At 69.3% G+C, this 45,416-nt stretch carries 42 protein-coding genes and 1 pseudogene; 22 read left to right on the top strand and 21 right to left on the bottom strand.

The features are described from left to right. Positions 1-176 precede the first annotated feature (176 nt). Genes ETD83_RS10710 through ETD83_RS10700 form a run of 3 tightly spaced genes read left to right on the top strand, consistent with a single transcriptional unit; the run spans position 177 to position 1,335 of the window. A complete protein-coding gene (locus ETD83_RS10710; protein ID WP_138644922.1) occupies positions 177-983 on the top strand; it encodes a helix-turn-helix domain-containing protein in 807 nt (268 codons plus the stop codon). After that, positions 980-1,168, top strand: a complete 189-nt coding sequence (locus ETD83_RS10705; RefSeq protein ID WP_138644921.1) for a DUF397 domain-containing protein — start codon at positions 980-982, stop codon at positions 1,166-1,168. Before ETD83_RS10710 ends, ETD83_RS10705 begins: the two co-directional genes overlap by 4 nt. Next, a complete protein-coding gene (locus tag ETD83_RS10700) occupies positions 1,159-1,335 on the top strand; it encodes a DUF397 domain-containing protein (RefSeq protein ID WP_138644920.1) in 177 nt (58 codons plus the stop codon). Before ETD83_RS10705 ends, ETD83_RS10700 begins: the two co-directional genes overlap by 10 nt. Positions 1,336-1,394: 59 nt before the next feature. Here ETD83_RS10700 and ETD83_RS10695 read toward each other — a convergent pair whose 3' ends face one another. The 3 genes from ETD83_RS10695 to ETD83_RS10685 form a co-directional block, all read right to left on the bottom strand. Continuing rightward, positions 1,395-1,907, bottom strand: a complete 513-nt coding sequence (locus ETD83_RS10695) for a hypothetical protein (protein WP_138644919.1) — start codon at positions 1,905-1,907, stop codon at positions 1,395-1,397. Between the two features lie 631 nt (positions 1,908-2,538). Then, positions 2,539-3,573: a helix-turn-helix domain-containing protein gene (locus ETD83_RS10690; protein WP_138644918.1), complete on the bottom strand. Its 1,035-nt coding sequence runs from the start codon at positions 3,571-3,573 to the stop codon at positions 2,539-2,541. A gap of 422 nt (positions 3,574-3,995) precedes the next feature. Continuing rightward, positions 3,996-4,454, bottom strand: coding sequence for an SRPBCC family protein (locus ETD83_RS10685; RefSeq protein ID WP_138644917.1), 459 nt, complete (start codon positions 4,452-4,454; stop codon positions 3,996-3,998). A gap of 158 nt (positions 4,455-4,612) precedes the next feature. On the opposite strand from ETD83_RS10685, the gene ETD83_RS10680 reads away from it, so the two are divergent. Further along, positions 4,613-5,332, top strand: a complete 720-nt coding sequence (locus ETD83_RS10680) for an NIPSNAP family protein (RefSeq protein WP_138644916.1) — start codon at positions 4,613-4,615, stop codon at positions 5,330-5,332. Between the two features lie 243 nt (positions 5,333-5,575). Here ETD83_RS10680 and ETD83_RS10675 read toward each other — a convergent pair whose 3' ends face one another. The 4 genes from ETD83_RS10675 to ETD83_RS10660 all read right to left on the bottom strand — a co-directional run bounded on the left by ETD83_RS10675 (position 5,576) and on the right by ETD83_RS10660 (position 13,494). Next, complete coding sequence (locus ETD83_RS10675) at positions 5,576-5,836, bottom strand: hypothetical protein (protein ID WP_138644915.1); 261 nt, start codon at positions 5,834-5,836, stop codon at positions 5,576-5,578. Between the two features lie 13 nt (positions 5,837-5,849). Further along, a complete protein-coding gene (locus ETD83_RS10670; protein WP_138644914.1) occupies positions 5,850-6,266 on the bottom strand; it encodes a DUF4259 domain-containing protein in 417 nt (138 codons plus the stop codon). 179 nt (positions 6,267-6,445) lie between these two features. After that, positions 6,446-6,688: a DUF2283 domain-containing protein gene (locus tag ETD83_RS10665; RefSeq protein WP_138644913.1), complete on the bottom strand. Its 243-nt coding sequence runs from the start codon at positions 6,686-6,688 to the stop codon at positions 6,446-6,448. Between the two features lie 2 nt (positions 6,689-6,690). Further along, positions 6,691-13,494 (bottom strand): RHS repeat-associated core domain-containing protein, encoded by a 6,804-nt coding sequence (locus ETD83_RS10660; RefSeq protein ID WP_138644912.1) that lies wholly within the window; start codon positions 13,492-13,494, stop codon positions 6,691-6,693. Between the two features lie 543 nt (positions 13,495-14,037). Between ETD83_RS10660 and ETD83_RS10655 the strand changes: the two genes are divergently transcribed. From ETD83_RS10655 to ETD83_RS10645, 3 genes are all read left to right on the top strand, one after another. After that, the gene (locus ETD83_RS10655) at positions 14,038-15,555 is read left to right on the top strand and encodes a WD40 repeat domain-containing protein (RefSeq protein WP_138644911.1); all 1,518 of its coding nucleotides are present in this window, start codon (positions 14,038-14,040) and stop codon (positions 15,553-15,555) included. Positions 15,556-15,704: 149 nt separating this feature from the next. Next, complete coding sequence (locus ETD83_RS10650; RefSeq protein ID WP_138644910.1) at positions 15,705-18,404, top strand: ATP-binding protein; 2,700 nt, start codon at positions 15,705-15,707, stop codon at positions 18,402-18,404. A gap of 164 nt (positions 18,405-18,568) precedes the next feature. Continuing rightward, positions 18,569-19,318: an SDR family NAD(P)-dependent oxidoreductase gene (locus ETD83_RS10645; protein WP_138644909.1), complete on the top strand. Its 750-nt coding sequence runs from the start codon at positions 18,569-18,571 to the stop codon at positions 19,316-19,318. Between the two features lie 61 nt (positions 19,319-19,379). Here the strand turns inward: ETD83_RS10645 and ETD83_RS10640 are convergent, their stop codons facing one another. Further along, complete coding sequence (locus tag ETD83_RS10640; protein ID WP_138644908.1) at positions 19,380-20,666, bottom strand: cytochrome P450; 1,287 nt, start codon at positions 20,664-20,666, stop codon at positions 19,380-19,382. Between the two features lie 87 nt (positions 20,667-20,753). On the opposite strand from ETD83_RS10640, the gene ETD83_RS10635 reads away from it, so the two are divergent. From ETD83_RS10635 to ETD83_RS10610, 6 genes are all read left to right on the top strand, one after another. Further along, positions 20,754-21,674: an NADP-dependent oxidoreductase gene (locus tag ETD83_RS10635; protein WP_138644907.1), complete on the top strand. Its 921-nt coding sequence runs from the start codon at positions 20,754-20,756 to the stop codon at positions 21,672-21,674. Between the two features lie 67 nt (positions 21,675-21,741). Beyond that, positions 21,742-22,101 carry a VOC family protein gene (locus ETD83_RS10630; protein ID WP_138644906.1) on the top strand — a complete coding sequence of 120 codons (360 nt, stop codon included), beginning with the start codon at positions 21,742-21,744 and terminating at the stop codon, positions 22,099-22,101. A 1-nt stretch (position 22,102) separates the two neighbouring features. Next, positions 22,103-22,447, top strand: a complete 345-nt coding sequence (locus ETD83_RS10625; RefSeq protein ID WP_138644905.1) for an ArsR/SmtB family transcription factor — start codon at positions 22,103-22,105, stop codon at positions 22,445-22,447. After that, positions 22,444-23,391 carry an ATP-binding cassette domain-containing protein gene (locus ETD83_RS10620; protein ID WP_205717590.1) on the top strand — a complete coding sequence of 316 codons (948 nt, stop codon included), beginning with the start codon at positions 22,444-22,446 and terminating at the stop codon, positions 23,389-23,391. The genes ETD83_RS10625 and ETD83_RS10620 overlap by 4 nt, the downstream gene beginning before the upstream one ends. A 34-nt stretch (positions 23,392-23,425) precedes the next feature. Next, positions 23,426-24,205, top strand: coding sequence for an ABC transporter permease (locus ETD83_RS10615; RefSeq protein ID WP_138644903.1), 780 nt, complete (start codon positions 23,426-23,428; stop codon positions 24,203-24,205). A 32-nt stretch (positions 24,206-24,237) separates the two neighbouring features. Beyond that, entirely contained in the window at positions 24,238-24,681 is a 444-nt protein-coding gene (locus tag ETD83_RS10610) for an SRPBCC family protein (RefSeq protein WP_138644902.1), read from the top strand. Here ETD83_RS10610 and ETD83_RS10605 read toward each other — a convergent pair. Both ETD83_RS10605 and ETD83_RS10600 read right to left on the bottom strand, forming a co-directional pair. Next, the gene (locus tag ETD83_RS10605) at positions 24,678-25,133 is read right to left on the bottom strand and encodes a VOC family protein (protein WP_138644901.1); all 456 of its coding nucleotides are present in this window, start codon (positions 25,131-25,133) and stop codon (positions 24,678-24,680) included. The two genes, ETD83_RS10610 and ETD83_RS10605, sit on opposite strands and share 4 nt — an antisense overlap. 71 nt (positions 25,134-25,204) lie before the next feature. Further along, positions 25,205-27,097 carry an ABC transporter ATP-binding protein gene (locus tag ETD83_RS10600; RefSeq protein WP_138644900.1) on the bottom strand — a complete coding sequence of 631 codons (1,893 nt, stop codon included), beginning with the start codon at positions 27,095-27,097 and terminating at the stop codon, positions 25,205-25,207. Positions 27,098-27,201: 104 nt separating this feature from the next. On the opposite strand from ETD83_RS10600, the gene ETD83_RS10595 reads away from it, so the two are divergent. Next, the gene (locus ETD83_RS10595) at positions 27,202-28,419 is read left to right on the top strand and encodes an aminotransferase class V-fold PLP-dependent enzyme (protein WP_230420820.1); all 1,218 of its coding nucleotides are present in this window, start codon (positions 27,202-27,204) and stop codon (positions 28,417-28,419) included. Here ETD83_RS10595 and ETD83_RS10590 read toward each other — a convergent pair. Together ETD83_RS10590 and ETD83_RS44330 are read right to left on the bottom strand one after the other, a co-directional pair. Continuing rightward, positions 28,416-28,835, bottom strand: a complete 420-nt coding sequence (locus ETD83_RS10590; RefSeq protein WP_138644899.1) for a CBS domain-containing protein — start codon at positions 28,833-28,835, stop codon at positions 28,416-28,418. The two genes, ETD83_RS10595 and ETD83_RS10590, sit on opposite strands and share 4 nt — an antisense overlap. A gap of 94 nt (positions 28,836-28,929) precedes the next feature. Continuing rightward, complete coding sequence (locus tag ETD83_RS44330) at positions 28,930-29,349, bottom strand: hypothetical protein (RefSeq protein ID WP_230420819.1); 420 nt, start codon at positions 29,347-29,349, stop codon at positions 28,930-28,932. A 402-nt stretch (positions 29,350-29,751) separates the two neighbouring features. On the opposite strand from ETD83_RS44330, the gene ETD83_RS10580 reads away from it, so the two are divergent. Further along, on the top strand, positions 29,752-31,539 hold the full coding sequence (locus tag ETD83_RS10580) for a D-alanyl-D-alanine carboxypeptidase family protein (protein ID WP_230420818.1): 1,788 nt from the start codon (positions 29,752-29,754) through the stop codon (positions 31,537-31,539). Between the two features lie 25 nt (positions 31,540-31,564). Here the strand turns inward: ETD83_RS10580 and ETD83_RS10575 are convergent, their stop codons facing one another. From ETD83_RS10575 to ETD83_RS10565, 3 genes are read right to left on the bottom strand one after another with little or no spacing between them, the layout of a single operon-like run. Next, positions 31,565-32,989 carry a pyridoxal phosphate-dependent decarboxylase family protein gene (locus tag ETD83_RS10575; RefSeq protein WP_138644897.1) on the bottom strand — a complete coding sequence of 475 codons (1,425 nt, stop codon included), beginning with the start codon at positions 32,987-32,989 and terminating at the stop codon, positions 31,565-31,567. Beyond that, the gene (locus tag ETD83_RS10570; RefSeq protein ID WP_138644896.1) at positions 32,979-34,319 is read right to left on the bottom strand and encodes an MFS transporter; all 1,341 of its coding nucleotides are present in this window, start codon (positions 34,317-34,319) and stop codon (positions 32,979-32,981) included. Before ETD83_RS10570 ends, ETD83_RS10575 begins: the two co-directional genes overlap by 11 nt. Next, on the bottom strand, positions 34,319-34,927 hold the full coding sequence (locus ETD83_RS10565; RefSeq protein WP_138644895.1) for a TetR/AcrR family transcriptional regulator: 609 nt from the start codon (positions 34,925-34,927) through the stop codon (positions 34,319-34,321). The genes ETD83_RS10570 and ETD83_RS10565 overlap by 1 nt, the downstream gene beginning before the upstream one ends. A 96-nt stretch (positions 34,928-35,023) precedes the next feature. Between ETD83_RS10565 and ETD83_RS10560 the strand changes: the two genes are divergently transcribed. Further along, positions 35,024-35,641 (top strand): alpha/beta fold hydrolase, encoded by a 618-nt coding sequence (locus ETD83_RS10560; RefSeq protein WP_230420817.1) that lies wholly within the window; start codon positions 35,024-35,026, stop codon positions 35,639-35,641. A gap of 173 nt (positions 35,642-35,814) precedes the next feature. Here ETD83_RS10560 and ETD83_RS10555 read toward each other — a convergent pair whose 3' ends face one another. The 3 genes from ETD83_RS10555 to ETD83_RS10545 all read right to left on the bottom strand — a co-directional run bounded on the left by ETD83_RS10555 (position 35,815) and on the right by ETD83_RS10545 (position 38,086). Beyond that, a complete protein-coding gene (locus ETD83_RS10555) occupies positions 35,815-36,714 on the bottom strand; it encodes a transposase (protein WP_138644894.1) in 900 nt (299 codons plus the stop codon). Positions 36,715-36,776: 62 nt separating this feature from the next. Beyond that, positions 36,777-37,406 carry a LysE family translocator gene (locus ETD83_RS10550; protein WP_138644893.1) on the bottom strand — a complete coding sequence of 210 codons (630 nt, stop codon included), beginning with the start codon at positions 37,404-37,406 and terminating at the stop codon, positions 36,777-36,779. 68 nt (positions 37,407-37,474) lie between these two features. Further along, complete coding sequence (locus ETD83_RS10545) at positions 37,475-38,086, bottom strand: TetR/AcrR family transcriptional regulator (protein WP_230420816.1); 612 nt, start codon at positions 38,084-38,086, stop codon at positions 37,475-37,477. Positions 38,087-38,277: 191 nt separating this feature from the next. Between ETD83_RS10545 and ETD83_RS10540 the strand changes: the two genes are divergently transcribed. Further along, entirely contained in the window at positions 38,278-38,724 is a 447-nt protein-coding gene (locus ETD83_RS10540; protein WP_138644891.1) for a hypothetical protein, read from the top strand. Between the two features lie 36 nt (positions 38,725-38,760). Here ETD83_RS10540 and ETD83_RS45920 read toward each other — a convergent pair. The 3 genes and pseudogenes from ETD83_RS45920 to ETD83_RS10525 all read right to left on the bottom strand — a co-directional run. Further along, positions 38,761-38,874, bottom strand: a pseudogene (locus ETD83_RS45920) (DUF397 domain-containing protein); the annotation flags it as partial. A gap of 76 nt (positions 38,875-38,950) precedes the next feature. Then, a complete protein-coding gene (locus tag ETD83_RS10530) occupies positions 38,951-39,136 on the bottom strand; it encodes a DUF397 domain-containing protein (RefSeq protein ID WP_138644890.1) in 186 nt (61 codons plus the stop codon). Then, positions 39,127-39,930, bottom strand: coding sequence for a helix-turn-helix domain-containing protein (locus ETD83_RS10525; RefSeq protein WP_171064125.1), 804 nt, complete (start codon positions 39,928-39,930; stop codon positions 39,127-39,129). The genes ETD83_RS10530 and ETD83_RS10525 overlap by 10 nt, the downstream gene beginning before the upstream one ends. A gap of 208 nt (positions 39,931-40,138) precedes the next feature. Here ETD83_RS10525 and ETD83_RS10520 point away from each other — a divergent pair, with 208 nt between their 5' ends. The 5 genes from ETD83_RS10520 to ETD83_RS10500 all read left to right on the top strand — a co-directional run bounded on the left by ETD83_RS10520 (position 40,139) and on the right by ETD83_RS10500 (position 45,177). Further along, complete coding sequence (locus ETD83_RS10520; RefSeq protein ID WP_138644888.1) at positions 40,139-40,537, top strand: ATP-binding protein; 399 nt, start codon at positions 40,139-40,141, stop codon at positions 40,535-40,537. Further along, positions 40,516-40,902 (top strand): hypothetical protein, encoded by a 387-nt coding sequence (locus ETD83_RS10515; protein ID WP_138644887.1) that lies wholly within the window; start codon positions 40,516-40,518, stop codon positions 40,900-40,902. Before ETD83_RS10520 ends, ETD83_RS10515 begins: the two co-directional genes overlap by 22 nt. Positions 40,903-41,131: 229 nt before the next feature. Continuing rightward, positions 41,132-41,518 (top strand): cupin domain-containing protein, encoded by a 387-nt coding sequence (locus ETD83_RS10510; RefSeq protein WP_171064124.1) that lies wholly within the window; start codon positions 41,132-41,134, stop codon positions 41,516-41,518. A gap of 9 nt (positions 41,519-41,527) precedes the next feature. Continuing rightward, a complete protein-coding gene (locus tag ETD83_RS10505; protein WP_138644885.1) occupies positions 41,528-44,431 on the top strand; it encodes a tetratricopeptide repeat protein in 2,904 nt (967 codons plus the stop codon). A gap of 14 nt (positions 44,432-44,445) precedes the next feature. Continuing rightward, positions 44,446-45,177: a class I SAM-dependent methyltransferase gene (locus ETD83_RS10500; RefSeq protein WP_138644884.1), complete on the top strand. Its 732-nt coding sequence runs from the start codon at positions 44,446-44,448 to the stop codon at positions 45,175-45,177. Positions 45,178-45,416 lie beyond the last annotated feature (239 nt).

The following is a 45,416-nucleotide window of genomic DNA, read 5'->3' as shown; positions in this document are numbered from 1 at the left end:
GTCCCGCGCCTCCCGCACCGCCCGCACATCCGCCTTGATCACAATCGTCTCCGGCTCGCTCACCTGATCACCTCACAGATCGTTCCCTGTTGGTGACACAGTGCGCTCACCCACATAGAGTTGTCGCCAGACCACGCAATTCCCGAAAAATTCATGATCTTGAAGGGTCATGTGACATGACCAATCAACCCCCCGATCCGCAGTCGAGCATGTGGGCATGGATCGCCTACCAGCTGCGGTTTCAGCGCATAGAACGCAGCCTCACCGGTGACGCCGTGGCCAAGATCCTCAACTGCTCGCGGTCCACGATTTCCAGACTGGAGGGTGGCGAGGCCCAACTCACCGACAAGCAGGCCGCCAAGCTGGACAAAGCATGGCGGACGGGCGGATTCTTCACCTTCGCCCTGTGGTACGCCCGGCTCGCTCCCAGCCCGCAGTGGTTGTCGAGCTACACCGAGTTCGAGGCCCGCGCGTACCTCATCCATATGTTCAGCGGCCAACTCATTCCCGGGCCTCTTCAGACCCCCGATTACGCCCGCGCCCTTCTGCTGGCCGGGCGAAACATGGACGTCGAGAGCGATCTTACAAAGCGCCTCGCGCGCCAGAAGCTCCTCACGCGGCCCAACCCGCCAGAGCTATGGGTCCTGCTGACAGAGAACATCCTCACCTGGCCGGTCGGTGGCGTGGAAACCATGCTCGAACAGCTGGCTTACCTGCGAGAATTGGCTGAGCGGCCCAACATCATCATGCGCATCGTGCCTCGAACCTCGGGGGCCTCTGAGGCGCTGGACGGTTCCTTCAAAGTCATCACCGTTCGAGAGGGCGAAATCGGCTACATCGAAGCAGCCACTGGCGGACGGCTCATCATGGATGCAGATGGTGCGCGTGCCTTGCGCATGCGCTTCGACCGCATCGCGGCGAAGGCCGCGCCCGTAGACTCCACCGCGGAGCTGATCGAGCAAGCGATGGAGGCATTGAGATGAGCACTCCGGTTTGGCGCAAGTCCAGCCATTCCTCTGACGGCACATCCGGACAATGCGTCGAGGTCGCGGCCCTGTCCGGCGTCGTTGGCATCCGCGACAGCAAGGATCCCGACGCCAGGCACCTCACCCTCACACCCAACGCTCTCCGCGAGCTGCTGCAGAAGGCGGTTGACCGGTGGACGTGATCAAGTGGCGGAAAGCACAGCAAAGCGGCGACCAGGGCGGTGCATGCGTTGAGGTTGCACGGTTCCCTGATGCCGTGGCCGTCCGCGACTCCAAAGACCCCAACGGCCCCCAACTCATGCTGACCCCCCACACCTTCCACACCATCCTCAGCAACCTCAAGCGGTAGTGCCCGAAGGACGCCCGGCCCTCCGCCCAGGGCCGGGCGTCGCATGAGGGGCGGGCGGGTTAGCCGATTTCGGCTCCGCCGGCGCCGGGCTTGGGGGCGGCCAGGCGGATGACGGCCTTCTGACCAGCGGTGCCTATCAGGGTGTGGGAGAAAGTGCCGTTGATGTTGAAGGGATCGTCCGACCCGGGTGGGCTGAATCCGATGCCTCCGCCCGCCATCTTGAATTCGATCGCCATGTCTCCGATGCTCGCGACCGTCATCTCGGCCAGTCCGGCCTGGCCTCTCACGCGGGCGTTGAAGCGGATGACGTCGCCGACTCCGACCTCCACCTCGCACCTGGCGTCCGCGCAGGCGGCGAGCTGGCTGCCGTTCGCCGCCTTCGGCAGCGTCGCGGTCGGGGTCGGCGTCGGAGTTGGGGAGGCGGGGCGCGTGGTCACCGGCGGGTGCGTCGCGCTGGAGGCGGGAGTGGCCTTGCCCGGTTCATCGTCGCCGCACCCCGCGAGCAGCAGTGCGAACATGGGGATGCCCAGAGGCCACGCGGTGCGCCATCCAGGGGCTTGCGTCTTTCGCATGACTTCTCCCGCTTTCACCGAGATCGGCCACAAGCTAGCCGCGTCCGCCGGAGAGGGGTCCCGAGCCGGGAACGCTACGCGGCCGCCCCGAACCGCTGCATTGACCCGGCGGCGCGGACCACGGGCCCGGTGCGCCGCCCGATCAAGCCCGTACTGCGCCGGACGCACCGGCCCCGCTGCTGACCTGGAGTGATGGGATCTTCGTACATGTGCGGACGATCTCGGACGACCTCGAACAGGGCGAGTGATTGCCATCACCGTTCGGCGTGCTCAATTGTCAGTCGATCAGCTTTCACTCACCTGAAGGGGAAGCATGAGACTGGCACGAGCGACCGCGCCGGCTCCCGACTGTGGCCGGGGTCCCCGCACCCACGGTCCTGGGTCCATGCGCACCAACAAGCCGATCCGTCTGAAATACGGTCCCGCCTCGGTCTGCGACTGGATCGGGGGGCCCAACCTGCCCACGGGACAAGAGTTGTGGGCGTGGTGCCAGACTCTCGACAGCTCGGGCAACACCTGGTACTACGTCCGCCCTGAGCCGGAGGACCCAGGTGATCACTGGGATCCCGGCTGGATCTATTCGGGGGACGTCGACGGCGTGAGTTCGGGTATTCCCACGTGTGCCTAGTGCCTACCGTGGTTCTGCGGTGAACACCTGGCCGATGCTCTGGTCGCACTCCATCTGATGCAAGGGCGCTCCATCCCGGGTGGTGTTCTCGGGGAATCCGAGGCAGAGGCCATTACTGGCGACACGGATGGTGTAACCGTGGGCCGGAGTGATGACGCGTGTGAGGAAGAATATCTCCGCCCCTGCGTTCTCGTTGCCGCAGAAATCATCGAACACATATGAGCCGGGAGTATTCCGGGCCTTGGAGATGCCCATGCAGCCTGGCCCGAACTCGGGGTGGTCGGTGGTGATGCGATACCGGGTGGCAGCCTGGTGTTCCAGGGACATTGGTGGAAAGGCCCGGGAACACGACGTTTGCAGGACGAGGCCACTCGTGGTGCCTCGACGCTCGGACAAGCACAGGCTCGAATGCGCTGCGCGAATGCGGTACGGACCCGATACCGGCAGCCCCGGCGCGGGCGGACGGGGAATCGCCATCGACTGCGGTCGCGGAGCCTCCGCGGAATCGGCTTTGCCGTCGAGTGCCGGTGCCACGAGGGGCGCACCGGCGCCGACCAGCAGCAGGATCCCGCAGGCCGTCAACAATCCGTTGATCGCGGTACGGCCGGACGTAAGGCGCCGCCGGACGGGGTGGACACTCGCCGGGCCCGGGCGTACGTGCGGGTCATCCGGAGCCGGAACGACGTCCGTACCGGGTTGCCCGCCATCCTCGTGTGCGGCGGGGCGGCCGTCCGGCGGCGCGGCCTCGCTCATCACGATCCGCCGGCGCGTCCTGAGCCAGGCGGCGACCTGGTCCTCGTCGCACCCGCATGCGCGGACGAGCGCCCGGACCTGGTTCTCTCGCGGCATGCGGGGACGGGAGGGGTTGAGCATGTCCGCGATGGTCGTGGCCGGGAGGATCTCCCCAGCCGCCTTCGCCTTCCGTTCCAGTTCCCGGTAGGACATCCCTGACCAGGCTTTCAGCCGCCGCAGACCCGCCTTGAAAGAAGGGACATCACTCAGGTCATCGGGCTCGGAGACGGAGTATTCAGATCCCATCGCAGATACCTCCAACGCGGCCTGCGGTGATCATGCCGCTGCCGAAACCCACCTTCGAGCAACGCGGTTACCCGGGCAATGTCCGGAACCGGTGCTGCTTCTGCATGAATCTGCCGGATAAGCAGTGCCTGGCCCCGCGAACCGATAAAGCGTTGCGCACGGGGCCATCTGGGCCTCCGTATCCTCACCCTGACGGTCACAGCGGAAACGGTTGGGATGAATGTCTCGCTCTCGTCACTGTTTGCGCGTGACCGCGAGGGAGCGCGTCACCGGGAGACTGGAGGGCGCTCGCTCCGGACGGAGCGGGACGGTGATGATCCGGTGACCGAGTGCGCGCTCACGCCACCCACCGCGACGGCACCGCCCGGCGCCTCGAACGCGGCGAACTGCTCTGATCAGGTGGCGGACGGGCTCGAAACGCCCTAGTTGGTCTCCACGAGAATGGCGAGGTTGTCCAGGGCCATTCGTGTGCCGGTCTCATTCTCCGCGGCGGGGATGCTGTCGGGGATGCCCTCGTGCACGATGAGGACCTCGGTGCCGCCGTCCACATCGGTGAGCGTCGTGGTCATCGTCATCTGACCGCTCAGTTCGGGGTCGTCGGTCTCGAACCGGGACACCTCGACGACCTGCTCGTCCGGCACGAGCTTCATGAAATGGCCGTGGTAGGTATCGGTCCGCGCCGTCGTTTTCCCGGTGCCGGTCGGCTCGTCGTAGGTGAGCGAGATCCGGAACGCCCCGCCCTCGCGGGCGTCGAACTCGTGCACGTGGCTGCTCATGCCGGTCGGCACCCGCCACTTCGCGATCGCGTCCGCGTCGAGCAGCGCCCGGTAGACCACCGACCGCTCGGCCTTCACGTGACGAGAGATGCGCGTCGAATACATGGCGTCCAGCCTAGACATGTCCTGCCGAGGGCACCGGCAAGGGCGGTGGTCGTGGCGGAGAATGCGTGGAACTTGGCGCCTTTGCCCCTAGTGGCCGCAGGTGCGGGACTGCCATTTTGGACGTCGCCCCAGCGACCACCCGTGCAAGGAGCTTCCCGATGACCGCGCCGATCTGCTCCGTCGTCGAGCTCAGGCAGTACACCCTGCACCCCGGTGGACGGGACGTGCTCATCGACCTTTTCGAGCGCGAGTTCGTCGAAACCCAGGAGGCCGTCGGAATTCGCGTCCTCGGACAGTTCCGCGACGTGGACGACCCGAACCGCTTCGTGTGGCTGCGCGGCTTCCACGACATGGAAGCGAGAAAGGCGGCGCTCACCGCGTTCTACGTCGACGGCGCGGCGTGGAAGGCGCACGGGCCCGCCGCCGGTGCCACGATGGTCGACTCGGACGACGTTCATCTCCTGCGTCCGATCACGTCCGATTCCGGTTTCGCCGCCGGGAGTGAACGGCCGCCAATAGGCGCGACGCCGCCGGAATCCCGTGTCATGGCCACCATCGTCCACAAGGACGAAGCCGTCGACGATGCGTTCACCACGTTCTTCGAGGACGAGGTCGCGCCGTTCCTCACGGAGCTCGGCGCGGCGCCCATTGCCCGCTTCCAGACCGAGCCTGCGGAGAACACCTTTCCGGGTCTTCCGGTACGGACGGGCGAGAACGTCTTCGTCTGGTTCACCTGCTTCGCCGACGCCGAACACCACCGCGACCACCTTGACCACCTGGCGCGCACCCCGGAATGGACGACCCATATCCAGCCCGCCCTGGCACCAACCCTGAAGCGGCTGACCCTTGCCCCGACCGCGAGATCACTCCTGCGCTGACCCGTCGAACCCACTGGTCGGCGCCAGGCTCCGATGAGCCGCCGGGCTGGAAGGCCAGCACCCATGCCTGCCGCCGACCACGGCCGTGATGCCCCCTGCTCTCCCCGGACGCTCTTGGACCTTTGTCACCCGGGTGTACTCATGCTCGCGCTCTGCGCCTCCCTGCGGAGCGGCCGGTGAACAGGCGTGATCGGAGTTCTCGTTCCGGTCGGATCGGAACGCTGATGGCCTTGATCTCCTGGATCAGTCTTCGTCGAGAAGGCCGATATCTCCTGGGAGGTCCAGGGTAGACCTCTTCCGCACCGGGTCCTCTTCCAGTTCGGCGCATTCAAGAATCAGGGAGGTAACCTCCCTGCGCCCCTCCTCCGTGAGCTCGCGGAAGAGGGCGGCGGCAGGTTCAAGGATGTCCGTTGCGATATCCGGGTCGATGTCTTCATCGTCCGTCAGGTCTATGGAGACGACAAGGCTGACGAACGCGCGAACGAGGACCTTGTTGACGTCCATCCGGGCACGACCCTCACTCGATGCCTTGAGAGAGCTGCTCCATGAGGGTGTCGACACCACTCTTCCATTCCTCTCCCAAGCCAACCTCAAACCATTCCGCACAGATCTCGGAGTTTTCACGAACGACTTTTCTCAAAGCGGTAAGGGCCAGGCGGCACAAGTCACTGGACCAGTCCAGCGGAGGGATCGGCAATTTGGCGTCCTCGAAGGTCGCCTCGTCTCCTCGGATACTTGCCGAGACAAGAGCTGCCGCCGCTACTGCCGGTTCGGCGAACTCTCGATCAAGAAATGAGTCCGCCGGGATGCTCGCAACACGTTGCAGCACTTCCCTCACCATGTTGCTTCGTTCGCCTTCGGACGCTTCGAAGAGTTCGTCCTTGAAGTCCTGGGCATCATCATTCTCGAACGGTCCGACTCCGGAGGCGCTCATCGGCCGCTCATCCCCATTCGGCTGGGAAGCTGCGCACAGCCCTAGGTGGAGGGCGCGGGAGGTCGGCCGGGATTGAGGGGACCCGGCCGGTCCTCCTCGCGGCCGTAGTTGTGGACGAGGAGCGATGCGCCCCGGCCTGCACGGTCAGAGCGCGGGCATACGTGCCGGTGCGCGGTCACTCATTTTTTGCGGTCAATTCGTTCCGCCGCGTCGATCAGCCGTTGAGGCAGTTTCTTGTTGGCCGCCAGGACTTCTATGCCGATGAGGCGGCCGTCCTCGTCGAAATCGAGATTGATCATTCCTCCGACCTCGACCGGGTCGCAGGGGTACATGTGCGCCACCCGTTGGCCCGCCTTTCGATTGGCCAGATCGACGTACGCCGCATTTGCTACCTGATCATAGGTAACCCTGACGTCCACCACGGTCAGCCCCCCATAAGGCGGTCGATATAAGCCCGGCTCGCGTTCACTATCACGGTGTTGACATTTCCGTCGATGGTCTTCGCCACAAAGACTTTGGATTGAGGATCGTAGTAGCCCAACTTCCACTGATCTTCATGGTAGTAGGAGAAAGGATCTCGCTCAAGGACGGCCCGAGCGTCCTCTGCCGAAACCCCATGGTCTTCAAGACGCTGCAGTGCGTGACCCGTAAAATCATCGAGCTCATCGGCGGGCGCCGTAACCGGCGGGTCGTTGAGAATGGGCTCGTCGCCATGCGCGCAGCGGCAGTTGGGGCTGTGTCCGTCCACCCAGCCCCCGCAGTTGTGCACCAGCACCGGCGTGCCGCCCGCCAGGGCGTAGTAGGTGCGGGTGTTGGCGATGGTGAGGTTGTGGACGGTCTGGAACGGCCGTGCGCCGCTCTTGAGGGCGGTGACCTGGACGTGAGCGCCCGCGCTGGTGCGGAGCCGCATCCCGGGCTTGAGGTTCTTGGCCTGGACCCACCGGTCGAGGTCGCCGGCGACCCAGAAGGGGTGTTCGTCGGTGGCGACCACCACGCCTGACTTGTCACCGCGGTCACCGTCGGTGTCGACGGTGACCTGGATGATGGTCCTGACGCCGGTGCTGGTCATGGTGTCGACGACGACCTGTGGACGTGTGTCACCAGTGGCCGGGTCGGTCGCCAGGATCTTGTCGCCGCGCTTCAGCTGCTGGATCGGTTTGCGGCTGCCGTCGGCCATCAGCACCTTGGTCCCCGGTGGGAAGCTACTGCATCGGGGCTTGGGAGCACCGGGCGGCGGGCGATCGGACTTGGGCAGGTCCGGAGCCTTGTCGGCCAGATTTCTTATCTTGCGCGACCTCAGCGCCAGCTGCAGACCCTTGAGTATCGCTCCCAGAGCCAGCTCTTCGGGACCGCCGTAAACAAAGACCAAGACCTGTACGCTGAACTTGGTCATATCCCAGAGTTGTTCTTTGAAGCTGCGCTTCTTGAAGCCCCAGTGGCCCCTTTCATACAGCTGGAGCGCGAGTTCGATAACTGCGGCCTCGCCCAGCTTGCCGTCCGGTATCGGGCAGCCTCCGCGCAGCGGGTTCATGTAGCACTGGGACGCCGCGGTGCCGTGGGTGTTCCGGCGGGTCTCCTCCGCCTTCTCCACCGCCTTGTCGTAGGCCTTACTGACGCCCGGGTTGTACCTTCGGCCGCCGCTGCAGGGGTTCTCCGGGATGGTGCCGCACTGGCCGCCGCCGTCGCGGAGGAGACCGTCGGGGTCGCTGGAGACGACCGGCGTGTTGTTGGCGTAGGTGTATCCGTTGAGCTGCTGCGGGTCCGCGGGGTCCATGACCGGGTCCACGCTGGTGAACCGGCCGGTTTCGGGGTCGTAGTCGCGGGCGCCGAGGTGGGTCAGGCCGGTGGGGTCCTTGATGCCGCCGACGAAGCCCTTGTCGTCCGGCCAGGTGGCGTCGTCGGGCGTGCCGCGTTCGGTCCCGAAGGGGGTGAAGCGCCGGACGGTGGATTTCAGGTCGGCGGCGGCGACGGCGACCTGGGCGGTGCCCTGGTGGTCGCCGGTCAGGAAGGTGAGACCGCCGGTGGTGGTGCGAAGCGCGACGGTCTCGCCGCCGTGGGTGTAGTAGCGGGTCGCCGTCGGGGTGGTGGCCCCGGGCTCGGCGCGCAGCTCCATGCCGGGCAGGTAGAGGGTGGCGCCGCCGGGGTCCTTGCGGATCAGCCGGTCGCCGCCGGGGCCGTTGATGAACTGGGTGGTAGCGCCGTTCTGGGTGACGGTCGCCAGGTCGCCCTCGCTGTTCCAGTCCAGCGTCTGGCGCGCGGTGCCGAGGGCTCGGCCGGTGGTGTTGCCGACCTCGTCGTAGGTGAAGGTGTCGGTGCGGTCGCCGTCGCCGCCGGCCTGGGTGATCTTGGTGAGCCGGTTGCCCTCGCCGGGCGGCGCGTAGGCGTAGGTGCGGGTGGTGTCGGGTTTGCCGCCGACGCCGTGGCGGATCTCGGTCTTGCGGTTTCCGGCCTTGTCGTAGTTGAAGGTGCGCCAGTACGGCGCGGGCCCGCCGATGACATCTGCGGAGGGTGCGGCCGAGCAGGTGGTGTCGCCTTCGGCCCAGGCGCCGGTGAGCCTGCGGAGGTGGTCGTAGGTGTAGCACTGGTTGTCGGTGCCGTCGGCTGAGATGTCGGAGATCGACAGGATGTTGCCCGCCTCGTCGTAGCGGTAGGCGGCGCGGCGGGGGTCGCCGGTGACGCCTTCGCGGTAGGTGCGGGACGACTCCAGCCGCTGGGTGCCGTACTGCCAGGTCAGGGCGTTCCACACGCGCTTGCCGGTGGCGCCCAGCTCCAGCAGCTTGGGTTTGCCGGTCGGGGTGTACTCGGCGGCATTGACGTAAGTGCCGAGTCCGCTGGTCAGCCGGGTGGGATGCCGGTAGCCGTCGTAGGACAGCGTCAGCGTCTCGGCGGGCAGCCCTCCGGCGGCGGGCAGCGTCCGGGTGGCGGGGGTGCCGTCCGCGTTGAAGGTCTCGCCGAAGGTGTAGCTGCCCGCCAGGGCGCCCTGTGAAGACGGGATGGTGACAGTGCCGCCCTCGGTACGTCCCAGCACGTCGTAGCCGGTGATGCCGGTGGTGTAGTCGCCATCGTCGCGGTGCCGGGTGGCCGAGGCGGGCCTGCCCTTGCCGCGCGCCGCGGTGTCGTAACCCCACGAGATCAGGCGGGCACCGGTCGCCGAACCTTCGCGGATGTTGGTCTTGCGGTTCAGCCCGTCGTAGGTCGTGAACAGCGTCCGCCCGCGCGCGTCGGTGGCGGAGGACTCCCGGTCGAGGTCGTCGTAGGTGAAGGTGGACGTGCCCCGGTCGGGATCGATGGTCTTGATCTTGCGGCCGCGCACGTCGTAGGCGGTGGTCCAGGTGTTGCCGGACGGGTCGGTGATGCCGGTCATCCGCCCGGCGCCGTCCCAGGCGTATTTCGTGGCGTCGTAGGTCCCGCTCGGCGCCGGGCCGCTGTACTGGCGGCGCTCGGTGACCTGCCCGCGTGCGTCGGTGTACTCGGCGCTGGGCACGCCTCCGGACGGCGGGTCGATGGCCGTCCAGTTGCCGCCGTAGCTGGTCGTGGTGCGCCACTTCTCACCGGTGGCGCCGGTCAGCAGCCGTTGGACGGTCTGCCTGCCCAGCCCGTCGTAGGCGTGATGGATCTGCGTCTCCACGTCACCGGCGTCGGGAGCGAACAGGGCCGGTTGAGGCGCACCGCCGGCCGGATAGACGTTGTACTCCTTGGCCGCGTTGCCCCGGTCGTCGTAGAAGGTGTCGCTGATCAGCCGGCCACCGGGGCCTTCCGCCTGGGTCTGCCGGGTGCGCAGCCATCCGTCAAAGAGCTCGACGATGAGACGTTGGCTTTCGTCGTTGGTGACGGTCTTTGTGGTGACCGCGACGATCTTCCCGTCGGCGATCTGATACTGGAACTCCAGGTTCGGAACCTTGCCGCTGGTCCTGGCGCGGTCGGGCAGCCACACCTTGGTGAGGCGGCCGAGCGCGTCACGGGCCAGGTCGGTGCGCAGCCCGTTGGGATCGACCTTGGCGATCGGATCTCCCCAGGCCGGTTCGAGCCAGGTGGTCATGGTCAGCGCGGACGAGGAGTCGCCGCCGCGGGCGGGCGGGCTGGTGACGGCCGTCCGGGTGGTCAGGCCTGCGGTCTCGGTGTAGCGGGTGGTGGTGGTCTGGCCCAGCGCGTCGGTGGAGGTCAGCTCACGGCCGTGCCCGTCATAGGTCATCTCCGCCTCGGTGACGTATCGCGCCGTGTCACCGTCATGTCCGGCGACCTTTTCGGTCTTGGTGACGTTGCCCCTGGTCGGCGCGTCCTCGAAGCCACCGCCGTCGTAGAAGGTGCGCGTGTCGGAGTTCAGGTCCTTGGTCCGGTCGGCGTCGGCCGTGCAGGCCACCGAGACCGTCTCCACCCGCGACGGGAAGTCGAGCATGTGCGCGTAGACGTTGTCGGCGTAGGTGGTACGGGTGCACCGGTCGTCGGTGGCGGTGGCGACGTCAGCGAGGTCGTTGACGCTCTTCACGCGTCCGACGCCGATGAACTGGGTCTCGTAGTCGGTGTCGGTCTTGGTCTCGCGCCAGGTGCCGCCGTCCATTGCCGTCCACGTGCGGGCGATGTCCACCTTGATCGCGGTGGCGTTGGCAGTGCCCCAGGAACGCTCACGGGTGGCGGTGACCACACGCCATGGGGTGCGGACGGTCTTGTCGTGCACGGATCCGCCGGGTGCCGTGTACTGGACGGTGCGCAGCGCGAACCCGTCCAGGCCCTCGTGATCGGTGTGCGTGCCGCCTTCGCCGTCGGGGACGGAGACGTTCCTGGTGCCGCCGTCGGGTCCGGCGCGATCGCCGTGCATGCCGCGCATGTAGTAGGTGTCTGTCTGCGACTTGGGGTCGCCCGTTCCGCCGGTGGTGACGCGCACCTGGCCGTAGCCGCGCCATTGCGACCAGGTCTTGTTCTTCTCCCGGGTCAGCCCGTCGTCATCGTCGTAATGCCAGGCGGCGCCGCCGAGGTACTCGTACCGGGTGGCCATGTCGGCGGCGTGGCCGGTGCGGTCCTTCTGGACCACCGCGGTGACCACGTACTTGTTGAACCAGTCCGTTAATGGTGTGGGCTGGCCGGACTGGTGCCAGACCAACGGGTGGCAGCGTTTGGTGTTGGTGTGCGGGGTGGGCGGCGCTGTCCGGGAGCATTCGGGGCCGGAGTAGGCGATGTCGAGTTCGCCGCCGGACTCATCGAAGATCTTGCTCACCCGGTAGCGGGTGTAGGACGGCAGCCCGTCACCCGCCTGATCGAGGCGGTTGGCCTTGGGTTCGTGGTTGAAGGTGACCTTGGGCAGCTTGATGTCGTCGGCGGCGGTCGGGCCGGCCAGCCCGGTGTGCTGGATCTCCTTGAGCAGGAGGTCGCGCTCGTCGTTGACGGCGCCCCAGTGGTGGTCCAGCGTCCAGGAGTCGACGGGCCGATACGGCCACCCGGGGGCCCCGGCGATCTGCGTGGTGACCTTCTTGAGCCGGTACCGGGACCAGAAGGTGGGCGAGGTCGAGCCGTGCCCGCTCTCGCACCGGGTCCCGGCGGCGCAGTTCATGTCCCATGGCACGTCCGGCCACTGCTCGGGACTGGTGACGATCTTGGCGGGGGCGCAGTCGAAGGTGTCGGTGGGGACGCACCGCTCGGCCGTGTCGAACAGCACCCGGGCGGGGGGCGCGCCGGCGAAGACGTTGTAGCCGCGCAGCCCGTACTCGATCGTCTTGAGGTGGCCGCCGCGGGTGTAGGGGGTGGCATCCTCCGGTTTGAGGTTGCGGCCGTAGTGGTTGGTCTCCTGCTCGTACAGGTAGATCGCGGCGTTGTCGTTGGGGTCGACGACCATGTCGAGGTTCCAGCGCCACGCCTGCTGGCACCACGAGTCGGCGAATCCCGAATCCTTGTGGCACGGCTCGCCCGCGTCGTCGCCGAACACCGGCACCGTCCACGCGGACTTGCTCTCCGGGCCGCCCGAACCCCAGCCCGGCAGCCGGTTCCTGCCGAAGAAGTAGCGGGTGCCGTCGGTCGTCGTGACCTTCCAGTACTCGCCCTCGTGGTCGCCGTTGCCGGTCTCGGACGAGCGGAGCTTCTCGAACCGGGTGCCGTCATCGTTCTTCAGCCGCCACGTCCCGTCGGCGGCCTTGACCAACTCACCGCCCTTGCCGTTCCAGGTGACGGTCGCGTTCTCATAGCCCCAGCACAAATCCCCCGGCGACTGGCCCTGGCCGTTCTTGGGCGCACCGTCGTCGGCACAGGACTTGTAGCGCTGCTCGATGAAGCCGGGCCAGAAGTCGAATCCTTCACCGACCCAGGAAGGCTGGCTGTTGGTGTTGGTCGTCCGGCCGTCGACGCTTTGAGCCGAATAGGCCAGCGCGATGCCGGGCGTGAGCTCACCGGGCACGGGTGCCACTCTGAGTGGATAGGACCAGGTGAAATCACCGGTGTTTCCCGAGGTTTTCCACGTGGCGGACGGCTCCAGCTTTGTGGCCGAGTAATCGCCTTGTGAACCTTCGGGTGCGGCGACCGCCGCCAGCACCGTCGGACCGGTCTGGGCGGTGGCCACATCCGCGGTGAGGGTATGAGTTTCACCGTTGTTGGTGGTGGTCAGCGGTGTCACGCCCCGGCATTCCGGCCTGGACGGAGTGGTCACGGCGCAGGCCGGCAATTGGGCCAGACGCAGGCGGGTGCCGTAGGCGCCGCCGAACGCTTGGGCGAACGCCGCGTAGTCCACGCGGACTCCGACGCGTCCCGCCGCGCCCGCATCGGCGGGGGTCAGGGTGAACAGCAGCCCCTCGACCCCGGCCCGGCCGGCGGCCTCGCGGTTCAGCACCGCGACCTTCACCGTCCCCCGCGATACCGGACCCGCCTGGGCGGCACCCGAGGCCGGTCCCGGGGACGCCAGCGCGACCGGCAGGCCCTTGGCCTGGGCCAACCCCTCCGAAGAGCCGGTGCTCCGCGCCTGCCGCCCCGAGACCTCCACTTCGGCGGTGCCCGCCTTGGGCCACGCCGCTCTGGCCGGAGGCGCAGGTTTACCCGCGGGGTCGGGCGTCCGCGGGCGGGCCTTGAGCTGCTTGCCGTCGACCTTGCGTTCGTGGTCGGCGACGGTGGGACGTTCCGAATGCGGTGGATCCGCCTGCGCGGCGGGCGCGGTGGCCAGGCCCGCCGCCAGGACGACCGTCATCCCGGCGGCCATGGTCCGCAGCGGCCGCCCTATTCCGAGCACATGCCTCCGGCCCTTGGTCTTCACCAGTTCCTCCACAACAACGGACGGCCACATAAGCCGAGCCGGAAAAAGTCAACGGTCGTTGGCAACGACGGCAGCACGCCACATCACCCCAAAGCACGTGGCTTACACGGGCAGTAAACGCTCTCGACAATGCGATCAACACGATGCGATCAAAAGGGAAGTCGATCAAGGCGTTCCCGGGCATCACGGGTGGCCGGTCGCGAGAACCACAGGTCAATGACGGGGCCAAGACCATGTCCGGACACCAAGACAACCAGCCGCCCACAACAAACGTCCGCGCGCACAAATCAATAAGGCCCACTGCCGCACATGAATGAGATGACCCTAAATATCAAAATGGGTCAGTACCGATGTTGTCCGGGCGGCCCTCGAATGTGATGATCACGGCGACCAGACCTCGACGATCTCGGAGAGGGCCTGATGTTCTCCATCTCCTGGCCACCGCCATATCCCCCACAGCACCGGCGTCCCCGCCAGCGAAGACGAACTGTCCACGCCCGGTCCTTGCTCGGCTTAGCGAGCCTGACCGCCACGATCCTCGCCATGGCACCGTCGGCGGCGGCCGATACCGCGCCGCCGGCCGGGGAGTTGCCGACCGTGACCGCCGATCCGCTGCCGACCTGGCAGACCAACGGCACCGTCTGGGATGTCGAGGTGGTCGGTGACACCGCCTACGTCGGCGGCACCTTCACCGCCATCCGCCCGCCCGGCACCAGCCCCGGCGACCCGCAGGAGCTGCCCCGCAACAACCTGGCCGCGTTCAACGCCGCCACCGGCCAGCCGCTCCCCTGGGCGCCCGACGTCCAAGCCGTCCCCGGCAAACAGGACATCGTCCATGACCTGCAAGCCTCCCCCGACGGCCGCACCCTGTACCTCTCCGGCAGCTTCATCACCGTCAACGGCCAGCAACGTCCCCGCATCGCCGCCTTCACCCTGCCCGGCGGCACCCTCACCGGCCTGCGGCACGACATCGACGCCGCCGTCGAAACCCTTGCCGCCACCGACACCACCCTCTACGTCGGCGGCGTCTTCGCCAGCGTCGACGGCACCCCACGCCAACGTCTGGCCGCCTTCAACACCGCCACCGGCGCCCTCACCGCCTGGGCGCCGACCGCGGACCGCCGCGTCATGTCCATGGCCATCTCCCCCGACCGAACCCAGGTCATCATCGGCGGCAAGTTCAACACCATCAACGGCAACCCCCCGCACGGCCTGGGCGCCGTCCGCACTGACGCCACCGGCACCAGCACCCCTTGGCAGACCGGCCTGGAGTACGTCAGCGACTCCCGCCACTCCTGGGCGACGGACCTGATCGCCGACACCGCCACCGACACCATCTACGTCAGCGCCGCCGGCACCAGCACCTTCGACGGACGCATGGCCATCGATCCCAACGGCGGACACCTGCGCTGGGTCGACAACTGCAAGGGCGGCACGGAGGCCATCGCCCTCATCGCCGGCGTGCTGTACAGCGGCTCCCACGCCCACGACTGCGCCAGCCAACCGGACGGATTCCCCTCCATCGACGGCTATCAGCGCCTCCTCGCCGAACCCGCCCAACCCACTGGCACCGACACCCCGCCCATCCTGCACTGGTTCCCCACCACCAACGCGGGCCCCGACGCCGGACAAGGCCCCCGTGCCATGGACGGCAACGACAACTACCTCTGGGTCGGCGGCGACTTCACCACCGTCAACCAACGCCCCCAGCAATCACTCACCCGCTTCGGCACCCTCACCGTCACCAACGACACCGGCCCACCCGAGCCGATCATCAAACCCACCGTCACCAGACCTGACGGCACCACCGGCACCCTTCAGATCACCTGGACCCAGACCTGGGACCGCGACAACAACACCCTCACCTACCAGGTCATCCGCGACGGCACCACCGTCGTCCACACCCTCGACTCACGCTCCAAGTACTGGGATCTGAAAACCCTCAACCACACCGACACCGGACTCACCCCTGGCAGCACCCACACCTATTCGATCCGCGCCACCGACCACTACGGAAACACCACCCGATCTCCCGCCAGCGACCCCGTCCAAGCGGGGTAAGGCAGCTGACCGTGGAGGAATGACCGGAACGGGCGGAGTTCGGCTGGCACGGGGCTCCGCCCCGTCCATCTCCGGATGAAGCGTCGGCGCCGCTGGAGTGAGCAGGTGGAATCGGTGCTGGGGGGTGGCCGGGTTGTTACTGTTTGCGCGTGCTCATTGGGCGTGATCGCGAGAGAGAGCGCGTCGGCGGGGTGCTGGAGTGCGCTCGTGCCGGACGGAGCGGCGCGATGATCATCCGGGGCGAGGCGGGCATCGGGAAGACCTCGCTGATCGACCGGATCGCGGCGGACGCGAGGGACATGCTGCTCGTGCGCGGTGCGGGCGTGGAGTCCGAGACGGAGCTGCCGTTCAGCGGGCTGCACCTGATGCTGTACCCGTACGCGGACCGGTTCGACGCGCTGCCCGGCCAGCAGGCGGCGGCGCTGCGGTCGGCGTTCGGGCTGGCGTCCGGGCAGGTCAGCGACCGGTTCCTGATCGGCGCGGCGACGCTGACGCTGCTGTCGGAGCTGGCCGCCGACCGTCCGGTGCTGTGCCTCGCCGACGACGCGCAGTGGCTCGACCGGGCCTCGCTGGACGCGCTGCTGTTCGCCGCCCGGCGGCTCGGCGCCGACCCCATCGGCATGATCTTCACGGTGCGGGACGCCGCCGCCCCGTTCCCGGACCACGGGCTGGACCTCGTCCGGCTGGAGGGCCTGGACCGCGCCGCCGCGCAGGACCTCGTGGACGCGCACGCGCCCGGTTTGACGGTTCCGGTTCGGGAGCGGCTCCTGGACGAGGCGGGCGGCAACCCGCTCGCCCTCATCGAACTCGCGAACGCGCTCCAGTCGCGGGAAGCCCGCCACGCGGGGCCGCTGCCGGTCGGCGGCCAGGTCGGCGGACGGGTCCAGGAGGCGTTCCGCCTCCAGCTCGCCGGGATGCCGGAGGCGACCCGGTTGCTGCTGCTGGTCGTCGCGGCCGACGGCACCGCCGACCTGGGCGTCGTCCTGCGGGCGGCGGAGACGCTCGGGCTCGGCGCGGCCGATCTGGGGCCCGCCGAGGAGGCCCGGCTTGTGGTGCTCGACGGCGACGAGGTGCGGTTCCGGCATCCGCTCATCCGTGCTGTGACCTACCAGAACGCGACGCATCATCAGCGGATCGCCGTGCACGGCGCGCTGGCCGGGACGCTCGGCGGCGACGAGCACGCCGACCGGCGGGCGTGGCATCGGGCGGCGGCCGCCACCGGGCCGGACGAGAGCGTCGCGGCCGAGCTGGAGCGGGCCGCGCGGCGGGCCGGGGACAGGGGCGGGACGGCCGCCGTCGCCACCGCCTACGAGCGGGCGGCGCGGCTCAGCACGGACGCGGAGGGCAAGGCCCGGCGGCTCGTCCACGCGGCGCGGGCCGCCTACGACGCCGGACGCCCCGACGCCGCGACCCGTCTCGCCGAGGAGGCCGCGCACCTCACCGGGGAGGACGGGGTCATCGCCGAGGCCACGTTCATCCGCGCCCAGGTCGCCTACGAGCGCACGTCCCCGGCCGCCGACGCCGAACTCGCGCTGGAGGGCGCGGCGCTGATCGTGCAGAGCGATCCGGAGCAGGCGGTGTCGATGCTGACCGAGGCCGTCTGGGCCGCCCGGGACGCCGGTGCGCATGATCTCGTCCGGGACGCCGTCGAGCTGCTCAGGCGGGCGAAGGTTCCGGCGGGCTCGGCCAAGGCGCTGGTGGCGGGCGGCCTGATCGCCTACGGGCGGTTGCCGGGCGGCGCGTCCGGGGCTGTCGCGCCGATGCGGGCGCTGGCCGAGGCGGCGCGGACCGGGGACGTCGACGGCGTCCTCGAACGCATCATCGCCGGTTTCCTGGGGCTGCTCGCCGCCGACGACCGGGCCGCGACCGCGCTGCTGGAAGCCCTCGCGGCGGAGGTCAAGGCGCAGGGCGCGCTCGGCTGGCTGCCGTACGTCCTGGAGCCCCTCGCGATCGGACGGCTCCTCCTCGGTGACCTGCACGGCGCCGAGTCGGCCGCGGCGGAGGGCCTGTCGCTCGCCGCCGACATCGGCATGGACATGCAGGTCACCGTGCTGAACTGCGTTACGGTCCGGCTGGAGTCGGACGCGGAGCGCAGCCGCTCGCTGGCGCCCGGCGTCCTCCGGCACGCGCACCTGATGCCGACCAACACGGCGCTGGCGTCCTGGGGGCTGGGCCTGCACGATCTCGCCGACGGCCACGCCGGCGCCGCGCTGGAGCATCTGGACGCCGTGTGCTCCGGCCCGGCGCGGCACGACGTGCTGATCCGCGCCGTCCCGGACCATGCGGAGGCCGCGGTGCGTGCCGGGCGGCCGGACCTGGCCCGGACGTACCTTCCCGCCTTCGAGGCATGGGCGGCGGCGACGTCGTTCACCGCGCTGGTGTCCCGCTGCCGCGCGCTGCTGTCCGACGGCGACGACGCGGACGAGCACTACCGGGCCGCGCTGAGCCTGCACGGCGACCGCGCCTACGACGCCGCGCGGACCCGGCTCCTCTACGGCGAATGGCTGCGCCGCCGGCGCCGCCGCACCGAGGCCCGGGCGGAACTGACCTCGGCGCTGGACGCGTTCGACCGGCTCGGCGCGGAACGCTGGGCCGAGCGCGCCCGCGCCGAACTGGAGGCCCTCGGCGACCGTCCGGCGGCCCGCGCCGGGGACGCCGACCCGCTCAAGCGGCTGACCCCGCAGGAGCTGCAGGTCGTCCGGCTCGCCGCCGCCGGGCTCAGCAACCGCGAGATCGCCGCGCAGCTCTACCTGAGCCCGCGCACGGTCGGGCACCACCTCTACAAGGCGTATCCGAAGATCGGCGTCACCCGGCGCATGGAGCTGGCGCGGCTCGTATCGGTCATCTGACTTAGCCGTGCCGGTGCGTCGCCGGGACGCGTCCGCCCGGATGGTCTTCCCGGGCTGCCGATTCCTGCTCTGACCTGCGTTTTCGAGGGTACGTCCGGCGACCGATGCGGGGCGCGGGGCCGCGCGCCTAGCTTCGAGTCACCGCGAAGACGAAGGAGAAAGCGATGCTTCTGGAGAACAAGACCGCGATCATCTACGGCGGCGGCGGGACGATCGGCGGCACCATGGCGCGCGCCTTCGCCGCCGAGGGCGCGCGGGTCTTCCTCGCCGGACGGACGCCCGACAAGCTCGACGCCGTCGCCGGGGAGATCCGGGAGGCGGGCGGGCTCGCCGAGACCGCCCGCGTGGACGCCCTGGACGAGGACGCCGTCAACAGCTGGGTCGACTCGGTCGCGGCGACCGCCGGGAGCGTCGACGTCTCGGTGAACGCCATCTCGATGGAGGGGCTGTTCCGGCCCATGATCGAGATTCCGGTCGGCGACTTCGCCGCGTCCCTGGAGAAGATGGCCCGGACGTTCATGCTGACCACGGGGGCCGCCGCGCGCCACATGGTCAAGCAGGGCTCCGGCGTGATCCTGCACTTCGGCGGCTCCGACAGCACGAACCACTCGCCGGGCCTCGGGAACGTCCAGGTCGGGTTCGACATGATCGAGGCGATGCGCCGCCAGTGGGCGTGCGAGCTGGGGGCGCACTCGGTCCGCGTGCTGTCGATGAAGACCGGCGGCATCCCCGAGTCCTTCCCCGACATCCCGGAGACCGCCCAGTTCAGGCAGCAGATCGTGGACTCCACCCTGCTCAAGCGGGCCGCGACCCTCGCCGACGTCGGCCACGTCGCCGCGTTCCTCGCGTCCGACCGCGCCGCCAGCCTCACCTCGACCCAGGTCAACATCTCCGCCGGGGCCCTGGTCGACTGACCGCCCGCACGCGCCCGGGTCCGCGCGTGTCAGGGCCCGCGCCGCGTCGAGGCCGCCACGGTCAGCCGCCCGTGGCGGCCTCGACGCGGGTGTCCGTGACCTGGGTGACGATGAAGCGGCTCTTCGGGATGGCGGGGGCCCGCCACGGGTGGACGCGCAGGTCCTGTGGGGGCACCGAGTAGCTCATCCACCGGGTCAGCGCCGTGACGGACACCTTCATCAGATCCTTGGTGATCCATTCTCCGGCGCAGCGGTGCCCGTCGTAATGGTCGCCGCCGCCCTGCGGGATCATGGAATGCGCGTCCGGCTCCCGGCCCATGAAACGCTCCGGCCGGAACTGGTCGGGACGTTCCCACAAGCGCGGATCGTGATCGGTTCCCTGCAGGTCGAGCAGCACCCGCCGGCCCTTCGGGAAATGGTGTCCGTGCCATTCGAAGTCGCGTGCGGCCCGGGCCGCGACCATCGGGAAGAAGGGATAGAAGCGCCGCACCTCCTGGACGAACGCCTCCAGCAGTTCCGGGTCGTCCTCCGTCGCGAGACGGTGCCGCCATTGGGGATTTTCGTGCAGGGCGAGGGCGGCGAAGACGACGAAGCGCCCCACCGCCACCGTGGGACGGAGGACGTTGAGCAGTTCGACGCCCGCCACGTCCGGGGGGAGGAGGCGTCCGTCGGTGTCGCGGTAGGAGGCGATGACGTCCACGGCCGTCCCGCCGTCCGGGCCGTCGGCGGCCGGGGCTTCGGCGGCCGAATCGGCGCGGGCACGGCGGATGTGACCGGCCGCCCAGCGGTCGGCGATCCTCCGGGCGGCGCGTCCGCGCAGGTAGCGGGGGCCGATGGCGGCGGGCGCGTCGATCAGCGCGGTGAGCAGACTGGTGATCGCGGGGACGTTGCGCTCGGCGACGGGCACTCCCGTCCATGCGCAGACGGCCTGGCACAGCAGCTCGCTGACCCCGTTGTACAGGACGACCTGCCCTCGCCCCTCCCACTCCCGGATGCGCTCCCGCCAGAACCTGGACGCGATATCGCGAAGTTCGTCCCGAGCGTCCGGTGCCATCAGCGACATGAACATCGCCTTGCGCGCGCGATGCCGTTCTCCGTCCAGCGACTGCACACCGTTCTCACCGAACAAGGTGAGGCTCAACCGGCGCGGCGCGGCGCCGGCCCGGACGAAAAGGCCCGGGTCGTAGAAGACGCGGGCCGCGTCCGCACCCGTCATGCAGGTCGTCTTCTGCAGCAGCAGTCGCGTGTCGTAGACGTCGCGGTTCATGCGGCGGGCGCGGGACGACAACAGCCCGTAGGGCCGCGCCGCCAGCGGCACTGTGCTGTCCAGCCGTTCCATGAGGCGCATGGCGTTCTCCCCGATCGTCCGATGCCGAAGCACCCTCTACCCGGAAGGCGCCGGTTTAGCCGGTGGGCGCCGTGGCAGGTTGGGGGCATGCGCGCCGTCTCGTATGACTCGTTCGCCAACGACAATTCGCGGCTCAGGGTCGGCGTCGTCCCCGATCCGAAGGTCGGCCCGGGGCAGGTGCTGATCGAGGTGCGCGCCGCCGGGGTGAACCCGGTGGACTGGAAGGTCATGGCGGGCGGCCTCGACGGCATGATGGACGCGGTGTTCCCCGTCGTTCCCGGCTGGGACGTCGCCGGGGTGGTCCGGGCGCTCGGCCCCGACACGCCGGACTTCGCTCCGGGCGACGAAGTCATGTCCTACGCGCGCAAGGACGTCATAGGCGCGGGCACGTTCGCCGAGTACGTGACCGTGTCGGCGGACCACGTGGCACGCAAACCGGCCGCCCTCGACTGGAACCAGGCCGGTGGCCTGCCGCTGGCCGGGATGACCGCGCAGCGCGCCCTCGACCGCCTGGACGTGGGCCCGGCCGATGTGCTCCTCGTCCACGCGGCGTCCGGCGGCGTGGGGAGCTTCGCCGTCCAGCTCGGACGCGACCGGGGCGCCCGCGTCATCGGCACGGCATCCGAGGCGAACCATGCCTACCTGCGGGAACTCGGCGCCGAACCGGTCGTCTACGGGGACGGGCTGGCCGGCCGCGTCCGGGACCTGGCGGCCGACGGGGTGTCCGCGGTCGCCGACTTCGCCGGTGGCCAGCTGGAGACGACGCTGTCCGTGCTGGGCCCCGGCGGACGCCACGTCTCGATCACCGAGAGCGACGTCGAGCGGCACGGCGGCCACTGGATCTGGGTGCGTCCGGACGGCGCGGCTCTCGCCCGGCTGGCCGCCCTCGCCGACCGCGGCGCGCTCGGCGTCGAGGTCGCCGGGACGTTCCCGCTGGACCAGGTCGGCGCGGCCTTCGACGCCAGCCGGGGCGGCCACACCCGCGGCAAGCTCGTCATCATCCCCTGAGGCTGGTGATGCGTAGGGAGGTTCCTACGTTTGACAGGTAGGGAACCTCCTACGTATCGTCTGCCGCATGAACATCACGCATGTACGGCTGCTGACCGTCCCGGTGTCCGACCAGGACGCCGCCAAGACCTTCTACGCGGACACGCTCGGGTTCGAGGTCGTGTGTGACGAGTCCAACGGGCCGATCCGCTGGCTCCAGCTCGCCCCGAAGGGCGCGCGGACGAACGTCGTCCTCGCGAACCACATCCCGGGAATGGCGCCGGGCAGCGTCCACGGGCTGATCCTGGAGACATCCGACCTGGACGGCGACTGCGAGCGGCTCCGCCGCGCCGGGGTCGGCGTCGACGGGCCGCAGGACCTGCCCTGGGGGCGGCAGGCCACGCTCTCCGACCCCGACGGCAACGGCATCGTCCTCGCGGAGGGCTGACATGCGCTCCGACGCCGACCTCGGCGCGCACGGCGACGGGGACGTCTTCGCGGCGCTGGCGAGCCCCGTCCGGCGGGAGCTGACGGCGCTGCTGCTGGACGGCCCGCGCCCGGTGAACGACCTGGCGTCGCATTTCGCGATGAGCCGCCCGAGCGTCTCGGAGCACCTGAAGGTGCTGCGCGACGCCGGGCTGGTCAGCGAGCGGCGGAGCGGCCGGCAGCGCATCTACCGGCTGGAGGCCGAGCCGCTGCGCGAGCTGTCGCAATGGCTGAGCCCCTACGAGCGGTTCTGGCGCGAGAGGCTGTCGGACCTGCGGAAACTGCTGGACGAGGAGGACGAGCTGTGACGCCGGTCCTGCAGTCCGAGGGCCTGGTCAAGCGGTTCGGCGACGTGACGGCCCTCGCCGGGCTCGACCTGGTCGCCGAACCGGGCCGGGTGGTCGCGCTGCTCGGGCCGAACGGCGCCGGGAAGACGACGTTCGTCCGGTCGGTGGCGACGCTCGTCCGGCCGGACGGCGGGACGCTGCGCGTGGCCGGGATCGACGCCGTCCGCGACCCCGCCCGGGTGCGGCGGATCATCGGCCTGGCCGGGCAGCACGCGACCGTGGAGGCGGCGATGACCGGCCGGGAGAACCTGGAGATGATCGCGCGGCTGTTCGGGCAGGGCCGCCGCGCCGCCCGCGCGAGCGCGCGGAACGTGCTCGAACGGCTCGCGCTGGACGAGGCCGCCGACCGGCTCGTCCGCACCTACTCCGGCGGGATGCGCCGCCGCCTCGACCTGGGCGCGAGCCTGGTCGGCGCGCCCCGGCTGCTGCTCCTGGACGAGCCCACCACCGGCCTCGACCCGCGCAGCCGCATCGGCCTATGGGACGCCATCGGCGACCTCGTGGCCGGAGGCACCGACGTGCTGCTGACCACCCAGTACCTGGACGAGGCCGACCGCCTCGCCGACCAGGTCGTGATCATCGACCGGGGCCGGGTGGTGGCCGAGGGGACGCCGCGCGAACTGAAATCGCGGGTCGGCGGCGATCTCGTGGAGGTGCGCGTCCGGGACCACGCCGCGGTCGCACCGGCGGCACGAGCGCTGGAAGGAGTCGGCCCCGTCCAGACCGACGCGTCCTCGCTGCTGCTGACCATGCCCGCCGGGAACGGTCCGGACGACCTCGTGAAGGCCGTCCACGCGCTGGCCGGCCACCACGCCGCCATCGCGGACATCGCCCTGCGCCGCCCGACCCTCGACGAGGTCTTCCTCTCCCTGACCGCCGCCACCCCGGAACGGAGCCCGACATGAACGACCACCACGCGGCAACCGTGAGGCGGCCATCATGGCGGTGACCCAAGCCCCCGCGGGGCCGGGCCTGGCCACGGCGAGCTGGGTCGTCGCGCAGCGCGGGCTCCGGCGGACGCTCCGGACACCGCAGATCATCGTGATGGGCCTCGTCCAGAGCGTCGCGTTCCTGCTGATCTTCCGGTACGTGTTCGGCGGCGCCATCGACACCCGCGGCGCCGGCTACGTCGACTACATGATCCCGGGCCTGCTGACCGTGAGCGGCCTGTTCGCCGGGATGAGCGCGGCCGTCGCGGTCGCCGACGACGCCGCCTCGGGCTACCTCGACCGGCTGAGGTCGCTTCCGATGCCGCGCACCGCCGTCATCGCGGGGCAGGTGCTGGCCGACACCGTCCGGCTCACGCTGATCCTCGCGGTCTCGGCCGCGCTGGCGTTCGCCGTCGGGTTCCGCGTGCACGAGGGCTGGGCCGCCGCGCTGGCCGCGTTCGGCCTGTGCGTCCTGTTCGGCTTCGCCTTCGTGTGGACGTTCGTCGCGCTCGGCCTGCTCACCGCGAACCCGCAGGCGGCGCAGGGCGCCGGGTTCCTCGCGCTGCCGCTGAGCTTCGTGTCCAGCGCCTACGTCCCCGTGGAGACGATGCCGGGATGGCTGCGCGGTTTCGCCGAGAACCAGCCGGTCACCGTCATGATGGACGCCGTCCGGGCCCTCACGCAGGACCCCGGGCCGCACACCGGAGAGATCACGCGGGCGCTGGCGTGGACGGCCGGGATCATCATCGTCTCCGCCGCCGTCGCCGTCGCCCGCTTCCGCCGGATCTGAGAGGGGCACGCGACGTGGATCAAGGTGACGGCATGAGCGGCGGCGGCGGTGAGCGGGCGGCCATCGAGGTGGACGAGTTCCTCCCGCATCCGCCCGCCAAGGTCTGGCGGGCGCTCACCGACCCGGACCTGCTGGCGCGCTGGCTGATGCCGAGCGACTTCAAGCCCGTGGTCGGGCACCGCTTCGCCTTCGCGACCCGCCCGATCCCGAACATCGGCTTCGACGGGACGATCGCCTGCCAGGTCCTCGACATCGACGCCGAACGCCTGCTGCGCATCAGCTGGGGCGGCGGCTCCCTCGACACGACGGTGACCTGGCGGCTCGTCCCGGAGGGCCGCGGCACCCGCCTGTTCATCCGGCACGAGGGCTTCGACCTGGACGATCCCGTCCACGCCTTCGCCTTCCGCGGCATGGGCAGCGGCTGGCGCTCCCACGTCCTGCGCGCCCTCCGCCAGGTCCTCGCCGAGACCGCCTAGCCGGTCGTGGCGGGTGGGCCGGCGTAGCGGCCTTCGAGCATGCCGGTGGCCTGGCCGACCTCGATGAGGTGGCCGTCCGGGTCGCGCATGTAGCAGCGGATCTCGGCCTTGCGGTCGATCGGCTCGGTGAGGAACTCGGCGCCGCGGGCGGTCGCCGCCGCGTAGAACGCGGCGATGTCGGCGACGCGGACGTTCATGAACGCCGAGACCGGGTCGCCGGGCTCGGGCGCGGTCAGCGTGACGTCCGGTTTGTCCGGGGTGGGGCCGCCGCCGGGGTTCATGATGATCCAGGTGTTGGCGACCTTCACGATGGCGGGGTTCTCGTCCAGCACCACCTCCCCGCCGAGGACGTCGGCGTAGAACGCGCGGGACCGGGCCACGTCCCGCACGGTCAGGAAATGCGTCAGCACCAGCCCCTGCTCGGGAGCGGGCAGCCTGCTCCGGTCGACCATCTCGCGTCCTCCCCCTGCGTGGCGTCCCTCGCGGCGTGTCATCCCCACGGGCCGCACGTCAAACCGGGAGGTCAGGCGACGGGCTCCATGGGCGGCCGGTCGGCGTCGGCGAACTGGGTGCGGTACAGGTCGGCGTAGCGGCCCTCGGCGGCGAGGAGGTCGCCGTGGGTTCCCCGCTCGACGATGCGGCCGTCCTCCACGACGAGGATGAGGTCGGCGGCGCGGACGGTGCTGAGGCGGTGGGCGATGACGACGGCGGTGCGGCCGTCGAGGGCTTCGGTCAGCGCTTCTTGAACGGCGGCCTCGGACGTCGAGTCGAGGTGGGCGGTGGCCTCGTCCAGGATCACGACGCGGGGGCGGGCCAGGAGGAGGCGGGCGATGGTGAGGCGCTGGCGCTCGCCGCCGGACAGGCGGTAGCCGCGCTCGCCGACGATGGTGTCGAGGCCGTCCGGGAGGCCCCTGATGAGGGTGTCGAGGCGGGCGCGGTGCAGGACGTCCCACAGCTCGTCCTCGGCGGCCTCGGGACGGGCGAGGAGGAGGTTCTCGCGGATCGACTCGTGGAACAGGTGCCCGTCCTGCGTGACCATCCCGAGCGTGTCGCGGATGCCCTGGAAGGACAGGTCGCGGACGTCCACGCCGCCGATCCGGACGGTGCCCTCGTCGACGTCGTAGAGGCGCGGCAGGAGCTGGGCGATGGTCGACTTCCCGGCCCCGGACGAGCCGACGAGCGCGATCATCTGGCCGGGTTCGGCGCGGAAGGAGATGCCGTGCAGGACGTCGACGCCGCCGCGCGTGTCGAGCGTCGCGACCTCTTCGAGCGAGGCCAGGGAGACCTTGTCGGCGGCCGGGTAGGCGAAGCGGACCCCGTCGAACTCGACGGCGACGGGCCCCGCCGGGACGGTGCGGATCTCGGCCTCGGGCTTCTCGGCGACCAGCGGCCGCAGGTCGAGGACCTCGAAGACGCGCTCGAAGCTGACCAGGGCGCTCATCACCTCGACGCGGGCGCTGGCCAGCGCGGTGAGCGGCGCGTAGAGGCGGGTGAGGAGCAGGGCGAGGGCGACGACGGCGCCCGCGTCGAGGTGGCCGCGCAGGGAGAGGAAGCCGCCGAGCCCATAGACGAGCGCCAGGGCCAGCGCGGACACCATGGTGAGCGCCGTGATGAAGACGTGCTGCACCATCGCGGTGCGGACGCCGATGTCGCGGACGCGCCGGGCCCGCGCCGCGAACTCGGCGGACTCCCGGGACGGGCGGCCGAACAGCTTCACCAGCGTCGCGCCGGGCGCGGAGAAGCGCTCGGTCATCTGCGTGCTCATCGCCGCGTCGTGCGAGGCGGCCTCGCGTTCGAGGCGCGCCAGGCGGCTGCCCATGCGGCGGGCGGGGAGGACGAACACGGGCAGCAGGACCAGCGCGAGAAGGGTGATCTGCCAGGAGATCCGCACCATCACGGCGAACGTGAGCAGCACGGTCACCAGGTTGCTGACGACGCCGGAGAGGGTGTCGCTGAAGGCGCGCTGGGCGCCGATGACGTCGTTGTTGAGGCGGCTGACGAGCGCGCCGGTGCGGGTACGGGTGAAGAACGCGACCGGCATGCGCTGGACGTGGTCGAACACCGAGGTGCGCAGGTCGAGGATCAGGCCCTCGCCGATCCGCGCGGACAGCCACCGGTTGGCGAGCCCGAGGCCGCCCTCACCGAGCGCCAGGATGGCGATCAGCACGGCGAGGCCCACGACCGTGGACGTGGCGGCCTGGTCGACGATGGCGTTGACGACCTGCCCGGCCAGCACGGGCGTCGCGACCGTGAGGACGGCCAGGGCCACGCTGAGCGTGAGGAAGGCGGCCAGCGCCCGTCTGTGGGGGCGGGCGAACCCGGCGATGCGGCGCAGGGTCTTCTTGGAGAAGGGCCTGCTGTCGCGCGCGTTCATCGCGTGGTGCAGCGACATCCACGCGGTGACTTCCATGTCCATGACGCCCCCCGCTGATCGACGGCACTGATCGTTAGCCTGAATAGAGGTAATGATGTGACCTCAAGGGAGGTTGAGGTCAAGCCGAGGGCGCCGGCACGCGACCCGTGGATCCCACGGTGCCGGACGGGTACGACATTTTCGAGGGAAGGGCGTACGTGGACATCGACGAGATCCGGTCCGACACCCCCGGCTGCGCGAGCGTGGCCCACCTCAACAACGCCGGCGCCGCGCTGCCGCCGCGCCCGGTGATCGACGCGGTGACGGAGCATTTCGCGCTGGAATCGACGATCGGCGGGTACGAGGCGGCGGACCGGAACGCGGCGGCCGTCCAGCACTTCTACGACGCGGTGGCGGGGCTGATCGGCGCGCACGCGGACGAGATCGCGTACGTGGAGAACGCCACCCGGGCATGGGACATGGCGTTCTACGCGATTCCGTTCACGAACGGCGACCGCATCCTCACGACGACGAGCGAGTACTCCAGCAACGCGATCGCATACCAGCAGATGGCCGCGACCAAGGGCGTGAGCGTGGAAGTCGTCCCGGACGAGCCCAACGGAACGATTTCCCTGGACGCGCTGGAGGCCGAACTCGTCAAAGGCGGCGTCCGGCTGGTGTCGCTCAACCACATCCCTACGCACAACGGGCTCGTCCACCCGGTCGCGGAGGTCGGACGGCTCTGCCGGGAGCACGGCGTCCTGTACCTGCTGGACGCGTGCCAGTCGGTCGGCCAGCTGACCGTGGACGTCAACGACATCGGCTGCGACCTGCTGTCCGCGACCGGACGCAAGTTCCTGCGCGGCCCGCGCGGGACAGGGTTCCTGTACGTGCGGCGCGGAGTCGTCCGGACGCTGGAGCCGCCTTTCCTCGATTTGCAGGCCGCCACCTGGAACGCACCGGACGGCTTCGAGATGCGCCAGGACGCCGTCCGCTTCGAGACATGGGAACGGTACGTCGCAGGGCAGATAGGTCTGGGCGTCGCCGCCGACTACGCGTCCGCCTTGGGAATGCCCGCGATCGAGAAGCGCGTGCTTGGGCTCGCACGGACGCTGCGTGAGGCACTGGCCGTCCGGCCTGGTGTCACCGTCCTGGACAAGGGTGTGCGGCCGTCCGGCATTGTCACGTTCACCGTGGACGGCCACGAGCCGTTCGCCATCAAGGCGGCAGCAAGGGAACACGGCGTCAACGTCAATGTCACGAGCCCGATCTCACACGGATACGACCCGCACGTCGTTCCGTCGGCCGTGCGGGCCTCCGTGCACTACTACAACACCGAAAACGAGATCGACCGTCTGCTGTCCGTCCTCCCCGGCACCGCTTAGGTGTTCGGGCGGGCGGCGCTGATGTCGGCGAGCGCCGATTCGGAGTCCTCCTCCATCGCCAGGTCACCGATGGACACGATGCCGACCGGGCGACCGTCCTCGATGACGGGGAGCCGCCGCACGGACCGCTCCCGCATGATCTGCGCCGCCCTGTCCAGCGAGTCGTCGGGCCCGACCGTGGCGGTGGCCCTGCTGGCGATGCCGCCGATCTTCGCGTGGGCCGGGTCGCCGCCCGCGGCCAGCCCCCGGATGACCAGGTCGCGGTCGGTGACCAGGCCCTGCAGATCCTCGCCGTCGATGACCAGCACCGCGCCGATGTCCTCGTCGCGCATCGCCCGCGCCACGGTCACGATGTCGAGTTCCGGGGACACCGACGTCGGGGAGCCGGTCATGATGTCGCGCACCTTCGTAGCCATCGCTCACTCCTTGAGCCTCGCGTTGCCTCTGGCCCGGGACGAGTCGGGCCCTACCCGGCAGGAACGGGCTCACTCATGGAGGCCGGGGCGGCGTTCAGGAGCGGAACGGGGCGAACATCCGCTCCGCGCCCGCCGGGTCCCAGACCACCCGGTTCGGATCCTCGGGCGCGGGAGCCGGGACGATGATCGCCGTGGCCGTCACCGCCGCCGCGGCCACCGCCGCCAGCGCGCCGAACAGCGTCCACCGCCCGGGGCCGCGCCGGTCATGCCGCTTGTGCGCCGTCGCCGCGTCCACCAGCCGCCTGCGCTGCCGGAGCAGCGACGCCGCCGGCTGGTGCTCCAGGTCCCGGCCGAAGTCGCGGATCAGTTCGAGATCGTCCATGGTCACGCCTCCTCCGCCCATCGGGTCCGCCTGCAACGGGTTCGTGCCGCCGAGCGCCGCGCGCACCTTGCGCCGGGCCCGGTTCAGCCGGGAGCGGACGGTGCCGACCGGAATGCCGAACGCCCGCGCCACCTCCTCGTACGCCAGGTCGCCTCACGCCACCAGCAGCAGGACGTCCAGGTCCCCGTCTCGGCAGCCCCGCCAGCGCCTCGGCCAGCGCGGGACGCGTCGCCGACGCGGTCACCTGCCGCGACCCTGTCGGCGGGACCCTCGACGGGCCCGTCCACCGGGCTCCTGCGCAGCGCCCGGTAGCGCGCGGCCTCCGTCCGGTGATGCCGCGCGACCAGCTTCGTCGCGATGCCGAACAGCCACGGCCGCGCGTCGCGCTGGGCCAGGATCCGCGTCGCGACACCACGGCGCAAGTGCCGATGCACGCGAACCTTCTCGATAAACTGCGCATCCTTCAAGATGCACGGGGGTTGTCGGGGAGGGCCGCTCCGTCCGCCTGGAGGAACCAGTCAAGGAGGGTCGGCCGTGGACGACGACGCCCAGCAGGAACCGGTGACGTCCGGCTCGGACAAGAAGCGCGCCGACGACGAGCACGAGTCCGCCCGCGCCGCCACCGCCGAGTTCCGCATTCCCGAGAACGTATCGCTGACCAGGCCCGACATCTCCATCCGCCGTCCTGCCACCGACGAGGCCGCGCCAGAGTCCGCCTCGGACGACGACGCATCCGAAGAGCCCGCGCCCACTCCCTCGCAAGGCCCTTGGTACGTCCCCCTCCCGAAGCCCACCGGCGAGGCGGAGGAGCCCGAGGAGGACGAAAAGGCTGCGGCGCCGGAGGCCGTCCCAGCGGAGACACCAGCTAAGCCTGAGTCCGGCAGCGCAGGGCCCACGCGAGTTGAGGCGCTGCCAGTCCTGCCCCCACCATCGCAGAGCGCTCCGCCGCACTCCCCGCCAGCGCAGAGCGCGCCGTCGCAGAGCGCGCCAGCGCAATTTCCGGCTGTTCGATCGTCCGGGCAATGGACGGTGCCGTGGGACGGCCCCGCTCCAGCGTCCCCCGCGCCTCCCGCTCTGCCCGGACCACCCGCACCTCCCCTGGAGGCGGTTGCCGAGACGGGCGCAGAGCCCAAGCGAGGACGGCACTGGCTCGTCGTCGTCGCAGCGGCGCTGGTGCTCGTCGCCGGGATCGTCGTAGGGCAGCTCGCGCGGCCGGTGCCCGAGCCGTCCGTCGAGCTGGCCCTCGCGTCCAGCCACGCCTTCCCCGGGCAAGCTCCGGCGCTGCCGTGGCCGTCGGCCGGGCAGTCGGTCGTCCACGTGGACGGGCTCGGCACGATGGGCACGTCGGGCGGGGCCACGCCGATCCCGACGGCCAGCGTCGCCAAGGTGATGACCGCCTACGTGTACCTGCGCGACCATCCACTGAAACCGGGCGAGGCGGGGCCGGTGATGACGGTGTCGCCGGAGGCGGCGGCGCAGATCCCCGGGCGCAAGCAGCGCGGCGAGTCGATCCTCGGCGTGACGGCGAACCAGCAGCTGACCCAGCGCAAGGCGCTCGAGGCGCTGATGATCATCTCAGCGAACGACGTCGCGCACGAGCTGGCGCGGTGGGACGCCGGTAACGCCCAGGCGTTCGTGGCGAAGATGAACGCGGCGGCCGCGTCGCTGGGCATGACGGGCACGCGCTACACCGATCCGAGCGGCTACCACTCGGGGACGGTGAGCACGGCGGCCGACCAGGTGAAACTGCTGCGCGCGGCGATGAACGTCCCGGCCTTCGCCGAGATCGTGAACACCCGGGCGTACGTCCCGGACGACGGCGGCGAGACCCGGGAGGGCGGGAACTTCCTGCTGGGGCAGTTCGGGGTCGTCGGCGGAAAGACCGGATACACCGACGCGGCCGGCGGCAACTTCGTGTTCGCGGCGCGCAAGAACGTCGCCGGCGTGAACACCCTGATCGTGGGCGCGGTGATGGGCCAGAAGTCGCCGACGGCCGCGGGCGCCGTCAACACGGCGGGGCAGCTCGTCACGGCGGCCGAGGCGGCGCTGACCGTGGCGACCCTCGCGCCGAAGGGGGCCAGGGTCGGGCGGATCGATGACGGCCTCGGCGACACCACGCCCCTGCGCGCCGCCTCCCCGGTGACCGTGGTCGGCTGGGCCGGCCTGACCGTCCCGATCCGCGTCCAGGGCGACCCGCCACGCGAAGGCGGGCCCGGCGAGCGGGTCGCGACCGTGACGGCCGGAGCGGCGCGCGTACCCCTGGAACTCGGCCGGACGCTGAACGAGCCGTCCATCGTCAAACGCCTGATCCGCCTCGGCTGAGGCTCTCGAACCGCGCGGCGGCGGGTCAGGTGTAGAGGGCGGAGAGGAAGCGGATCAGCAGTTCCTCCCTGGTTGCGGGTGGCAGGGCGTTCAGGACGGCGTTCACCGTGGCCATCTCCGGGTCGCCGCCATTGGAGAGGTCCACGCCGACGGAGGCGAGGAGGGCGGCGAAGCCTGCGTCGTCCACGGTGTCGAGGTCGAGGGTGGCGAGGGCCTCGACCAGGCCGGACGGGACGTCGGGCGGTCCGGCGGCGCGGGCGGCCTTCGTGGCATCGGCCAGTGCCGTGAGGAGCGCGTCGATGTCGCTGACGCCGGTCAGCGTGAAATGCAGGTTCGGCGGGATGCCCTGGTAGGACAGCTGAGGCTGGAAGAACCAGCCGCGCGACCGGGCCTCGTCGGCGATGACGAACACGTCCAGGGACGGGTCGTCGGACGTGACGGCGACCAGCGGCACGACGGGCCGGCCGAGGACGCGCAGCCCCGGGATCTCGGCGACGCCCGCGATGAGCCGTTCCGCTGTTCTCATGGCGTTCCCGGCGAGGTCGCGGTAGCCCTGCGCGCCGATCGCGTTGAGAGTCGCCCAGGCGGCGCCGAGCGGTCCGGCGCTGCGGCTGCTCTGGACGCCCGCGTTGATCACGGTGTAGCCGGGCCATCCGGCGGAGGCGAAGTAGGCGTGGCGGCGCAGCGACTCGTCCGCGAACAGGACGACCGAGGCGCCCTTGGGCGCGTAACCGTATTTGTGCAGGTCGCAGGAGAGGGACGTCACGCCGGGAACGGACAGGTCGAACGGCGGGACGTCCCGTCCGGTGTCCCGCAGCCAGGGCAGGACCCAGCCGCCGACGCACGCGTCCACGTGGCAGCGGACCCCGGCGGAGGCGGCGATGGCGGCGATCTCCGGGACCGGGTCCATGACGCCGTGCGGGTAGGACGGCGCGGACGCGACGACCAGGACGGTCCGGGGCGACAGCGCGGCGGCGGTCCCGGCGGGGTCGGCGCGGAACGACGCGTCGACGGGGACGTGCACGACCTCCAGGCCCAGGTAGTGCGCGGCTTTGTGGAAGGCGGGGTGGGCCGTCGCCGGGAGGACGATCTCCGGCCGCCCGTCCACCGGGTGCGCGTCCCTGGCGGCCTTGACCGCCAGCATGATCGACTCGGTGCCGCCGCTGGTGAAAACACCGGAACCGCCGCCCAGCCGGTCCGCGACCGCGCCGACGATCTGGCGTTCGAGGGCGACGACGCTGGGGAACGCGGTCGGGTCCAGGCAGTTGACCTCCAGCATCTCCGCGTAGGCGGTGGCGGCGAGGTCGTGCACGGCTTCGCGTCCGGTGTCGTAGACGTAGGCGGTGACCTGGCCGCCGCGCACGGGCAGGTCGGCGTCCCGCAGCCGGGCGAGTTCGGCGAGCAGTTCACCGGCCGGGCGGCCGATCTCGGGGAGATGGTCAGACGGCATGTTCCGCTGTTTCCTCACTGCGTTGATGGACGGCGGCGAGCCGGCGGTACGCCAGCACCAGGGGGACGCTGAGCAGCAGGAGCACCGCTGGGACGAGCGTGAACCCGGCGGTGAGCCCGGTGAGCGCGGAGTCCGGCTGGAGCACGGGCTCATCCAGGTCGGACGACCGGAACGACGACGCCGCGAGGATCAGCGCGAAAACGCCGGGGCCGAGCGCGAGCGCGCCCGTCTCGGCGGCCGTCCACAGCCCGGTGAAGGCTCCCGACTGCGCGTGCCCGGTCCGTCCCGCGTCGGCGTGGACGGTCTCCGGCAGCAGCGACAGCGGCAGCAGCTGGACGGCCGCGTAGCAGACGCCGATCAGCGCGCTGAGCGCCAGCACGCCCGCCGTCGAGCCGATCGCCGGATACAGCGCGGCGGCCGTCACCGCGAACAGCATGAGCCCGGCCGCATAGCACTCGATCTGCCCATACCTGCGCGACAGCCGTCGCCACAGCGGCACCGCGAACGCGCTCGGCCCGACCATGCAGACGAACATCGCGGAGGTGAGCCCGTAGTCGTCCAGCCGGTAGGTCGCCACGTACGGCGCGCCCGCCAGCATGATCGCGACGGCGAGGGTGTGCGCGACGTACGCGCCGAGCAGCATGAAGAACGGCCTGTTCCCGCGTGCGGTGCGCAGCGCCGCGACCAGCCCCAGCGGGCGCGGCCCCGGACGGGACGGTATCCAGCGGTTCGCGAGCGTGCTCGCGACCATCGCGGCACCCATGGCGAGCCCGATCATGGCCCCCATCAGCGCGTATCCGGCGCGCCCGCCACCGCCCGCGTCCGCCAGCGCGGGGGCGAGGCCGCCCGCGAGCAGGATGCCGAGCGTCAGGCAGACGACCCGCCACGCCATCGCGCGCCCCCGCTCGGACGGCTCGTCCGACACCTCGGCGGGCAGCGCCACGTACGGCACCTGGAAACAGGCGAAAGCGCTCGCGGCCAGCAGGAACGTGATCCCGGCCCAACCCGCCGCGAACCCCGGGGAGTCGACCGGCACGGCGAACATCGCGGCGAACAGGAACGGCAGCGTCACCGCGCCGAGGAGGAGCAGCCTGGTGCGGCGGCCGGTCCGCACGGCCTCCCGGTCGCTGGCGGCGCCGACGATGGGGTTGAGCAGGACGTCCCATGCCTTCGGCACCACGAGCACGACCCCGGCGATCGCGGCGGAAACACCGAGAACATCGGTCAGGTAGTACAGGAGCAGCAGGCCGGGGACGGCGGAGAACACGCCGGTGCCGACCGAGCCGACGCCGTAGCCGAGAAGCCGGCGCCGGGGCAGCCCGCCCGCCATCAGTCGGCCCGGGCGGGCAGGCCGATCGCGGTGGCGACGAGGCGGCGCACGTGGGCGCGGAACCGGGCCAGCTCGCGCGGGTCGTTCCGGCCGTGGCGCCGCCCTTCACCGTCCAGGACGCCGCCGCAGAAGAACCCGTGGGTGCACCAGACGACCGTCCACACGACGTACTCGATGTCGACGTCGTCGGGCATGACCTGGCGGGCGGCGGCGACGACCATGTCCGTCAGCGGCCTGACGTACTGCTCCTCAAGGTGCGCGACGTCGGAGGCGTCCGACAGCCAGCGATGCATCCACAGCGCGGGGATCTCCGGGTTGTCGACGCAGAAGTCGATGTACCGGTCGGCGAGGGTGAGCAGGCCCTCCGCGTCCAGGTCGGCCTCGGCGAGCGCGCCCTCCAGCGCCGCCCGTTCCGCCAGGTGTGCGCGCTCCATGACGGCGAGGTACAGGTCGCGCTTGCCGCCGACGTGGTAGGCGACGGTGGCGACGTTGAGCCCGGCCGCCTCGGCGATCATGCGGGTGGACGTGCCGTCGTAGCCGAGCGCGGCGAACAGCCGTCCGGCCGCGTCCAGGATGCGCTCGCGCCCACCGGCATCGCTGCTGGTCATTCACCACAAACTAGACGCTCCGCAACGAACCGGTCAATCGTTTGATTGAGGACGACGACGCGGCATAGCGGGTCGCACAGGCGGGGATGGCGGTCAGTGCCGCATTCGCTCGAACAGGGGGTCATCGTGGACTGGGGGCTGGACGAAGAATTCCAGACGCCTGACGGGGTCGTGCGGTGGGTGGTCATGCGCAGCGGCGACCCGGTCGTGCTCGTACACGGCACCCCGTACTCGTCCCTTCTGTGGCGGGACATCGCTCCGGCGCTCGCGCTGACCCGCAAGGTCTTCGTTTTCGACCACCTGGGATTCGGCCGGTCGGACCAACGCGAAGGCCAGGACCTCAGCCTGGCCGCTCATGCCAGGAACTTCAGCCGGCTCCTGAACCACTGGGGACTGTCCCGTCCAAGCGTCGTCGCCCACGACATCGGCGGAGCGGTGGCGCTGCGGACGCTGCTGCTGGAAGGGGCGAGTTTCGGGGATCTCACCCTCTTCGACGCGGTGAGCGGCGGCCGGTGGGAGAGGGGCTTGTTCCAGCTCATCCTGCAGCGGGCAGAGGTCTTCCGTCAGCTTCCCGATTACGCGCACGAGGCGCTGGTGGCCGCCCACCTCCGCCACGCCACGCATGTCGGCTTCCGGCCAGGGGTCCTCGATGCCTTCCTCGCGCCGTGGCAGGGCGCCGAGGGGCAGGCCGCGTTCTACCGCCAGTACAGCTAGATCCAGGAGGTGGATACGGCCGACTACGAGCATTTGCTGGGCGAAGTCTCGCTGCCGGTCACCTCCTCCAGGAGGACGCCCCCGCGCGGCTGATGGCCCACCTCACTGCGAAGTTCACGGCACGCGGCTGAACAACACCTAGATCGTTGATGGGGGTTGTAGGGGAGGTCGGGTTAATGGTCGTAGGCGATCAGTGATCGCTTGACCGGAGCACTGATCAGCCAGTTGTGCCAGATCGCGGCGTTGAGCGCGCAGATGCGCTGGCACAGCCGTGTCCACAGCCCCTCCGCGGTGCGTGCGGCGTGGCGTTCCAGACCGAGCTGGTTCTTCAGCGTCCAGATCACCGCTTCGATCCGCTGACGCAGCCAGCTCGGGAACATCACCACCGGCGGATCGGGCTCGTCTTGGCGGACGTGTCGGATCAGCACATGGCCCAGATCGGCGGCGGCCTTCTGCACTCCGGCGCCGGCGAATCCCTTGTCGCACACGATCGGGCACGGTCCCGGCGCGGCCTGCTGGACGTGCAGCAGGTGCACCGCCTGCTTGCGCTCGTCCAGCTCTTTGGGATGGGCCAGGCTGAAGGCGCAAACCGCGCCTTCGGCGGTGGTGATTAGCATCAGTTTGGCGCCCCAGTAGAAGGCGTGGTGCGATTTGTCCATGCCGTAGCCGGCCACTTCGCCCAGTGACGAGCGGTTCACGGTGGCGCGCGAGGCACCGCACCGCAGCGGGGTGCCGTCCATCAACCGCACCCGGTCGTGCCAGGACGGGATCCGGCGCACCAGCCACATCGACGCGGCGTACAGGGCGGGAGCCGCATCGCGCAGATGCCGGTTGTACTCGGACTGGCCGGGCAGCCGCGGGAACAGGTGACCGATCCTGACATGGGCGCTTCGGAGCCACCGGCGCTCGGAATCGCAGCCCAGCAACACCTGGGCGACGGCGATGCAGACCAGTTCGGCATCGTTGAGTACCCGGTCGGGACCACGTCTGCGGGGCCGGCCGGCCGAGCGCAGGACGTGGTCATCCAGATGGACATAGAGTGCGGTCAGAAGGGCGTCCAGGTTTGTCTTCACACACTGATCATGGGCGCCCTTCGCCATGCCCGAAGCCGGTTCGGCAAACCCCCATCAACGATCTAGGTGCGGCGGGCGCTGGGACCGGCGAACACGGCGGCGGCCCCGAGCCCCAGGTAGATGAGGCCCGTCGCGTACCGCTGCCGCCGCCGGAACGCGGGACGGGCACGCAGCCACCCACCGATCGAGCCCGCCGCGACCGCGTACACCAGGTCGCTCCCCAGGCCGATCAGCGCGGTGACGACCCCCATCGCGACGATCTGCAGCGGCACCGCGCCCGCGTCCTGATCGACGAACTGAGGCAGGAACGCCAGGAAGAACAGCACGACCTTCGGGTTGAGGACGTTGACGAGCATCCCGTCCAGGAAGACGCGGCGCAACGGCTGCGGTTCGAGCGCCATGTCACCTGTTTCATGGCGCCCACGCAACGCCCGGTAGGCCAGAAAAACCAGGTAGGCGGCACCCGCATAGCGCAGGAACCCGAACGCGGTCGCGGACGCGGCAACAACCGCCGAAAGCCCTGCTCCCGCCGCGGCGATGTGGACGACCGTCCCCGCCTCGACGCCGAGCGCGGACGCGATCCCGGCCCGGCGCCCTTCTCCGATGCTGCGCGTCGTGATGTACAGGTGGTTCGGGCCGGGAATGGCGACGAGCGCCAGCGCGGCCAGCAGGAACAGCAGCGGGTTCGTCACCCGAGCACGCTACGGACCAGCGTGGTCCCCGCGCCAGAGCCAATCAACCCCACCCCAACAGGACCAATTCAAGGGGCAGTGGGCGCGGTGAGGGCGCCCGCCAGCACCAGACGGCCCGCCGTGCGGACCATCGCGGCGACCTCCTCCACCGGCTGGCGCAGCGACGCGAGGCTGACCAGCGCGGCGAGCAGGACGTGCCCGAGGACGAGCTCGACGTCCTCCCGCTCGGGCACCGGGTCGCCGATCGCCGTGGACAGCCGGTCGCGCAGGAACAGGAACAGGACGGTGCGCGCGTCGTCCACGCTGGAGTCGTCCGACGTCACCGCCTGGATGATGGCCGAGGTCAGCGTCGGCTCGTCCGCCGCGACGTACACGATGCGCTCCAGCAGCGCGGTCAGCCGTTCGAGCGGCGTGTCCCCGACCGCGAGCACCTCGATGTCGTCGGTGACGCGGTGCGCCCACGTCGCCGCGACCTCGGTGAGCAGGTGGTCCTTGGTGGCGAAATAGCGGTAGACGGTCGCACGGCCGACCCCGGCGCGGTCCGCGACGTCATGCATGGTGACGGCCGGATAGCCGCCCTCCAGCGCCAGCTCCCGCGCCGAGTCGATCAGCCGCTCCCGCCGCTCCCGCTGGTCCTTGCTCAGCGTCCGCGCAACGGCGAACCGCTCGCCCTCGCCCAATATGACCGCCCTGTCCGCCCTGCAGTGACCGCCCCCATTCTTCCGCATTTTCCCACCCAAACCGCGCCAGGGCCGACCCTCCACCCGTCCCAGACATCCACCCCGGCCAGCACACAGGCCCGCCTGCGCCTGATTAGCGCAGGTCGCCATGGTCAAGTGGACGTCCGACCACGGCCTCTACGCTGGCGGCCATGGAGCGAAGCGACCCAGTATTGGCCTACCACCCAGCCAACCGGGTGCTGCTCGACTACCTGCAAACGCGAGCCCGCCGCCCCAATACACCCATTGGCCACACCTACGCCCTGGACGGATGGGAACTCCGCACCCACCCCGATTTGCTGGAACGGTTCGAAGAAATCGCCCCAGACGACGCCCCGATCATCCCGCTGTTCGGCGTTCCCGCCCTCGCAGCCAACGGAATCGCCGCAGCCGCCGCTCTCGGAACCAACTGGTTAATGGTCAGACTGCCGCAACTCCCAGACAACGTCGAAACCAAGGACCCCATACTCCCGCTGTCCAATCATGGATGGCACGCGGTCAGCGCCTGGCAGAGCGGAACCCCCTCCGCAGAGGGCAAACAGCGCCTCACCAACCTACTAAACGACGCACTTCATCACGCACGCACCATCAACCCATAGCCGACGCTGCCCTGAGCCATCCACTGCACGCGCCCGTCACCGCTCCTTGAGCACCCCGACAAGCCGTCGGAAGTCACAGCGACTCACGCGGACTACCCCTGCGCTCGGCGCATCAGCGACCTCAACACAGTTATCTCCAGATTCACTACTGCGAGCCGACTTCGGTCAAGGCGCTTCGTTAGCGCTCATGATTCTCATGACCTCGCCGGGTAATCAGGATGTCGAGTTAAAGTTGCTTGAGAATGTTCGCAAAGTGCTGGAAGTCGCTGGTGCTAATGATGAGCTTGGGACCACTGGGGTCCTTGCTGTCACGGAACGCCACGGCGTTCGGGGCGCCTGCAACCTCAACACAGTTGTCATTCTGAACCGTGCTGCGTGAAGCCTTGCGCCACACCGCCTTGCTCAGGTCCATCTCTCGTCAATCACCTTTCTAATCAGCGCTCGGCTGTCTCTCACGTTGAGCGCCTCTGCCTGAAGACTAGCGAACGTTTCGTTCAGGGTCGCCAGGTCTGCCGGGTCTGCGCTGGTCACACCATCCGTCGCGTTGACGATGTATGTAGCCTCGCGGCGGTCCGCCTGGGTTGCGATCGCGAAGGCCGCCCGCGCTTCCTCGACGTAGACGGTCGGGAGGATCTGGAGCCGGATGCCGTCCCTATGGGAGAGCTCGAGCAGGTACTCGAGTTGCTCCCGCATGACGTCCACTGTGCCGACCTGCCTGTGCAGGACGCTCTCCTCCAGCACCACGAATATCTTGGGTGCGGGGTCGCTCAGGACCTGCTTCTGCCTGTACATCCGGGTGGCCACGTCATCGGGACTCTTCAGGACTGCGCTGGCGTAGCTCTCGGTCTGGAACAGCCCGTTCACTATGTGTGTCTCGTAGACGCGGATGAGATTGGCCGTCAGCTCCGCCTTCGGGAAGTCCACGAAGTACGTGGCGTACTTGATCGACTTGATCGCCTCCAGCAGTTCGTGCCAGGCCTCGACGATCTCACCGTTCGCGTGCAGCGCACTGTCCAGCCGATTGGCGAAGTCGAAGCGGCACCGCGTCGCGCCGCGTTCAACGTGGCTGACGTAGGCGCGCGAGACGTTCACCAGGGCGGCGAGCTTGGTCTGGTTGAGCCCTGCCGCTTCCCGCGACCGCCTGACCACTGCGCCGAAGGTCCGGAGCTCAGGGCTGTCTTTGCCCTTGTTGCTGGTCTCAGCCATCTTGATCTCCATTCCCAGAGGCGCAACCAGGCTGCTCAGGAACGCAACCGGAATGCGGGTGCTTGCCAGGTCAACAATTAACGTACGTCTTTCTGTGGCTGGATGGTGGTCGTTCGATAACACAGGGTGATTACGGCGGGTACTTCCGGTTTGGCGGATTGGCCCCGTTCGAGATCAGCCGCCGTCCAAGCTGGAGGGGGATTCACCGATGCCCGCAGCGCTACTCGCGCCCGAGTCGCCGGCGCTCGTGCTGGAGCCGGACGACCAGGCGCCCGCGAAAGCGCGGCGCTACCTCACCGAGCGGTTCCGCGAACTCGGGCACGCCGACGACTTCGCCGGGCGGCTCGTGGTTACCGAACTGGTGACCAACGCCTACAAGCACGTCGGTATCGGGCGCATCGTCGTCCGCGTCTTCCCGGACGGGTGCGAGCCGCTCACCGTCATCGAGGTCGAGGACGAGGGCACCGCGCTCCCCGTGGTCCGGGACGAGGACGACGACGCCGAGAGCGGGCGCGGCCTGCTGCTGATGGCGCAGCTCGTCCACGACTGGGGTGTCCGGCGGCTGGGCGAGGGGGGAAAGCTCGTATGGGCCCGCTGCGCCCGCTGAAAGTCCAGGTGGGCCGCTACCTGCTGCGGTGGCGGACCCGTCTGGGACGCGCCACGGCCATCCACCACCTCGACCTGCTCGCCGCCGCCCTCGCGCCCAAGAACTATCGGTACATCAAGCTCTACCAGGCCGACGAGTTCCCGACCCGTCCCCCGCTCCTGTGGGTCCTCGCGTTCGGCCAGGACCGCCACGTCCGCGTCGCGGTTCACGTCCGCGCGACACCCGGCGGGGACTGGGCCTACTACGAGGCGGGGCGCGGCAGGCACGGCTACCTCTGCCCCTGCGGCGACGCGAAACAGGCCGCCGACGAGGTGGACGGCCTCCTCAAACACCGCATGTTCCCCTCCACCTGGCCAGGCCGCTGATCAATTGCCTCCGCCCCTGGCAGCGGACCTGATCGGATATGCAAAACGATCGAGTGGGATGCCCGAAAATACGGTTAAAGGACCATGCGGGGAGTCAACTGACGGAGTCAATGCGTAGTTTTGCACATAGCATGAGCAGGAAAGATCCTTTTCTGTTGCCTCTCCGCCGAACATGCAAAGATGGGCATGCAGGGTACCCGCAAAGAACGATCAGCAGGGGAGGCCGGCGATGGAGCCCGTCATCGCGCGTGGTAATAGGGCAGAAGTCCACAAAGGCGCCGAGGGTGTGCTTGCGCAGGTGCTCATCGACCCGAGATCGACCGGTGCGAAAAGTCTTGCCCTCGGATACATCTCCTTCGCCGCGGGGTCGAGCGTCCCACCGCATACGCGAGAGGTCGATGAGTTCATCTATGTGATCGAGGGAATCGCCACCATCCTCTCGTGCGGCAGGGAGTTCATGCTCGACCCCGGTGACGCGATCTACATTCCCGCCGGAACCGAACACCAGCATGTCAACAAGGCAGGCGAGACCACCCTCCGCCAGCTGTACATCTTTTCACCTCCTGGGCCGGAACAGGGGGTCATGATGTGGCCGCGAGCAGGCGGCGAGGCATAACGGGGAAGCATGGGCACCTACTCGGATCTCCTGAAGTCCCGCCGGACGAACAGGTTCGCGGGCCGGCAGGAGATTCTGAGTATGTTCCTCAGGAGGCTTCGCAACGGCGCGTTCGAAGACGTGGCGATCCTGAACATCCATGGCCAGACAGGAATGGGCAAGTCCTTTTTGCTCCTGCAGTTCGCCACGCTGGCCGAGGCCGAGGGCCATCCCGTCGCCGGCATCAGCGTGCAGAAGCAGAGGACTCCCTTTTCGGCGCTCCAAAGTCTCTATTCTCAGCTCAGGAACTCCACCCCGGCGTCCCTGCTTCGAGAGGTCGAGAGGCACTTCGAAAAGCTGGAGGCCATCGAAATCAAGCTGGCGCACGCGGCGGGCGCCATGTCGGCGGAGGCCAGGGAATCGGGCGGACTTCTCGGCGGCGTGGTCGGGGAGACGCTGGGATCGGCGACCGGGCTGCCGATGGGCTCCATGGTCGGCTCTCACATCGGGAGCTTCATCGGCGGCAGGATCAGCAGATCCGACGTTCGTCGCATCTCACGGAGCACCGGGCTCAAAGAGGAGGACATCCAGTTCTGCGCGAACGCGGAGGCCAAGCTGACCGAGCTCACGGTGAAGGTGCTGAACCACCTGGCGCTCGAACAGGGAGCCTTCCTTCTCACCGTGGACGTCTACGAGCAGTGCACGGCCGGCCTGGACGAGTGGCTGCTGCAGAGTGTGATCCCGCATCTGCAAACCGAAGTGACATTGGTCGTGGCCGGAAGAATCCCCCTAGCCGAGTTGCCGAGCTGGGAACCGCTCATATTCGTCACCCACCCCTATGAATTGACCTCCTTCACCGAGACGGAAAGCATCGAGTTCTGGCGGCTGCACGGTATGGCCGACGAAGTCAAGGCCAGGCTCATCCACACCACCACCCGGGGCTACCCTTTCCTCTGCGGTGTCATCGCGGACACGCATCGCGCCAAGTCGGACCGTCTGTGGACCAGCAACCTGAGCGACCTCAACGACCATCCGGCGGTGGTGGATAGGGTCATCTCCCGATTCATGTCCGAACTGGGCGAAGACACGCTCGTGCAGATCATCCGGGCCTGCGCGATCCCCCGCTGGTTCGACAGGGAGATGGTAGACGCCCTGGTCGGGCCGGACGCACGAGAGCATTTCGACGTCATCGTCGGCCTGTCGTTCGTGCTGAGGAACAGGGACGGCAGCTACGGCCTGCACGATCTGGCACGTGGCGCACTGCTGGCCGACACCAGGGCGCTCGACCCCGACCGGGTCCGGCGAATGCACGGCACGGTCGCCTCCCTGCTCCGCTCCAGGAGGAGCGCGAGGGGCGCGCAGTACCTGAGCGACGAGATCTACCATCTCCTGTCCGCTGACGAAGAGATGGGAATCGAACTGGGGCACGAGATGATCCGCGCCGCGCGGAACATCGGCTACAGCACCTCACTCGATCCTATGATCAAGGAAATGGCGGCCTTTCAGTACGCGACGAGAAACGGCCAGTTGTGGAAGCTGCTGTGCACCAGCCAGGAGGCCATCAGAAACGGCGAGTGGGACACCGCCGAACGACTGCTAGACGACCTGGACTTCCATTCCGATCTGCCGGGTGACCTCAAGCTCTGGATCATCGAGATGCGGGCGATCGTGCTGGTCGGCCGCGGAAGCTACCAGGAGGCACTGAGCCTCTATCAAGCCGCCGTCGACGAGTTGGAGGCCGGCGCCGCCGCCGAGCCGATCGCCATGACCGAGTCCTATTACCGGCTGGTCGAGACGTGCGGCATTCTCTCCCGATTCTCCGAGGCCGACGCGAACATCGCGCGCGGGATGCGGCGGATCGGCGGGGATCCGCTCTCGCGGGCCCGGCTTCTCCTGGCCAAGGCAACGGTGTGCCGACTGCACGGCAGGACCGACGAGGGGATCGAGGCCGCCAAGGAGGCGGTGGGGATCTACAAGACTGAGGACGACCCGCGGTCCGGGGCCTTCGCGATGATCCAGCTCGCGCGGCTGCTCAGCCACAGCGGGATCTGGGTCGCGTCGGAGGATCTGCTGCGCCAAGCGCTGACCCTGGAAGAGCAGGCCCCCTTTGAATACGACCTGGGCAACATCTATCTGTTCCGTGGGAACATCGAGCGCCGGCGCAGAAACTGGAGGCGTGCGCTGTCCCTGTACGAGCGCGCGATCTCCATTCACGGAAAGATGGGTTCCTGGCGGGAGATCGGGCCGCTCTACGGCAGCCTCGGAGTGGTGCATCACGCGCTGGGCGACAGAGCCCTCGCCGCCAGGTACCTCGAAGACAGTCTTCGGATCAAACGGGAACAGCAGTACGAGCGCGGAGTCGCCGTCACGCTCAAGTACATGGCCGACATGATGTTGCTCGAACGCTCCTATGATCAGGCGCTGGCGTGCTGCCAGGAGGCCATCGGAATCGCCGACCACCTCGACCTGAGATATGTGCGTTCCTGGGCGAGGGTAACTCGTGGAAGAGCGCAGATGAGGCAGGGCGACTTCGACGCCGCCCGCGCCACCTACGGTGAGATCGTAATGGCGGAGAACACCTTCGCCGACCTCGAATCCTATGCTCGACTCTATACGGCTCTCTTGGGCCGCGCTCGGGGTGCCGAGAGCACCGGACCGGAAACGGCCGCACTGTCCGGTGCGATATCCCGGAGCCTGCGATACAACCCCTATTGCGGCCATGAATCCGTCGAAACTGTCCTGGACGACGGAAGGGCCTTGGAGAGGGCCGGCCTCGTATCGGGCGAACGACTGAACGAATTTGCGCACGGTGTTCTGCACGAATACCGGCGCAACCGACTCGAAGACGTAGAGGCCGAGCAGCGGCGGCGCGAATCCACGCCCGCGCACCTCCCCACCCTGCCAAAATTGATCAGGACGTTCCTGAACGAGTGAAAGGTCGGCGCATCATGGGTGAAGACGTCACACCCACCGAGGCATACTATGACGAGGCATGGCGGGTGAAACTGAATCGTCCAGAGTACGCCACACTGAACAGGCGATGGCGGAGCAGATGGGACTTCGTCGCCGCGCATATTCGGGAGCGGGCGGACGTTCTCGACATGGGATGCGGAGACGGTGTTCTCGGCGCTCGGCTGATTCGCGACAAGGGCTGCGACGTCTTCGGAGTGGACGTCTCCGACTACGCGCTCGATAAGGCGCGATCCCAAGGCATCAAAGCCAGCAAGAGTGACATCTCGATGTCACCTCTGCCCTTCGACGGTGCCTCGTTCGACGCTGTGGTGCTCTCCTGCGTTCTGGAGCACATCCCGCACCCGGAACACGCGTTGGCGCAGGCGGTCAGGGTGCTCCGAGCGGGCGGGTCCCTCTTCGTCACATTGCCCAATCCGCTGACCTGGAAGATCCGCCTCGCCTTCCTGCGCGGCGAGTTCCACCCCGACTTCCTGCACTCCAAGCCCGGTGAGGGGCTCCATTACCGGTTCTGGCGATGTGGCGGCGAGCTGGAGGCGATGGTCGCGGACCTGGACCTGCCCGCGGACCTGAAGGTCAAGGAGGTCGATGTCAAGAACCCGAAACTGTACTCCCGGCCTGGCCTACGAGCGCGCAGGCTCGCCATCAGGCTGCGCCCGGGACTGTTCGGCGAGTACATGCATTACTTCTTCCTGCTGAAAACACGTTGACCCCTGGTGATCCGGCGTCGCCGAAAGCCTGGTTGACTTCAAGTGGGCTTGAAGTTGCAGGATTCTGGACATGGATCAGAAGCAGACGGCAGGCGGTTCCAGCGGTACCGACGCGCTTATTGCTCAACTCGACGTCGCGGAGAGCATTGCTGAGATGCGCGAGTTGCGGGCGCGTTCTTATGGGTTGCTCGGCGTCGCGGCGGGCGTGGCGGTGGTTGATGTCGGGTGTGGGGCCGGGC

Origin of the sequence: Actinomadura soli (genome assembly GCF_005889715.1) — a bacterium.
GTDB classification, from domain to species: Bacteria; Actinomycetota; Actinomycetes; order Streptosporangiales; family Streptosporangiaceae; genus Spirillospora; species Spirillospora soli.
This window is presented reverse-complemented; position numbering and strand designations above follow the sequence as displayed.

What these genes read in the sequence shown, in the direction of transcription:
- ETD83_RS10710 (WP_138644922.1), top strand. Translation starts at nt 177, where the DNA reads ATGACCAATCAACCCCCCGATCCGCAGTCGAGCATGTGGGCATGGATC.
- ETD83_RS10705 (WP_138644921.1), top strand. Translation starts at nt 980, where the DNA reads ATGAGCACTCCGGTTTGGCGCAAGTCCAGCCATTCCTCTGACGGCACA.
- ETD83_RS10695 (WP_138644919.1), bottom strand. Translation starts at nt 1,907, where the DNA reads ATGCGAAAGACGCAAGCCCCTGGATGGCGCACCGCGTGGCCTCTGGGC.
- ETD83_RS10690 (WP_138644918.1), bottom strand. Translation starts at nt 3,573, where the DNA reads ATGGGATCTGAATACTCCGTCTCCGAGCCCGATGACCTGAGTGATGTC.
- ETD83_RS10685 (WP_138644917.1), bottom strand. Translation starts at nt 4,454, where the DNA reads ATGTATTCGACGCGCATCTCTCGTCACGTGAAGGCCGAGCGGTCGGTG.
- ETD83_RS10680 (WP_138644916.1), top strand. Translation starts at nt 4,613, where the DNA reads ATGACCGCGCCGATCTGCTCCGTCGTCGAGCTCAGGCAGTACACCCTG.
- ETD83_RS10675 (WP_138644915.1), bottom strand. Translation starts at nt 5,836, where the DNA reads ATGGACGTCAACAAGGTCCTCGTTCGCGCGTTCGTCAGCCTTGTCGTC.
- ETD83_RS10670 (WP_138644914.1), bottom strand. Translation starts at nt 6,266, where the DNA reads ATGAGCGCCTCCGGAGTCGGACCGTTCGAGAATGATGATGCCCAGGAC.
- ETD83_RS10655 (WP_138644911.1), top strand. Translation starts at nt 14,038, where the DNA reads ATGGCACCGTCGGCGGCGGCCGATACCGCGCCGCCGGCCGGGGAGTTG.
- ETD83_RS10645 (WP_138644909.1), top strand. Translation starts at nt 18,569, where the DNA reads ATGCTTCTGGAGAACAAGACCGCGATCATCTACGGCGGCGGCGGGACG.
- ETD83_RS10640 (WP_138644908.1), bottom strand. Translation starts at nt 20,666, where the DNA reads ATGCGCCTCATGGAACGGCTGGACAGCACAGTGCCGCTGGCGGCGCGG.
- ETD83_RS10635 (WP_138644907.1), top strand. Translation starts at nt 20,754, where the DNA reads ATGCGCGCCGTCTCGTATGACTCGTTCGCCAACGACAATTCGCGGCTC.
- ETD83_RS10630 (WP_138644906.1), top strand. Translation starts at nt 21,742, where the DNA reads ATGAACATCACGCATGTACGGCTGCTGACCGTCCCGGTGTCCGACCAG.
- ETD83_RS10625 (WP_138644905.1), top strand. Translation starts at nt 22,103, where the DNA reads ATGCGCTCCGACGCCGACCTCGGCGCGCACGGCGACGGGGACGTCTTC.
- ETD83_RS10615 (WP_138644903.1), top strand. Translation starts at nt 23,426, where the DNA reads ATGGCGGTGACCCAAGCCCCCGCGGGGCCGGGCCTGGCCACGGCGAGC.
- ETD83_RS10610 (WP_138644902.1), top strand. Translation starts at nt 24,238, where the DNA reads ATGAGCGGCGGCGGCGGTGAGCGGGCGGCCATCGAGGTGGACGAGTTC.
- ETD83_RS10605 (WP_138644901.1), bottom strand. Translation starts at nt 25,133, where the DNA reads ATGGTCGACCGGAGCAGGCTGCCCGCTCCCGAGCAGGGGCTGGTGCTG.
- ETD83_RS10600 (WP_138644900.1), bottom strand. Translation starts at nt 27,097, where the DNA reads ATGGACATGGAAGTCACCGCGTGGATGTCGCTGCACCACGCGATGAAC.
- ETD83_RS10590 (WP_138644899.1), bottom strand. Translation starts at nt 28,835, where the DNA reads ATGGCTACGAAGGTGCGCGACATCATGACCGGCTCCCCGACGTCGGTG.
- ETD83_RS10575 (WP_138644897.1), bottom strand. Translation starts at nt 32,989, where the DNA reads ATGCCGTCTGACCATCTCCCCGAGATCGGCCGCCCGGCCGGTGAACTG.
- ETD83_RS10570 (WP_138644896.1), bottom strand. Translation starts at nt 34,319, where the DNA reads ATGGCGGGCGGGCTGCCCCGGCGCCGGCTTCTCGGCTACGGCGTCGGC.
- ETD83_RS10565 (WP_138644895.1), bottom strand. Translation starts at nt 34,927, where the DNA reads ATGACCAGCAGCGATGCCGGTGGGCGCGAGCGCATCCTGGACGCGGCC.
- ETD83_RS10540 (WP_138644891.1), top strand. Translation starts at nt 38,278, where the DNA reads ATGGAGCGAAGCGACCCAGTATTGGCCTACCACCCAGCCAACCGGGTG.
- ETD83_RS10530 (WP_138644890.1), bottom strand. Translation starts at nt 39,136, where the DNA reads ATGGACCTGAGCAAGGCGGTGTGGCGCAAGGCTTCACGCAGCACGGTT.
- ETD83_RS10525 (WP_171064125.1), bottom strand. Translation starts at nt 39,930, where the DNA reads ATGGCTGAGACCAGCAACAAGGGCAAAGACAGCCCTGAGCTCCGGACC.
- ETD83_RS10520 (WP_138644888.1), top strand. Translation starts at nt 40,139, where the DNA reads ATGCCCGCAGCGCTACTCGCGCCCGAGTCGCCGGCGCTCGTGCTGGAG.
- ETD83_RS10515 (WP_138644887.1), top strand. Translation starts at nt 40,516, where the DNA reads ATGGGCCCGCTGCGCCCGCTGAAAGTCCAGGTGGGCCGCTACCTGCTG.
- ETD83_RS10510 (WP_171064124.1), top strand. Translation starts at nt 41,132, where the DNA reads ATGGAGCCCGTCATCGCGCGTGGTAATAGGGCAGAAGTCCACAAAGGC.
- ETD83_RS10505 (WP_138644885.1), top strand. Translation starts at nt 41,528, where the DNA reads ATGGGCACCTACTCGGATCTCCTGAAGTCCCGCCGGACGAACAGGTTC.
- ETD83_RS10500 (WP_138644884.1), top strand. Translation starts at nt 44,446, where the DNA reads ATGGGTGAAGACGTCACACCCACCGAGGCATACTATGACGAGGCATGG.